The organism is Marinobacter halophilus, assembly GCF_003007685.1.
In the GTDB taxonomy this organism is placed as follows: Bacteria; Pseudomonadota; Gammaproteobacteria; order Pseudomonadales; family Oleiphilaceae; genus Marinobacter; species Marinobacter halophilus.
In genome coordinates, this window is the sequence record NZ_PXNN01000016.1 from 113718 (window position 1) to 169731 (window position 56014).

The 56014-nt window shown below is 57.3% G+C and carries 56 protein-coding genes and 1 tRNA gene (2 of these 57 only partly in view); 29 read left to right on the top strand and 28 right to left on the bottom strand.

Annotation, left to right across the window (positions count from 1 at the left end):
- From C7H08_RS12965 to C7H08_RS12985, 5 genes are all read right to left on the bottom strand, one after another.
- Positions 1-63, bottom strand: the start of a protein-coding gene (locus C7H08_RS12965) for a ribose-phosphate diphosphokinase (RefSeq protein WP_106672599.1). 888 nt of this gene lie to the left of the window's left edge; the window shows 63 of its 951 coding nt (coding positions 1-63); it begins with the start codon at positions 61-63; the stop codon falls past the left edge of the window.
- 52 nt (positions 64-115) lie between these two features.
- Positions 116-190 (bottom strand) — tRNA-Gln (locus C7H08_RS12970).
- 19 nt (positions 191-209) lie between these two features.
- Positions 210-1073: a 4-(cytidine 5'-diphospho)-2-C-methyl-D-erythritol kinase gene (gene ispE, locus C7H08_RS12975; protein WP_106672602.1), complete on the bottom strand. Its 864-nt coding sequence runs from the start codon at positions 1071-1073 to the stop codon at positions 210-212.
- A 4-nt stretch (positions 1074-1077) separates the two neighbouring features.
- Positions 1078-1704, bottom strand: a complete 627-nt coding sequence (lolB, locus tag C7H08_RS12980; protein WP_165793964.1) for a lipoprotein insertase outer membrane protein LolB — start codon at positions 1702-1704, stop codon at positions 1078-1080.
- Positions 1704-3449 carry a tetratricopeptide repeat protein gene (locus C7H08_RS12985; protein ID WP_106672606.1) on the bottom strand — a complete coding sequence of 582 codons (1746 nt, stop codon included), beginning with the start codon at positions 3447-3449 and terminating at the stop codon, positions 1704-1706. Before C7H08_RS12985 ends, lolB begins: the two co-directional genes overlap by 1 nt.
- A 232-nt stretch (positions 3450-3681) precedes the next feature.
- On the opposite strand from C7H08_RS12985, the gene hemA reads away from it, so the two are divergent.
- The 4 genes from hemA to C7H08_RS13005 are packed head-to-tail and all read left to right on the top strand — an operon-like array spanning position 3682 to position 7660.
- A complete protein-coding gene (hemA, locus tag C7H08_RS12990) occupies positions 3682-4971 on the top strand; it encodes a glutamyl-tRNA reductase (protein WP_106672608.1) in 1290 nt (429 codons plus the stop codon).
- Positions 4968-6056: a peptide chain release factor 1 gene (gene prfA / locus C7H08_RS12995; protein ID WP_106672610.1), complete on the top strand. Its 1089-nt coding sequence runs from the start codon at positions 4968-4970 to the stop codon at positions 6054-6056. Before hemA ends, prfA begins: the two co-directional genes overlap by 4 nt.
- A complete protein-coding gene (prmC, locus tag C7H08_RS13000; RefSeq protein ID WP_106672611.1) occupies positions 6046-6897 on the top strand; it encodes a peptide chain release factor N(5)-glutamine methyltransferase in 852 nt (283 codons plus the stop codon). The genes prfA and prmC overlap by 11 nt, the downstream gene beginning before the upstream one ends.
- 16 nt (positions 6898-6913) lie before the next feature.
- Entirely contained in the window at positions 6914-7660 is a 747-nt protein-coding gene (locus tag C7H08_RS13005; protein ID WP_106672613.1) for a HesA/MoeB/ThiF family protein, read from the top strand.
- Positions 7661-7798: 138 nt separating this feature from the next.
- Here C7H08_RS13005 and phrB read toward each other — a convergent pair whose 3' ends face one another.
- Entirely contained in the window at positions 7799-9190 is a 1392-nt protein-coding gene (gene phrB, locus C7H08_RS13010; RefSeq protein WP_106672615.1) for a deoxyribodipyrimidine photo-lyase, read from the bottom strand.
- A 138-nt stretch (positions 9191-9328) separates the two neighbouring features.
- Here phrB and C7H08_RS13015 point away from each other — a divergent pair, with 138 nt between their 5' ends.
- From C7H08_RS13015 to C7H08_RS13040, 6 genes are read left to right on the top strand one after another with little or no spacing between them, the layout of a single operon-like run.
- Positions 9329-10141: a hypothetical protein gene (locus tag C7H08_RS13015; protein WP_106672619.1), complete on the top strand. Its 813-nt coding sequence runs from the start codon at positions 9329-9331 to the stop codon at positions 10139-10141.
- A 22-nt stretch (positions 10142-10163) separates the two neighbouring features.
- A complete protein-coding gene (locus tag C7H08_RS13020) occupies positions 10164-11051 on the top strand; it encodes a mechanosensitive ion channel family protein (RefSeq protein WP_227663410.1) in 888 nt (295 codons plus the stop codon).
- Positions 11032-11523 (top strand): ATP-dependent zinc protease family protein, encoded by a 492-nt coding sequence (locus C7H08_RS13025; RefSeq protein ID WP_106672624.1) that lies wholly within the window; start codon positions 11032-11034, stop codon positions 11521-11523. Before C7H08_RS13020 ends, C7H08_RS13025 begins: the two co-directional genes overlap by 20 nt.
- 2 nt (positions 11524-11525) lie before the next feature.
- Positions 11526-12431 (top strand): 30S ribosomal protein S6--L-glutamate ligase, encoded by a 906-nt coding sequence (gene rimK / locus C7H08_RS13030; RefSeq protein ID WP_106672627.1) that lies wholly within the window; start codon positions 11526-11528, stop codon positions 12429-12431.
- Positions 12428-13504, top strand: a complete 1077-nt coding sequence (locus C7H08_RS13035; RefSeq protein WP_106672630.1) for a succinylglutamate desuccinylase/aspartoacylase family protein — start codon at positions 12428-12430, stop codon at positions 13502-13504. Before rimK ends, C7H08_RS13035 begins: the two co-directional genes overlap by 4 nt.
- Positions 13505-13518: 14 nt before the next feature.
- Complete coding sequence (locus C7H08_RS13040; RefSeq protein WP_106672633.1) at positions 13519-13944, top strand: secondary thiamine-phosphate synthase enzyme YjbQ; 426 nt, start codon at positions 13519-13521, stop codon at positions 13942-13944.
- A 20-nt stretch (positions 13945-13964) separates the two neighbouring features.
- Here the strand turns inward: C7H08_RS13040 and C7H08_RS13045 are convergent, their stop codons facing one another.
- The 3 genes from C7H08_RS13045 to C7H08_RS13055 all read right to left on the bottom strand — a co-directional run bounded on the left by C7H08_RS13045 (position 13965) and on the right by C7H08_RS13055 (position 19164).
- Positions 13965-15626, bottom strand: a complete 1662-nt coding sequence (locus C7H08_RS13045; RefSeq protein ID WP_165793965.1) for a sensor domain-containing diguanylate cyclase — start codon at positions 15624-15626, stop codon at positions 13965-13967.
- 213 nt (positions 15627-15839) lie between these two features.
- The gene (locus C7H08_RS13050) at positions 15840-17498 is read right to left on the bottom strand and encodes an acetolactate synthase large subunit (protein WP_106672637.1); all 1659 of its coding nucleotides are present in this window, start codon (positions 17496-17498) and stop codon (positions 15840-15842) included.
- Between the two features lie 52 nt (positions 17499-17550).
- A complete protein-coding gene (locus tag C7H08_RS13055; RefSeq protein WP_106672640.1) occupies positions 17551-19164 on the bottom strand; it encodes an FAD-dependent oxidoreductase in 1614 nt (537 codons plus the stop codon).
- Positions 19165-19254: 90 nt separating this feature from the next.
- Between C7H08_RS13055 and C7H08_RS13060 the strand changes: the two genes are divergently transcribed.
- Positions 19255-20259, top strand: coding sequence for an AraC family transcriptional regulator (locus C7H08_RS13060; protein WP_106672643.1), 1005 nt, complete (start codon positions 19255-19257; stop codon positions 20257-20259).
- A 2-nt stretch (positions 20260-20261) separates the two neighbouring features.
- On the opposite strand, the gene C7H08_RS13065 is transcribed toward C7H08_RS13060, so the two are convergent.
- The 4 genes from C7H08_RS13065 to C7H08_RS13080 all read right to left on the bottom strand — a co-directional run bounded on the left by C7H08_RS13065 (position 20262) and on the right by C7H08_RS13080 (position 25089).
- A complete protein-coding gene (locus C7H08_RS13065; RefSeq protein WP_106672645.1) occupies positions 20262-22199 on the bottom strand; it encodes a CocE/NonD family hydrolase in 1938 nt (645 codons plus the stop codon).
- A gap of 177 nt (positions 22200-22376) precedes the next feature.
- On the bottom strand, positions 22377-23762 hold the full coding sequence (locus tag C7H08_RS13070) for a PhoH family protein (RefSeq protein WP_207768318.1): 1386 nt from the start codon (positions 23760-23762) through the stop codon (positions 22377-22379).
- Between the two features lie 24 nt (positions 23763-23786).
- Entirely contained in the window at positions 23787-24278 is a 492-nt protein-coding gene (locus tag C7H08_RS13075) for a CBS domain-containing protein (RefSeq protein ID WP_106672648.1), read from the bottom strand.
- A gap of 73 nt (positions 24279-24351) precedes the next feature.
- Entirely contained in the window at positions 24352-25089 is a 738-nt protein-coding gene (locus C7H08_RS13080) for an START domain-containing protein (RefSeq protein ID WP_106672650.1), read from the bottom strand.
- 134 nt (positions 25090-25223) lie between these two features.
- Here C7H08_RS13080 and C7H08_RS13085 point away from each other — a divergent pair, with 134 nt between their 5' ends.
- Complete coding sequence (locus tag C7H08_RS13085) at positions 25224-26234, top strand: DUF2804 domain-containing protein (RefSeq protein ID WP_227663409.1); 1011 nt, start codon at positions 25224-25226, stop codon at positions 26232-26234.
- Between the two features lie 14 nt (positions 26235-26248).
- Here C7H08_RS13085 and minE read toward each other — a convergent pair whose 3' ends face one another.
- From minE to C7H08_RS13110, 5 genes are all read right to left on the bottom strand, one after another.
- The gene (gene minE, locus C7H08_RS13090; protein ID WP_106672651.1) at positions 26249-26500 is read right to left on the bottom strand and encodes a cell division topological specificity factor MinE; all 252 of its coding nucleotides are present in this window, start codon (positions 26498-26500) and stop codon (positions 26249-26251) included.
- A gap of 3 nt (positions 26501-26503) precedes the next feature.
- A complete protein-coding gene (minD, locus tag C7H08_RS13095) occupies positions 26504-27316 on the bottom strand; it encodes a septum site-determining protein MinD (protein WP_106672653.1) in 813 nt (270 codons plus the stop codon).
- A gap of 65 nt (positions 27317-27381) precedes the next feature.
- Complete coding sequence (gene minC, locus C7H08_RS13100; protein WP_106672655.1) at positions 27382-28152, bottom strand: septum site-determining protein MinC; 771 nt, start codon at positions 28150-28152, stop codon at positions 27382-27384.
- Positions 28153-28175: 23 nt separating this feature from the next.
- Entirely contained in the window at positions 28176-28538 is a 363-nt protein-coding gene (locus C7H08_RS13105; RefSeq protein WP_106672658.1) for a HopJ type III effector protein, read from the bottom strand.
- Positions 28538-28816, bottom strand: a complete 279-nt coding sequence (locus C7H08_RS13110; protein ID WP_106672660.1) for a DUF1244 domain-containing protein — start codon at positions 28814-28816, stop codon at positions 28538-28540. Before C7H08_RS13110 ends, C7H08_RS13105 begins: the two co-directional genes overlap by 1 nt.
- A 115-nt stretch (positions 28817-28931) precedes the next feature.
- Here C7H08_RS13110 and dinB point away from each other — a divergent pair, with 115 nt between their 5' ends.
- Positions 28932-29996 (top strand): DNA polymerase IV, encoded by a 1065-nt coding sequence (dinB, locus tag C7H08_RS13115; protein ID WP_106672663.1) that lies wholly within the window; start codon positions 28932-28934, stop codon positions 29994-29996.
- 2 nt (positions 29997-29998) lie between these two features.
- Here dinB and C7H08_RS13120 read toward each other — a convergent pair whose 3' ends face one another.
- Both C7H08_RS13120 and C7H08_RS13125 read right to left on the bottom strand, forming a co-directional pair.
- Entirely contained in the window at positions 29999-30565 is a 567-nt protein-coding gene (locus tag C7H08_RS13120) for a phosphatase PAP2 family protein (protein WP_106672665.1), read from the bottom strand.
- Positions 30531-31778: a glycosyltransferase family 4 protein gene (locus tag C7H08_RS13125; protein ID WP_106672668.1), complete on the bottom strand. Its 1248-nt coding sequence runs from the start codon at positions 31776-31778 to the stop codon at positions 30531-30533. Before C7H08_RS13125 ends, C7H08_RS13120 begins: the two co-directional genes overlap by 35 nt.
- A gap of 86 nt (positions 31779-31864) precedes the next feature.
- Between C7H08_RS13125 and C7H08_RS13130 the strand changes: the two genes are divergently transcribed.
- The 4 genes from C7H08_RS13130 (at position 31865) to C7H08_RS13145 (ending at position 36268) form a co-directional block, all read left to right on the top strand.
- The gene (locus tag C7H08_RS13130; RefSeq protein ID WP_106672672.1) at positions 31865-32902 is read left to right on the top strand and encodes an NADP(H)-dependent aldo-keto reductase; all 1038 of its coding nucleotides are present in this window, start codon (positions 31865-31867) and stop codon (positions 32900-32902) included.
- Positions 32903-33088: 186 nt separating this feature from the next.
- Positions 33089-33427 (top strand): hypothetical protein, encoded by a 339-nt coding sequence (locus C7H08_RS13135; protein ID WP_106672675.1) that lies wholly within the window; start codon positions 33089-33091, stop codon positions 33425-33427.
- A gap of 151 nt (positions 33428-33578) precedes the next feature.
- On the top strand, positions 33579-35792 hold the full coding sequence (locus tag C7H08_RS13140; RefSeq protein ID WP_106672679.1) for an acetyl-CoA hydrolase/transferase C-terminal domain-containing protein: 2214 nt from the start codon (positions 33579-33581) through the stop codon (positions 35790-35792).
- Positions 35792-36268, top strand: a complete 477-nt coding sequence (locus C7H08_RS13145) for an FKBP-type peptidyl-prolyl cis-trans isomerase (RefSeq protein ID WP_106672682.1) — start codon at positions 35792-35794, stop codon at positions 36266-36268. The genes C7H08_RS13140 and C7H08_RS13145 overlap by 1 nt, the downstream gene beginning before the upstream one ends.
- On the opposite strand, the gene C7H08_RS13150 is transcribed toward C7H08_RS13145, so the two are convergent.
- Both C7H08_RS13150 and C7H08_RS13155 read right to left on the bottom strand, forming a co-directional pair.
- Entirely contained in the window at positions 36186-37046 is an 861-nt protein-coding gene (locus tag C7H08_RS13150; protein ID WP_106672686.1) for a lysophospholipid acyltransferase family protein, read from the bottom strand. The genes C7H08_RS13145 and C7H08_RS13150 overlap by 83 nt on opposite strands.
- A gap of 16 nt (positions 37047-37062) precedes the next feature.
- The gene (locus C7H08_RS13155; RefSeq protein ID WP_106672689.1) at positions 37063-37824 is read right to left on the bottom strand and encodes a GNAT family N-acetyltransferase; all 762 of its coding nucleotides are present in this window, start codon (positions 37822-37824) and stop codon (positions 37063-37065) included.
- Between the two features lie 241 nt (positions 37825-38065).
- Between C7H08_RS13155 and C7H08_RS13160 the strand changes: the two genes are divergently transcribed.
- From C7H08_RS13160 to glpK, 3 genes are all read left to right on the top strand, one after another.
- Positions 38066-38800: a response regulator gene (locus C7H08_RS13160; RefSeq protein ID WP_106672691.1), complete on the top strand. Its 735-nt coding sequence runs from the start codon at positions 38066-38068 to the stop codon at positions 38798-38800.
- A 56-nt stretch (positions 38801-38856) separates the two neighbouring features.
- A complete protein-coding gene (locus tag C7H08_RS13165; RefSeq protein ID WP_106672693.1) occupies positions 38857-40431 on the top strand; it encodes an ATP-binding protein in 1575 nt (524 codons plus the stop codon).
- A 261-nt stretch (positions 40432-40692) separates the two neighbouring features.
- On the top strand, positions 40693-42174 hold the full coding sequence (gene glpK / locus C7H08_RS13170; RefSeq protein ID WP_106672695.1) for a glycerol kinase GlpK: 1482 nt from the start codon (positions 40693-40695) through the stop codon (positions 42172-42174).
- A 15-nt stretch (positions 42175-42189) separates the two neighbouring features.
- Here the strand turns inward: glpK and C7H08_RS13175 are convergent, their stop codons facing one another.
- Positions 42190-43260 carry an ABC transporter ATP-binding protein gene (locus C7H08_RS13175; RefSeq protein ID WP_106672697.1) on the bottom strand — a complete coding sequence of 357 codons (1071 nt, stop codon included), beginning with the start codon at positions 43258-43260 and terminating at the stop codon, positions 42190-42192.
- A 3-nt stretch (positions 43261-43263) separates the two neighbouring features.
- On the bottom strand, positions 43264-44178 hold the full coding sequence (gene argF, locus C7H08_RS13180; protein ID WP_106672699.1) for an ornithine carbamoyltransferase: 915 nt from the start codon (positions 44176-44178) through the stop codon (positions 43264-43266).
- Positions 44179-44388: 210 nt separating this feature from the next.
- On the opposite strand from argF, the gene grxD reads away from it, so the two are divergent.
- Positions 44389-44715 carry a Grx4 family monothiol glutaredoxin gene (gene grxD / locus C7H08_RS13185; RefSeq protein WP_106672841.1) on the top strand — a complete coding sequence of 109 codons (327 nt, stop codon included), beginning with the start codon at positions 44389-44391 and terminating at the stop codon, positions 44713-44715.
- An 8-nt stretch (positions 44716-44723) separates the two neighbouring features.
- Here grxD and C7H08_RS13190 read toward each other — a convergent pair whose 3' ends face one another.
- The 4 genes from C7H08_RS13190 to C7H08_RS13205 form a co-directional block, all read right to left on the bottom strand.
- Positions 44724-45488: an energy transducer TonB family protein gene (locus C7H08_RS13190; RefSeq protein ID WP_106672701.1), complete on the bottom strand. Its 765-nt coding sequence runs from the start codon at positions 45486-45488 to the stop codon at positions 44724-44726.
- A 5-nt stretch (positions 45489-45493) separates the two neighbouring features.
- Entirely contained in the window at positions 45494-47722 is a 2229-nt protein-coding gene (locus C7H08_RS13195) for a DUF1631 domain-containing protein (RefSeq protein ID WP_106672703.1), read from the bottom strand.
- Positions 47723-47884: 162 nt separating this feature from the next.
- On the bottom strand, positions 47885-49183 hold the full coding sequence (locus C7H08_RS13200; protein WP_106672705.1) for an HlyC/CorC family transporter: 1299 nt from the start codon (positions 49181-49183) through the stop codon (positions 47885-47887).
- 76 nt (positions 49184-49259) lie between these two features.
- Complete coding sequence (locus tag C7H08_RS13205) at positions 49260-50066, bottom strand: cytochrome C assembly family protein (protein ID WP_106672707.1); 807 nt, start codon at positions 50064-50066, stop codon at positions 49260-49262.
- 159 nt (positions 50067-50225) lie between these two features.
- Between C7H08_RS13205 and ffh the strand changes: the two genes are divergently transcribed.
- The 8 genes from ffh to C7H08_RS13245 all read left to right on the top strand — a co-directional run.
- Positions 50226-51614, top strand: a complete 1389-nt coding sequence (gene ffh / locus C7H08_RS13210; protein ID WP_106672710.1) for a signal recognition particle protein — start codon at positions 50226-50228, stop codon at positions 51612-51614.
- A 164-nt stretch (positions 51615-51778) separates the two neighbouring features.
- Positions 51779-52018, top strand: coding sequence for a 30S ribosomal protein S16 (rpsP, locus tag C7H08_RS13215; protein ID WP_106672712.1), 240 nt, complete (start codon positions 51779-51781; stop codon positions 52016-52018).
- A 29-nt stretch (positions 52019-52047) separates the two neighbouring features.
- Positions 52048-52575, top strand: a complete 528-nt coding sequence (rimM, locus tag C7H08_RS13220; protein ID WP_106672713.1) for a ribosome maturation factor RimM — start codon at positions 52048-52050, stop codon at positions 52573-52575.
- 3 nt (positions 52576-52578) lie between these two features.
- Positions 52579-53337 carry a tRNA (guanosine(37)-N1)-methyltransferase TrmD gene (gene trmD / locus C7H08_RS13225; RefSeq protein WP_106672714.1) on the top strand — a complete coding sequence of 253 codons (759 nt, stop codon included), beginning with the start codon at positions 52579-52581 and terminating at the stop codon, positions 53335-53337.
- 25 nt (positions 53338-53362) lie between these two features.
- On the top strand, positions 53363-53719 hold the full coding sequence (gene rplS / locus C7H08_RS13230) for a 50S ribosomal protein L19 (RefSeq protein WP_106672715.1): 357 nt from the start codon (positions 53363-53365) through the stop codon (positions 53717-53719).
- A 95-nt stretch (positions 53720-53814) separates the two neighbouring features.
- The gene (xerD, locus tag C7H08_RS13235; protein WP_106672716.1) at positions 53815-54720 is read left to right on the top strand and encodes a site-specific tyrosine recombinase XerD; all 906 of its coding nucleotides are present in this window, start codon (positions 53815-53817) and stop codon (positions 54718-54720) included.
- A gap of 138 nt (positions 54721-54858) precedes the next feature.
- Positions 54859-55593 carry a thioredoxin fold domain-containing protein gene (locus C7H08_RS13240; RefSeq protein WP_106672717.1) on the top strand — a complete coding sequence of 245 codons (735 nt, stop codon included), beginning with the start codon at positions 54859-54861 and terminating at the stop codon, positions 55591-55593.
- 141 nt (positions 55594-55734) lie between these two features.
- Positions 55735-56014, top strand: the beginning of a protein-coding gene (locus C7H08_RS13245) for a homoserine dehydrogenase (RefSeq protein ID WP_106672718.1). The gene runs 1022 nt beyond the window's last position; only the first 280 of its 1302 coding nucleotides appear in the window; the start codon lies at positions 55735-55737; the stop codon falls past the right edge of the window.

Consider the following 56014-nt stretch of genomic DNA (forward strand, 5'->3'; position numbering starts at 1 on the left):
TTGAGCGATAGCTTTGGCAAGGTCGGGGTTGGCGTTGCCAGCAAAGATCATCAATTTGGACACGACGGCATCCTTCTCGGTAACGGCGTTTGATTCAGAAGAAGCGGGAGAAAGGTGGCTGGGGTGGCAGGATTCGAACCTGCGCATGACGGGATCAAAACCCGTTGCCTTACCACTTGGCGACACCCCAGTATCGTGCTTTTTTGGCATCATTTTAGCTCTGTTAGCTTTTGGTGAAGAGGCGATATGTTCACCCCTTTAGCTACGAACCCCTTGATGCCGGAGGGTTTGCTTTCCCAGATAATCCGGGCTGCGGATTCTGTAGGGAAACGTCCAAAAATGCAAGCCCCGGTTCCGGTTAATCTTGCAGGTCCGAATTGTGACAGCCATTTAAGGCCTTTCTGAACCTCTGGATACAGTTCGCAAACTACATCCTCACAGTCGTTTCGGTACCTCGAGGCGTCTCCCTCAAAAGCGGGCGCTATTTTCATTTTTGGGGTGCCCCTTGTCAACCCTTGTTCCGAAAAAATCTTACCGGTGTTTATTTCACAGTCAGGTTTGAGCACCACAAACCAGTCTTCCGGTGGATTAGCTGGCGTGAGTATTTCGCCAATGCCTTCGCCGAAGGCGGCGTGGCCCCGGACAAACACCGGGACGTCTGCGCCCAGCTTCAGGCCGATATCGGCCAGCTCGTCTTCGCTGAGGTTGAGCTGCCAAAGGTGATTCAATGCAACCAGGGTTGTGGCAGCGTTTGAACTGCCGCCGCCGAGACCGCCACCCATGGGCAGGCGCTTGGTGATATGGATGCTTGCGCCGGGTACAGGGCGCCCTGCGATGTCAGTCAGGGCTCTGGCGGCACGGACAATCAGATTGTCGTCGTCCGGCACCCCGTCTACCGGTTCTCTGAGGCGTATGCCTGGGTGCTCCGGGGTCAGGGTGAAGGTAATATCATCGCCGTAATCGAGAAACTGAAACAGAGTTTGCAGCTCGTGGTAGCCATCGGGTCGTTTGCCAACGATGTGCAGAAACAGGTTGAGTTTTGCCGGCGAGGGCAGGGTAATACTTTGGCTCACGTGTTCAGTCCTTGCGCTGCCAGTCGCTGATCACCACCCGTACGCGCTTGTCGTCTTTGAGAGCGGTGATTTTGGCGGGAAGTTGTGGCAGATCTTCAATAAACGGCTGCCAGCGGTCGTAGCGGATCTCCCAGCCGCTCTGGTGAATGATGGCGAGTTGCTGTCGATCGTCGAACAGCAATCGAAAATCGCTGGCCGGTGAGGGCAGGCCGCGGATCCACCAGGTCAGGCTGTCGATCGGGAGTTGCCAGCCTGTTGCTGCAAGCACCAGGGTTTCCGGTTCGGAGGACTGGTAAGTGTCGCCATTGGCCAGTTGCAGCTTCAGAAATCCGGGCGTGCCGAGCAGGCGGGTACTGCCCATCCCCAGAAAAGCGGAAGACAGCGCCAGGTCGTATTGTTCGCCCTGCTGTTCCCAGTGATTGATGACCGCGGTACCGCTGTCGGAAGGCTGGCGTACGGCCAGTTTGCCCGATAGTTGCCAGTGGTCAAACTGATTGAGTGACCGGCTGCGCTGTGTCCAATCTGCAGGCGGTTGCTCGGTCATGCCTTCGGGCAGGGGCTCCAGCTGGATGGTGGTGCAGCCGCCCAGCAAGGTGATCAGTAGCAGGGCGGGGATCAATTGCTTGAGCATCAGGAGTTTCCGTTGCCGGTGAGCCGTTCGATGGTTTCGCGTAAAATGTCGTGATTCGGCGCCTGCTCGAGGCCTTGCTCCCAGATAATCTGCGCCTGTTCTTCGTTACCGGTTACCCACAGAGCCTCGCCGTAATGCGCCGCCACCTCCGGGTCGGGGTAGGCGGCCCAGGCGTCGGCCAGGTAGGTCAGTGCCGATTCGAAGTCACCCAGGCGGAATCGAACCCAGCCCATGCTGTCGAGGATGGCCGGGTTGCCCGGATCCAGTGCCAGCGCCTGCTCGATGTAGCCCCGGGCTTCTTCGAGGCGCTCTGTTCGAATGGTCAGGATGTAGCCCAAGGCGTTCAGTGCAACTGCGTTGTCCGGTTGTTGCGCGAGGACTGTCCTCAGGTCCTGTTCTGCCTGACCGGTGTTGCCGAGCGTATCGTGGAGCATGGCCCGGGTATAACGAATCTGAACATTGTCGGGGAATGCCTCCAGGGCGTCGTTGGCGGCCGTCATGGCCGCAGGCTTGCGCTGCTGGTCAAGCAGCAGATCGATTTCCAGCAGCCAGAAATTTTCGGCTTGTCCGGGGTTGACCTCTCTCAAATTCTGAATGTTGGCAATAGCTTCATCAGGCTTGCCGGCCTGAGCCTGTAATTCGCTCGCTCTGGACAGTGCAGGAAAGAAATAATTACCGTTCTCCACACTGATGTAATAGCCAATGGCCTGGGGAATGTTGCCGGCTTCTTCTTCGAGTCTTCCCAGGTAATAGTTGGCCTCATCCACATGATGACCCTGTTCGGACAGTTGGGTCAGCTCTCTTCTGGCCAGCTCGGTTTGACGATTTTCCAGAGCCACCAGGGCGTAAGAGAGTCGCAGGCCGGGTGTTTCCGGGTATCGGGTGACCAGACGTTCAAATTCGTCTTGGGCTGCTTGCAGCTCGCCTTCGTTGATCAGTATGCGGCCATAAAGTGTGCCCAGCTGGCGATTGGCGGGATAGCGCCGGGTACTGGTGGTCAGGTAGCTCAGGGCTTCTCTTGTCTGGCCAGTTTGATAAAGCAGGTCGCCCTTGAGAACAATGGCCGGCTGAAAGTCGGCTTCCCGGGCAAGCAGCTGCTCGAGGCGACTCAGTCCTTGTTCCGGTGCCCCCGTGATTTTCAGGAGCAGGGCAATACTGTATTCCAGTTCCGGGGTGTCGGGATGACGCTCTGCCAGTTTCTCATAGAGGGCGAGCAGTTCCTGTTGCTGCGGTGCCGGCAGATTGGCTGACATGGCGGCCAGGCTGTCGAAATCGGCGTCTTCATCCTGTTCCATGATGTGCTCCATGTGGAACAGGGCGGCCTCAAGGTTCTGACGTTTGACGGCCTGAATCGCCGAGACCCGATGGGCCAGCAGGTTGTCGGGCTCAAGTTCCAGCCACAGCTCGGCCAGTTGCAGCTGGGCGTTGTCTGCGTTGAGTGTCTGGGCAATTCGCATGGCTCTGGTGATCACGCCTTTATCTTTCGATGTTTTGGCGGCTTTCAGATAGTTCACTAGGGTGACGTCGTAGCGTCCGCGCTGGGCAGCAATTTCGGCCGCCAGAAGTTGATAGAGCACTTCCGGTTCGAAATCCGCATCGCGCACTGCCTCCGTCTCGGTAATGACTTCGGCTTTCGGCGCCTCAGCCGTCGGCTCCGATGTTCCGGAAAAGGCGGCGCAGCCGGGTAAAACGGCGATGGTGAATCCCAGCAGGCAGGTAACCAGATACGGTGCGGATCTTTGCATGCAACTTCCCGTGTGCTATCGGCGGAACATCAGAGTTAACCACATTCTGCCCCAGAATTGAGTCAGATCGGGTTACGGCCATGGTTGAGCCCCTATAATGGCATAAGCATCTGATCTTGCCCAACCTGTCCGCAGTTGCCGAAGTCGCCCCCTTTTCGGGTGGCAGGCGGTGACTCACGCCGGTAGAATGGTGAGTAACATCCACGAACGGTAAGGGTTTTCTAACCTACAAATGGCATTGCTGACGCTGGGAATCAATCACCGAACCGCACCCGTGGAGATCCGCGAGCGTGTGGCCTTTACGCCGGAGCGGATGGCGGAAGCCTTTTCCGAGCTTCGCGCGGCTACCGGTGCCAGTGAGGCAGCCATCCTGTCTACCTGCAACCGTACCGAGCTATACCTGGCCGGTGACGACGATTGCGCGCCCACCGTTCTGCGTTGGTTGGCGGGGTTTCATGAACTCGATGTGGCCGATCTCGAGAATGTTCTGTACGTGCATCGGGATTCGGATGCCGTCCGACATATGATGCGGGTGGCCGCAGGTCTTGACTCCATGGTGCTCGGCGAGCCGCAGATTTTCGGCCAGCTCAAGGACGCCTACGCCTTGGCTCGAGAGCATGGCGCCAGTGGCTCCTTCCTGTCACGGTTGTTTGAGCAGACTTTCTCCGTGGCCAAGCGGGTTCGCACCGAGACCGCCATTGGTGAGAATCCGGTGTCAGTAGCCTATGCCTCCGTCAGCATGGCGCACCACATTTTTGCGGATATGTCCCGCAACAAGGCGCTGCTAATCGGAGCAGGCAAAACCATCGAGCTGGTAGCCCGGCATCTGGCAGATGCCGGCGTGCGCCAGTTTGTGGTGGCCAACCGGACTCTGGAAAGGGCTCAGATGCTGGCGGAAACCCATGGCGGCAAGGGTATCCTGCTCTCTGACATTCCCGATTATCTGGCGGATGTGGACATCATTATTTCTTCCACCGCCAGCCCCCTGCCGATCCTGGGCAAAGGGGCGGTAGAGCGGGCGCTGAAGAGACGTAAGCATCGCCCCTATTTTATGGTTGATATTGCCGTTCCTAGGGACATCGAACCTGAAGTGGGCGCACTGGCAGACGTTTATCTGTACACGGTAGATGATCTGCGCCAGGTGATTGAAGAGAACATCCGGTCCCGGGAAGGCGCAGCTCGGGAGGCGGAGAACCTGATCACCAGCGGTGTCCAGGAGTTTCTGGATCAGCTGCGGGCGCTGGATGCGGTGTCGACGCTCAAGGTGTTTCGCCAGCGTGCAGAATTGCTGCGTGACATAGAATCGGACAAGGCACTACGCGCCCTGCGTAATGGTGCCGATCCGGAAACGGTTTTGCGCAGTCTGGCCCGGGGTCTTACTAATAAGCTGCTGCATCAACCTTCGGTGCAGGTCCGCAAGGCGATGTCCGAAGGTCGCACAGAAGTCACTGAGTGTCTGCGGGAGCTGTATCAGCTTGACGCCCTGGAAGCTGACGAGCCCGTCACCACGGAAAAACTATGAAATCATCTATTCAGTCTCGCCTCGAACATCTTGTTGAACGGTTCGAGGAGGTCAACGCGTTGCTGAGTGATGCCTCGGTGATTGGCAATCAGGACAAGTTCCGGGACCTGTCCCGTGAGTTCTCTGAAATAGAGCCTGTGGTCAAAGGCTTTCAGGCCTGGCAGCAGGCGCTTGAAGATATGGCTGAGGCGAAAGAGCTGGCGAAAGACGGCGATGCCGATATGCGCGCCATGGCCGAAGATGAGCTCGCCAGCGCCCGGGACCGGTCCGAACAGCTGGACGCAGAACTCCAGCGCCTGATGTTGCCGAAAGATCCCAATGACAAGAAAAACGTGTTTTTGGAAGTGCGTGCCGGTACCGGTGGTGACGAGGCCGCCATTTTTGCCGGTGACCTGTTCAAGATGTATTCCCGGTTTGCTGAGCGCCGCCGCTGGCAAATCGAGGTGCTGAATGAAAGCGAGGGCGAGCACGGTGGCTACAAAGAGCTGATTGCCCGGGTGTCCGGAGAGGGCGTTTATGGTGCTCTGAAATTCGAGTCTGGTGCGCATCGGGTGCAGCGAGTACCGGAAACCGAATCCCAGGGCCGTATTCATACTTCGGCCTGTACGGTCGCGGTGATTCCGGAGGCCGACGAAACCGAAGCCGTTGAGATTAATAAGGCCGACTTGCGCATAGACACCTTTCGCTCGTCCGGTGCCGGTGGTCAGCACGTCAACAAAACCGACTCGGCCATCCGCATCACCCACCTGCCGACTGGTATGGTGGTGGAATGCCAGGAAGAGCGTTCGCAACACAAAAACCGTGCCAAAGCCATGAGCCTGCTGGCGTCACGCCTGCAGAATGCCGAGCTTGAGAAACAGCAGAAATCCATGGCCGAAACCCGTAAAAGCCTGGTGGGAAGTGGCGACCGTTCCGAGCGCATTCGAACCTACAATTTCCCCCAGGCCCGGGTGACCGACCACCGCATCAATCTGACGCTGTACAAGCTGGACGAAGTGATTGGCGGCGACCTGGATGCCGTGGTTCTGCCCCTGCAACAAGAGCATCAGGCGGAACTGCTGGCTGAACTGGCCCATGATCAGTGAACCTTCGCTAAGCTGTGAACACCTGCTGAAAGCGGCGGTTGCCCGTATTCAGGGTGACTCACCGCGGCTGGATGCCGAGCTGTTGCTGCACCACGTCACCGGCCTGAGCCGAACCAGCTTCCGGGCCTGGCCCGAACGGGAAGTCACTGCCGAGCAGGCAGCGCAGTTTGCTGACCTGTTGGCAGAGCGGGTCAATGGCAAGCCCATTGCCTATCTGTTGGGTCAGCAGGAATTCTGGTCTTTACCCCTGAACGTCAGCCCTTCAACTCTGATCCCGAGGCCGGACACTGAATGCCTGGTGGAAGCAGCGCTGTCATTGGGGCTGCCGGAGCATTCGGCGGTGCTCGACCTGGGCACCGGTACTGGCGCCATTGCCTTGGCCCTCGCAAGCGAAAAACAAGATTGGCAGATCATGGCCAGCGATCGCATTATCGACGCCGTCGAACTGGCTCGTGCCAATAGCGCCGCCCTGAACCTGCCGATCACCGTGCTGCAGAGCCACTGGTTTGCCCAACTACCCGATGTACGCTTTGATCTGCTGGTTTCCAATCCGCCTTATATCCCCGCCAGTGATCGTCATCTCAGCGAAGGTGGTGTGCGGTTTGAACCCTCGTCTGCCCTGGTCGCCGGTGATGACGGTCTGGACGACATCCGGCTGCTGATCTCCGAAGGCCTGAACTGGCTCAACGACGGTGGTTGGATGCTGCTGGAACACGGCTATGATCAGAGCGAAGCGGTCCGGCATTTGTTTACCAAGGCGGGATGGCACAAGGTAGAAACCCGCAAGGATTACGGTGGCAACGACCGCATGACCCTTGCCCAAAAACCCATCCGCGACTAATCAGCGAGACAACACCATGCTCAGTGATGAGGAACTGCTTCGATACAGCCGTCAGATCCTGATGCCACGGTTTGATATTGCCGGGCAGGAAAAGCTCAAGTCGGCTCGCGCACTGGTGCTGGGGGCTGGCGGCCTGGGTTGCCCGGTGGCGCTGTACTTGGGCGCAGCCGGAATCGGCCAGCTGACCCTGGTGGATGACGATCAGATCGAACTGGCCAACCTGCAGCGCCAGATCGGTTTTGAACAGCGCTGGCTGGGCGACTCCAAAGCCGAACGCCTGGCCGAACGGGTGCGTGCCATCAACCCGGATATTACCGTAACTGCGGTCAATCGCCGTGTGGATGGCGATGACCTGCACCAGTTGGTGGTCGAGTCGTCGTTGGTGCTCGACTGTACCGACAACTTCAACACCCGCTTTGCCCTTAACCGGGCTTCAGTTGCCGCCGGCGTGCCGCTGGTGTCCGGTGCCGCCATCCGTGGCGAAGGCCAGCTGTCGGTCTACGACCCCCGGCACCCGGACAGTCCCTGTTACCACTGCTTGTACCCGGAGCAAGGCAACGAAGAATTGACCTGCTCCGAAGCCGGAGTGATCGCCCCGCTAGTGGGCATGATTGGTTCGGCGCAGGCGATGGAAGCCATCAAGGTGATCAGCGGCGTGGGCAGGCCCTTGATTGGTCGCCTGTTGATTCTCGATGCCTGGCAGATGGAATGGCGGGAAATGAAGCTGGCGAAGGATCCACATTGTCCAGTGTGTTCGACATAACGCCGAGTGGGGCAGGGTTGGGTAAGCCTTTCCAAAAAACGCTCCTTGCGGCACATCCCTGTGGCGCTTGGGCTCCGCCATCCCTGGCTCCGCACATTTTTGGAAAGGCTTACCCAACCCTGCCCGCCAACGTGTGAGTCAGTCCTTCAACGCCTGAAATCTGGCAATCGCCTCTTTGCGACTTTCCTTCAAGTCCACTATCGGCCGCGGGTAGCCGCCGGGGATGACGCCGCCCTTGGAGGGGTCGTGAATCCGCTTGTTATCCAGCTTGGCCAATTCCGGCACCCACTGGCGAATAAACTCCCCCTTTGGGTCAAACCGCTCGCTCTGGGTGACCGGGTTGAATACCCGGAAATAGGGCGCTGCATCGGTGCCGGTTGACGCGCTCCATTGCCAGCCACCGTTGTTGGAGGCCAGAAAGCCGTCCACCAGATTCTGCATGAACCAGGCCTCGCCCAGGCGCCAGTCGATGAACAGGTTTTTGGTGAGGAACATGGCGGTAATCATACGCAAACGGTTGTGCATCCAGCCGGTCGCTTTTAACTGACGCATGGCGGCATCGACGATCGGAATACCGGTGCGGCCAGACTTCCAGGCTTCGAAATGCAGTCCCGGATCATTCCACGCCAAGGCTTCGGTTTCCGGCTTGAAGGCTCGGTGCATGCTGATCCGCGGGTAGTGATAGAGGATGTTGATGTAAAAATCCCGCCAGGCAATTTCACTGATCCAGGTTTCGATGCCTTCGCCCGTCGCGCCGGTCTGCCTCGCGGCAATCAGGCACTGGCGGCCGGATAGCACGCCATTGGCCAGATAGGGGGACAACTGACTGGTGCCGTCCACCGCAGGCAAGTCCCGGGTGTCTTTGTAGTTTTTGGCTTGTTCCGCCAGAAACGCGTCTAACTGATTGTGGGCAGCGTCTTCACCGGTGCTGACCAAAGACTCCGGCGCACCCTGAAAGGGAGCAGGCAGAGTGTCTGTCTGTTCCGGCTGTAACTCCGGGCCCATGGCAGTCGGTGACGGAAACAACGCGGGCTGGGTTTCTTCAATCCAGCTGCGCCAGCGTCGGGAAAACGGGGTAAATACCGAGTAGGGCTCATTTTGCTGGGTTAGAATCTGGCCGACGGGCGCAACGGTCTGGTCGCGGTATTTGTTTACACCTACACCCAGATCGGTTAGGCGGTCCCGAATCTGCTTATCGCGGCGTCGCTCGTTGATGCCATACTCTTCGTTAATATGCAGATGACTGACTGCGTTCTGCCGGCAGTACTGTTCCAGTGCGTTAATGCTGTCTGTAAAGGTGTCTGCATGAATAAACGACAGCGCAATACCCAGCTTCGCCAGTTGTTTCGACAGGTCGTTGGCGTGTTCCAGCACAAACCGGGCCCGCGCAGCCGACCAGTCATGCTCCTGCCACTGCCCGGGCGTTACCATAAAACAAGCACGTACGGGGGCCCCGCTTTTGCAGGCTGCGGTCAGTGCAGGGTTGTCAGCGATGCGAAGGTCATTCCGGAACCAGACCAGTTCTGTCATGAGGATTTTTACCTTGGTGCAGTGGGATAGTGGTAATTACAGGCGGTAGATCAGTGGTTTGTATATTCGCTGCAACTACCGGATTGGATTATAGTTAAGCAGTAAAGCCAGCCACGAAAAAGGAGTGTTTTCCAGGGCATGACAGAACAACCCGAAAGCCAGCGCGACGGTGCCTGGGCGCACCCCTATCAACTGGCTTCTGGCCAGACTCAAAAGCACCAGCTAGGCCATACCCAATTGTGGGTTACACTGCTAGATCTGGAATGGCAGATTCGAGTGCAGGATATGGCCCTTGGCGCAGACCCAGAAGATTGGTACGAAACCACTGGCCATATCCTGCCCTCCGTGGATCTGCCGGTACAGCGTTTTGTGCGGACCCAGGACAACGGTATAGTTCGTTTTTACCCGGCCATGGCGGGATTGCCTACGGTGATCCGCCCCTTCCAGCCTTTGACGATCCCGGCCGGTGCCCGATGCGTTTTGTACGTGGGTACGGGGCTGTGGATGAAAGTTTGTGTAGGCAACGAACAAGCCGAACTGGCAGAGTTACCTTTGGCCCCACCCTCCATGACCTGGTTGGGCCGCAATACCCGGGAGGGGGAGTTGTGTTATGCCTCGTCAACCTATGGTCGACTGGCACTGGAAGCCGTCCCCAAGCGGCCCTGGCGAGCCGTCACTCCGGTAACGATCATCAACGAGCGAGAAAAACCGCTGTTGCTGGAGCGGTTCAGCCTGCCTACACCGCTGCTTTCGTTGCACCGCAATGGGCGGGGGCAGCTCTGGACGCCCGGTGTCACCGTGGAATGTGAGACCGATATGAGTTCGGCCAGCCTGCATATTGACCACTCGGTGATTGCTGAGGCTGGCCAGTGTGAGTTAATTGCGCCAGCCAGGGAAAAGCTGGCCAGGGGCCGACGGCTGGTTCGTACCTTTGATCACATGTTCGGCTGATAGTCTCGACAGGAGGGTTCCTTTGTTTGAAGCAATACGAGCAACGATGGTGCAGGTGATTAACGGTATTGCCTGGGGTCAGTGGCTGTCTGCCGGGTTTTTGCTGGTACTCGGTATGGTTCTGGGCACGCTGGTGGCCCGCAGTGTTGGCCGCATGGTGGAGACACGGGTCTCCCTCCATCACCAAGTGATGATTCGCCGGTTGTTTTTCTATTTGGTGTTTCTGCTGTTTGCCATGGCGGCACTGCGCGAAGCCGGATTCTCGTTGGAAGTGGTGTTGGGGGCCGCCGGCATTCTGACCGTGGCCATTGGTTTTGCCTCGCAGACATCGGCCTCGAACATCATCAGCGGCTTGTTCCTGGTGATTGAGAAGCCCTTTGAGATTGGTGATGTTATTGAAGTGGACTCCACCCTTGGTGAGGTTGTCGCCATCGACCTGCTGAGTGTAAAACTGCGCACGCCGGATAACCTGTACGTGCGTATCCCCAACGAAACCCTGATCAAAACCCGGGTAGTTAACCGTTCACGCTATCCTATACGCCGGATTGATCTGGCCATCGGCATCGCCTATGCCGAAGATGTTGAGCGTGTCAGCGGCCTGTTGCTGGAGTTGGCGAAAGAGAACGCCGTGTGCCTGGAAGAGCCTAAACCCTTTGTGTTGGTCACCGGTTTTGGCGCGTCTTCAGTGGATCTGCAGTTTTCCCTTTGGGTGCCCAAAGACAAGTTCTTTGATGGCCGCGGCAGCATGATGATCGCTGTCAAGAAACTGCTTGATAAACAGGGTATTGAGATACCGTTTCCTCATACCAGCATTTATGCCGGTAGCCATTCCGAACCTTTCCGTGTGCAACTGATGGGCCCGGAAAAACAAAAAGATAAGGACTCCGCGGATGTCGACAGCAACCACTGAAGTTATCAAGACCATCCCCGAGATTCAGGCTGACAATAAAACCGCTCTTGGCTGGCGTGAATGGGTGGCATTGCCGGATCTGGATATCACGCGAATTAAAGCGAAAGTGGATACCGGAGCCCGCACCTCCTGTCTGCATACGTTTCGGACTGAACCCTACACCGTGAATGGTGAACGACGAGTGAAATTCTGGGTGCACCCGGTTCAGAATGAGCTGCACCACGTGGTCGAGTGTGACGCCAAAGTGCTGGATGAACGCACGGTGTCGGATTCCGGTGGCCACAAAGAATTGCGGCTGGTGATCGAAACTACCCTGGTGGTGGGCGACCAGAGCTGGCCGATTGAAATGACCTTGACCAACCGGGACTCCATGCGATTCCGGATGTTACTGGGACGGACCGCCATGGCGGGCCGGTCCCTGGTTTACCCTGAAGCTTCTTACCTGGCCGGTGAACCGGCATTGAGGACCTGAATATGAAAATTGCGGTACTGTCGCGAAACCGTCACCTCTACTCGACCCGGCGTTTGGTGGAGGAAGGCATCAATCGTGGCCACGAAGTGAAGGTGATTGACTGCCTTCACTGCTCCATGAACATCACCTCCGCAAACCCGCAGATCCATTACCATGAAGAAGTGCTGGAAAACTTCGACGTGGTGGTGCCCCGGATCGGTGCTTCGGTCACCTTCTACGGAACGGCGGTACTGCGCCAGTTCGAGATGATGGGCGTATTTCCGGTGAACGAATCCGTTGCCGTCACCCGCTCCCGTGACAAGCTGCGTTCGCTGCAGCTATTGGCCCGTAAAGGCGTTGGTATGCCGGTCACCGGCTTTGCCAACAAGCCCGACAACGTGCCGGAGCTGTTGAGCATGGTGGGCGGCGCTCCGGTGGTGATCAAATTGCTGCAAGGCACTCAGGGTATCGGCGTGGTGCTGGCGGAAACCCGCAAGGCGGCCGAAAGCGTGATTGAGGCCTTTATGGGCCTGAAAGCCGACATTCTGGTGCAGGAATTCATCAAAGAAGCTGGCGGTGCCGATATCCGCTGCTTCGTGATTGGTGACAAGGTGATCGCCGCCATGAAACGGCAGGGTGCGGATGGCGAATTCCGCTCCAATCTTCACCGGGGCGGCACAGCGTCGTTGATCCGTATTACGCCGGAAGAGCGACGCACCGCGATCACCGCCGCCAAGGCCATGGGCCTGAACGTGGCGGGTGTCGATCTGCTGCGCTCCAGCCGCGGGCCGCTGGTGATGGAGGTGAACTCCTCTCCGGGCCTTGAAGGCATCGAAAACGCCACCGGCAAGAACGTCGCCGGCATGATCATCAACTGGATTGAGAAGAACTACAGACCGTGGAAAACAAAGACCAGGGGAACAGGTTGAAACCGGCGGCGAGAGCACCGTTTGATATTGCCGGCGCCCAAGTGCCAGCCGGTACCCGCCAAACGGTAGAAGTGCAGGTTGCCAAACTCTACACTCATACGCCCCTGCACATACCGGTGGAAGTGGTGCATGGCCGCCGTGACGGCCCGGTGCTGATGGTGTGTGGTGCCATTCACGGGGATGAAATCAACGGTGTTGAAATCATCCGCCGAGTATTGAAAAACTCGGCGCTCCAGCATCTGCGCGGCACCCTGGTGGCGGTGCCGATCGTCAATATCTTCGGCTTTGTTCAGCGCACCCGGTATCTGCCGGACCGCCGGGATCTGAACCGGTGCTTCCCAGGCTCCGAGAGCGGCTCTCTGGGTGGTCGTATCGCGTACCTGCTGCGCACCCTGATTATGGAAAAGGTCACCCACATCATTGACCTGCACACCGGCGCCGTTCACCGTTTCAATCTGCCGCAGATCCGGGCGGAATTGAAAAACCCGGAAACCTCCCGTATGGCGGACGCGTTTGGTGCGCCCATCATCATCAATGCCGGGTTGCGGGAAGGCAGTCTGCGCGCTTACGCCGATTCGCTTGATATTCCGGTGATTACCTTCGAGGGTGGCGAAGCCTTGCGGTTTGACGACGTGGTCATTGCCAGCGGTGTCAAAGGTATCATCCGGGTGATGCGCGAACTGGAAATGGTGCCTGCTAAGAAAGGCCCGAAAGCGCCCAAGAAACGCTCGGAAACCGCGGCCAATTCGCAATGGGTGCGGGCCGATATCGACGGCATCATGCGGCCGGTGGCCAAGCTGGGCCAGCGAGTGCGCAAAGGCCAGAAACTGGCGATGGTGGCCGACCCCTTCGGAGAAACCGAAGTGGCTATTATCTCGCCCTGTTCCGGTATTGTTATCTGTGTGAACAACCTGCCGTTGGTTAACGAGGGTGAGGCGATCTATCACGTGGCCAGGTTTGATGAACTGGGTGAGGCCGAGAAGGCCATGGACTACTTCAGAAGCTCCTACGAGAGCGAGATGTCGGAAGACGCCGTGGTCCCCGTTCACCCCTGGGACGACTTGCAGAAATAACCGGAGGAGTCATCATGATCTGGCACCAGAACACTATCGAGCTGGCCCCCTTACCCCGGGGCTTTCACCTGGTCACCAACGACATCCTTGCCCAGGCGCCGGAGCTTGCCAATTGTGAAGTGGGCTTGCTGAATCTGTTCATCCAGCACACCTCCGCCTCCCTGGCCATCAACGAAAACGCCGACCCGGATGTGCGGCGTGATCTGGAGCGGCATTTCAGTGTGATGGTGCCGGAAAACACCCCCTATTATGAACACACCGTGGAAGGGCCGGACGACATGCCGGCCCACATTAAAAGCGTGATGATCGGGCCCTCCCTCACCCTCCCGATCAGCCACGGCCAGCTGGCGCTGGGCACCTGGCAGGGTATCTACCTGTGCGAGCACCGGGATAATGCCGATGGTCGGAAGATTGTCGCGACCTTGCAGGGGCGGTGGTAGCGGGACGTTGAAAACGGCGCTTACCTGACAGTCGGTTCAACCGCCTGGTATCCGAAATTGTGTCTGCCCCGCTCCTTGACCTTGTATAGCGCCTTGTCCGCAGCGCTTACAAGGTCCTCCACCGTCAGGTCGCTGCGGGGTACCACCGTTGACACGCCGGTGCTGATGGTCAGGAAAGGCTCAACCGGGTTGCAGTCGTGTTCAATATTGGCTGCGATGATCCGCTCTCGTATCGAAGCCGCAATCTCGGTAGCGGCCTCGACGTCGGTTCCCGGAAGCACCAGCAGGAATTCCTCGCCACCGTATCGCGCTGCCATATCGGTTTTCCGTTGCACGGCGTCTGTCAGAATCGCCGCAACTTGTTTGATCGCTTCGTCTCCTGCCTGGTGCCCATATCGGTCATTGTAGAGTTTGAAATGGTCAATGTCGGCAAGCATGATGGTGAGAGGGTCGCCGGTTCGGCTCAATATCTCCCAGGCTTGCTCCAGCTTCCTTTCAAGAGCCAGTCGATTCGATAGCCCGGTGAGGGGGTCGTGCTCTGACAACCGCCTCAATTCTGCGTTGGCGCTCTGGAGTTCGCCCTGGATTTCAAGCACCTTTTGATGTTTTGAGGTTAACTCGGCGTTCAGCCTCAGCAGTTCCGTATTGTTTGACTCGATCATCCCCAGCATGGCGTTGAACTCCCGGGACAGGGCCCCGATTTCATCGTTATTCCTGATACTGGCCCGGAGCGAGTAGTCCATGGCATTGGAGATACTGGATATATCGGCCTTCAGGCTCAATATCGGTTTTACCACCATCCATCGGAACAGTGCCAGCAGTGCTGCCGCGAGCAGGGTGCACAAGAATACGAGCAGGGCGACGCCGTAGAACGTAATGTCTCGACCCACCTCAGTAATGTGGCGGGGTAGAATCGCGGTTGCCCGCAGGCTTGGAATGTCCTCGATGCTGTAGATCTTTGAAGCGGTGAGGGCACTTCGGTCAATGATTGCCAGTGTATAGGCGTCTGAGGCTCCCGAAACGTCGGCTTCCGACACCGGTTCGATACTGAAATCCTGGACAATCTGTTCTGAAAATTTGCTTATCAGTTCGTCATCGAGAAACTGGCCAAACACGACGTAGCCCTTGTGTGGGCCGGAGCCGTCGCTCTTCACGATCGGTCGCATGGCAAAGAGAACGGGCATACCTCCTACCTGAACGATGCCGCTCGTTTTCTGGTCATCGATGTGTTCTTCAGGATCAATCCGGTACGTAAATCCAGACGTTGCTGCCAGAACGCCATCGAGGTAGGCGTCTGTCAGATCGACGAACCCGCCGTCCACAGGGAAGTCGAAAATCCTGCCCCAGACCGGTTCCCGGTCCAGATTCAGAAACAGCACAACGTCAAACCCGAAGTTGAGGAAGGTGTCAGGGTACAGATTGGACTCGATGTAGTCGGGATCGCCGGTTTGTATGAAGGCATAGGTGTCATTCCATGCCGACCAGTCGTATACCGTGAAATCAATGGTTTCCCGCTGTGTTTCCAGCCTCCGGACGACCCGGTCAATGTTATCTCTGGCGTAATCCAGCTCGATCTCATGAAAGGCGGGGTAGACGATGCTGCGTTGGATATAGAAGGCCGACAATGAAAGCAAAAGACCCATCAGCAGAATCAATGCGGTGGTTTTTGCGGAAATCGACATGGCATTGGGCCTTGCTTGCGGGCGAAAGTTCTGGAGTAGGCTGGGCTCATGTTCAATGTCGAGGCTGGCTTGTTCATAGTTTGAACAGTCACGTCCCGCGATGGAAGGCATTGGACAAGATTTGACAGTCCGGGATTTGACGCCTGCTCGCAATCGTTGGATAACTCTCCTTCTTGCAACGTCAGTTCACCGAACCGTCAGAACAGCGCCCACTTAGGGCGCAATCTTCTTCTTCAACGTCGTGCTCACCGACCTCGGCAGGCTTGGCAGGGTGCGCAGCAGCCAGGGCAAGACCTTCCGCTTTACCCCGTTCAGAGATTCCGGCACCACCGCTTCGATCAGGTGCGGGCCGGGCATGCTCTGGGCGTATTCCATCGCTTTCAGCAGTTCTTCGGTGCTCTGCACCCGCACCCCGTGCACGCCCATGCTTTGGGCAAGCTGGGCGTAATGGGTGACCGGACTGCTGATGTCGAGCTGGGATTTTGCCTTCGCCCCGGCGCTTTCCGCACCCACCCGGTCCAGCTCGATGTTGAGAATCGAGTAGGAAGCGTTGTTGAAGATGATGGTGGTCACGTTCAGGTTTTCTCGAGCCATGGTCCACAGGGCCTGGATGGTGTACATCGCGGTGCCATCACCGACCAATGCGTAGACCGGACGATCCGGGCAGGCGACGGCGGCGCCGACGGCGTTGGGCAGGCCCTGACCGATGGCGCCGCCGGTCAGGGTGAGGATGTCGTGCCGGGGGCAGCCTGCGGTCAGGGCATTGAGCATCAGGCCGGAGGTAATGGATTCGTCCACGATGATGCTGTGCTCGGGCATCAGGTGGCCCAGGGCCTTACACACTTTTTCTGCGGTCAGTTTGCCGCGGGGCCGGCCCGGGCGGGCGCTGGCCTGCAGTTTTGGTTCGGTATCGGCGGCCCCGAGAGCGTCGGCCAGTTTGTTGAGGCTGGCGGCGGCATCCTGCTCCGGCGTGGCCAGGGTGTTGACGTTGCAGCTCTCCGGCACCAGGTAGCTCTTCTTGCCCGGGTAGGCGAAAAAAGACACCGGTGGTTTGGTGTCCACCAGGATCAGGTTCTCATATTCGGACAATTGCAACGTGGCCAGTTCTGCCAAATAGGCGATGCGCTCCACCGCCGGCAGGCCGGCCCCCCGCTCGATGCGGGTGGGGAAGGTTTCAGCAAAGAGCTTGATGCCGTTGTGAGCGGCCAGTTTGGCGGCGGCCCTCAGGCTCGGCTCACGCAGGGCCCGGCCACCGAGTAGCAGTGCGGTTTTTTTGCCGGTGCGCACGGCGTCTGCCACGGTCTGTATGGTGGCGTCGTCGGCGATGGCTGGGCTGGTTTGAGGCGGCAAAGCACAGGGCTGGCCGCCGTCGCCCCAGGACACGTCGGCCGGCAGAATCAGGGTGGCGACCTGGCCCGGCAAGCCTTTGGCCGCGGTGATCGCGTCGACGGCGTCCTGGCAAAGCGCCTCGGTGCTTTTTGACGTGCGAACAAAGCCGGGTGATACGTTACGAGCCACGGTTTCAATATCGGACTGCAGCTGGGCGTCGTATTTGACGTGGTAGGTGGCATGGTCGCCAACAATGTTCACCACCGGCACTTTACCTTTGCGGGCGTTGTGCAGGTTGGCGAGGCCATTGCCCAGGCCGCAACCGAGGTGCAGCAAGGTGGCCGCCGGCTTGTCAGCCATCCGGGCGTAGCCATCGGCCGCGCCGGTGGCTACGCCTTCAAACAACGCCAATATGGCTCGCATCTTCGGTTCACTGTCGAGCGCGGCAACAAAGTGCATTTCACTGGTGCCCGGGTTGGTAAAACAGGCCTCAACGCCGGCATCCACCAACGTTTTCATCAAAGCTTGAGCGCCGTTCGCCATGGTTACTCTCCTGATCGATGTTCTTGTAATAGGGCTGATTTAATGTGCTGTTTCAGTCGCCGGTGACGATGGAGCGTGCCGCGGCTCTGGCGGTCATGATACAGCCAGGCAGAAAAGTGCCTTCCAGCGAGCGCTTGCCGCTGGCGCCGCCACCGCCAAATCCGGCGGCCTCGCCGACGCAGTACAGGCCGTCGATGGGTTGGTTGCGAGCGTCCAGTACCCGGCTATGCAGATCCGTTCGCAGGCCGCCCAGGCTCTTGCGGGTGGTTAGCTGCATGTGAATGGCGATGAACGGGCCGGCGCCGGGCTTTTGCAAGGGCGCTGGCTTGCAGGTGCGCAGGCGGTCCGGGCCCCACTGCCGGGCATGCTGAATCAGGCGGATCTGAGCGTCATTCAACAGCCGATTGCCCTTTTGAAAGTTGCTGTCGAAAGCCTCGGCGGTGGCCTTGAGTTTCGCCGGGTCGATGTCCAGGGAGCAGGTCAGGGCATTCATTTTGTTGGCCAGGCCGTCCAGGGTGTCGTCCGCGATAAAGTAGGGGCTTTCGTGCTCCATCTGACGTACCAGATCTTTATTGCCCAACAGCAAGTCTTTCAGGAACAGGGGGAATTGCTTGTCCCGGATGCGGGCATTGTGTTCGGCACCGGAGATGGCAAATTCCTTCAGGGCGATACGCCGGTTCAGCAGGTGCCAGGTCCAGGGTTTTTCCTGGGCGGCTACCTGCTGGCACAGCCAATGAGTATCAAACCCGGTTACCAGAGGCTCCGGGCCGATGCGCTCGCCGCGATGGTTCAGCCAGAGTGCGGATTTACACGGAATGGTCGACAGGCCATGGCCTGGGAAATGGGGGTAGGGGTGCGGAAAGCCCGCCGCGTAGTTCCACATTTCGCCGGCGTGGGTAATGCGCGCGCCCAGGTGGTCTTTGGCCCAGTGGTGCAGTTTGCCATCGGCAAACGGGTGGGCGCCATTGAGCATCGACTCAGGTTGCGGGCGATGTTTGGGCCAGTTGGCACGGCATTCGGCGTGGCTGCCGTTGATGCCGCCCATGGCCAGCACCACATTGAGGGCCTCAAACCGGACCTCTTCGCCGGTTTCCTCGTTGATGGCAGCCGCGCCGCAGACCTCACCTGCCTGATGGTCGAGTGCAGTGATTTTGTGGCGGTGACGAATGGTGAGGCGGCCGCTGGCATTGGCCTCATGCAGGGCGCTGACCATGCAGCGCACCAATTCCCGGGAGGAGCCCCAGGTAACGTGGTAGCGGGGCACACTATTGCCATCGCCAAACCGGCCACGTTCTACCCAGTTCACTGCTGGCATGAATTTAATGCCCTCGTTGGCGAGCCAGTCGTGCACCTCGGAACGTGAATGTTCAACGTAGTAGCGGGCCCATTGCATGGGCCATTCATCGTTTGGGTCCAGCTCACCAAAGCGCAGCCAGTCCTGAAGGGCCAGTTCCGGCGAGTCGGCAATGCCCATACGCCGCTGCAGTGGGGTGTCGATCAGCGCCATGCCGCCAAAGGCCCACAACGCCAGGCCGCCAAAGCGTTCGGGGGTGTCCCGGTCAACAATGGTGACAGTCTTGCCCGCCCGCAGGGCTTCGAGGGCAGTAACCATGCCCGCCAGGCCGCCGCCGGCAATCAGGATGTCTGAGCAATCAGGTTTTGCCATGGTGCATGTCCAAAATGTGTTTTTGGTTTTGTTGTTACAGACCATATAACGCTATGATCGGTTCTGAATTGACTTCAGAGGCCAGAATAATTGACTTTAGAAGCCACCGTTTCCATGGGGTGGGTCAACACTGTCATTGATGCCGCCCGCCGGCTGGGGGTTGGCGACACTGTGTTGCTCGAAACTGCAGGCTTGCCAGCTCAGGCGCTGGGTTGGGAGCGTTGGCCCATCGATTTCATTACCCGGCTCTGGCACGCCGCCGAACGCTGTACCCATGACCCGGGCTTTGGTCTGAAAGTGGGAACGGGGGTGCGTCCGGCCAGCATTGATGCCGTCAGTTTTGCCATGCAGAGTGCGGCCACGCTGCGTGAAGCCATCACCCTGGTGCAGAAATATCAGCGGTTGATCTCCGACGGTGGGCGCTTCCAGATGTTGCCCGGTAGCCGGGGTACCTGGATTGTCTACCATCCAAGGCAGGGCCGGCTGGCGTTCAGCCCCCACCAGATTGAGGCCGTATTGTCGGCGGTGGTGAGCCTGACAGACTGGATAGCGGGATCGGCAGTGCGGCCGGTGCGGGTGCAGTTCAGCCAGGCCCGGCTGGGGCCGGTTCGCGGTTACCGGGAGGTGTTTGGCTGCCCGGTGGATTTTGAGCAGGCATTCAGCGGGCTGCTGGTGAGTCATGAGGTGCTAGACAAGCCTCTGCCACAGGCAGACCCGGCCCTGGCTCAGGTGCATGAACAATATAATGCGGGGCGGCTGGCGGCTTTGGAAAAGGGAGCGGTGTCGGCAGAAGATCTTCGGCAATGGCTCGTGGCCCGTGTCGGACCAACGTTACCCCGTCGGGCAGAGGCAGCGGGAGCGTTGGGCATCAGTGAGCGCACTCTGGCGCGCAGGCTGGAGACTCAGGGTTACACGTTTAACAGCTTGCTGGATGAGGTGCGCCAGGAACTTGCCTTGGCGGCCGTGCGAGAATCCCGCCAGTCCCTGGCAGATGTTGCACTATCCCTCGGGTTCGCGGAGCCGAGCACGTTTTACCGGGCCTTCCACCGTTGGACCGGAAGGCCCCCGGCGCGCTGGCGCCGGGAGTTACCTTAGTTCTATCTGATCGATGCGAGCCGCTCTTGACCGTCGGAGGTCAGGATCGGAAGTGCCACTTCGCCGGAAACCTGAACCGTCGAAACCACCAGGTCGCGGGAGAAGGCACCGACAAACGTCGGGTGCTGGCCGTAAATCATCAGTACCAGACGATCGCCCTCGCTCAGTCGCTCAGCGACGCCCGTGAGCTGAACCTGTTGGTTGCCGAGGCCGCGGATCGGTTGCACCTGCTCGTCAATCAGTTCCGGCAGACTGAGGCCGTTCTTGGTCACACCAACACCGACAAACAGGATGGCATCGCAGGTGCCAAGGCCCAGAATTGGGTCGGAACTTTCCAGGCAAGCTTCATCCAGCGCCGGCAGTCCAAGGCTGACGTTCAGGTTTACGGTCGGTATGCCGGCAATTACCCCGGCCTCCGGCATGGTAGTCAAAGGAACGATGGTGGGAGCCACACCGGCAGCGCCGATCAGTGCCTGAACGGGTAAGGAGGAACCAAATACGTCATAGGCGATGGGGAAGCTGTCCCCGCCCACGGTCACTTCCGGTGTAGACACCGCGTCACCCGGAGACAGGGTGTAGCAGATCTGCTGGCCGGTGGTGATCACATTGTCGGCATTGCCTTTGTCCAGCAGCTTTTCATTAAACCAGGCCACGGTGGCCCGGTTGATCTCGATATCGCCGCAGCTGGCCAGAGTGTTCAGGCCGGCGGCAGGCAGTTCGGGCACCGCGTCCAAATAGAAATCAAAACTGGCCAGAGTTTCCTGAATCAGCCCCACGTTGGGGGCCAGGTAATGATGGCTGAACGGATAGGTCAGCAGCCTCACGTCGCCACCGGCTTTCTTCATCGACAGATAGTTTTCGTAGGCTTCGTTAAACGGGAACAGGCTGTCGCGCATGCCCTGAAACATCAGCACATCCACCGGGTAGGGGGTGCCTTGGGGTGTCTTAATGATGTAACGGCCGTCACTGGTGATTGGCAGCCGGCCGGTGATCGGGTCGAGCAGATACTCCTGGCTGTTACCACTGTCGAACAACTCCAGGCCGCCCTCGTTATCTGAGAAGTAGCTGGGGCTGTGGTAATGGAGAAAGTCCAGGGCAGCCTCTGGGAATCGGTTCTGCAGAATGCCATCAATCAACGAACTCCGGATGAGCGGGTCCATGGAGCCGCCGGTGCCGGCGTCGCCCACGAGCGACAGGAAAGCCGCCCAGTAGTTCTTGGTGACTCCGCCCTGGTTCAGGCTGTAGGTGAGGTCGTGCCAGGTGATTTGCGGCACCATGGCGTCCATCCGCTGATCCGGGTCCACGTTGTATAGCAGATACTGGAAGCCGCCGCCGTAGCTGCCGCCAACGCCACCCAAGAGCAGGTTGTTGTCGCGGTACTTCAGATAATCCAGGTGGATTTCGGCCCAGTCCACAATCTGCACCAGATCTTCGCCCTCAAAATCTGGGTCCATCACCCTGACCGTGCCACCGCTTTCGCCGTGGCCCCGTTGATCAATACTGATTACGGCATAGCCTGCGTCGATCAGTGGTTTGATCGGCGAAAGCGGATCATTGCCTGCGGTTGTGGTGCGTGAACCACTGAAGCCATGGCCCTGCAGTATCAGCGGGTGGCGAGTATCGCAATCGAACAACGAGGGTTCGAATACCTCGAATACGATGGCTGCACCATCGACCCTGGAGGGCATTTCTACCCGGTAGCTCCGGCCGCCAGCAAGGTCGGTGCCCTGGTTACACGAGGCTGGCTCGAGTGCGCTGGTGCTGGCCGACATGGGGCGGTTGATGGACCTGGCGGTCGGCTGCGGTTGGTTGGTTTGTGGGGTGCTGGCCTGTACGCCCGGGTTGTTGGTTTCCGGTGCGGTGTCGTTGCCACCGCCGCCGCAGGCAGTCAGAAGCGCAGCGCTCAAGCCGGTGATTACGAACTTGGTCAAATGGTTCATCGGTTTGCCTTATTGTGAGTTGTTGTAACGACAGGTGTCGGAATGTGACTGAGCTCACAATAAGGTGGAATGAGGGGCGACACGATGGCCAGTCTGCCGGGGCAAACTGTCCAGAGGGCCAAATGGCCCCCCTGTAAAAGGAGGCCATTGTGTGAGTGCAACGGAGGCAGGGATGGTCTATAGATTGGCTTCGGCAAACTCGGCCAACAGCGAGCGGGGCACACCCTGCAGGTGGATGTGACCGCCGTGCTTAAAGCTTTTGAAGCGTTCGGTCATGTAGGTGAGGCCGGAGCTCAAGGGGCTGAGGTAGGGCGTGTCGATCTGTGCCAGATTGCCCAGGCAGATGACTTTGGAGCCGTTGCCGGCGCGGGTGATGATGGTCTTGACCTGGTGTGGTGTCAGGTTCTGCGACTCGTCAATGATGATCAGGCTGTGCTGAAAGCTGCGGCCCCGGATGTAGTTCATGGATTTGAAGTGCAGCGGTACCTTGCTGAGGATGTAGTCGACGCTGGCGGTCATGTTTTCGTCGTCTTCATGCAAGGCTTCAAGATTGTCCACGATGGCGCCCAGCCAGGGTTCCATCTTCTCCGCTTCGGTACCCGGCAGAAAGCCGATGTCTTCATCCAACCCCTGGGTGGAGCGGGTGGCAATGATGCGCTTGTACAGCTTGCTGGCTACGGTCATTTCGATGCAGGCGGCGAGCGCCAGAATGGTTTTACCGGAGCCGGCAGACCCGGTCAGGTTGACCAGATGAATGTCCGGGTCCAGCAGCAGGTTCAGGGCCATGGCCTGGTAGATATCCCGCGGCACCAGGCCCCAGACTTCTTCGTTCAGCAAATCGTGCTGGTGCAGATCCTTGATCACCAGTCGATCGTCGGAAATGTCCACCACCTGCCCGATAAAGCCCTGCTCATCGATCACAAACTCGTTGATGTTGAGTTTGGCCAGGTCGCCTTCGCGCTTGAGTAGGTGCTCGGTCACCCCGGCCCGCTGGACGGTTTCAACTTTCGCGATGGTGTCCCAGAACGAATTCGGAAACTCCTTGTAGCCTTTGGGAAGCAGGTCTATGTCATCCAGCAACTGATCGTTGTGATAGTCCTGGGCTTCTACACCAAAGCCCCGGGCTTTCAGACGCATGTTGATGTCTTTACTGACCAGAATGATGTCCCGGGACTTATGGCGTTCTTGCAGGGCTGCCAGAGTGTTGATGATCTTGTTGTCGTTCAGGTGTTCGGGCAGGGAGTGATTGCCGTTGTGCTCGGTGCTCATGATGATGGAGAGGGCACCGAGCGGCGCCGCTTTTGGGCCACGCAGGATGGGTACGCCTTTTTCGATATCTTTCGGGCTGGCATCACCGAGCAGTTTGTCGATGTTGCGAATGGCCTGTCGGCAGTCGGCGGCCACGGTCTGCTTGCCGGATTTCAGGCTGTCGAGTTCTTCGAGGACGGTCATCGGAATGATGACGTCATGTTCTTCAAAATTCAGGAGGGCATTCGGGTCGTGAATCAGGACGTTAGTATCGAGGACGTACATCTTTTTGCGAGCTTGCGGTGCTCTTGGCATAGGTAGGGCTACCTCTCTGGTGGCTCAGTCGTTCTCGGCGCAGCGTTGCGTCAGTTCCCGATCGGATATCAGTTTCAGCATATCGTAAGTGGTCACAATGCCGGTAATTTTTGAATCCTTGGTGACAAAGATACGGTGCAGGTGCTCGCGCATCATGATGTTGGCGATGTCCCGCACCGGCGTGTCTTCGTCTACCGACAGTACGAGGGGGGTCATGATGTCGCGCACTTCTACCGGTACTTTGCCCATCTCTTCGAAGATCACCATGCGCAGCCGCCGGGCCTCTTCCTGTTCTTCTGAGGTCAGTGTTGGCTGATCGCCGGTGCGGCTGGCATTCCAGCGAAACTCGGTAATGTCCTTGAGGGTGACAATGCCGATGATATCGCCGTTGTCGTCGGTGACCGGACTGCCGGTGATTTCGTTATCGGTAAGAAAGCGAGCAAGGCGGTCCATGGTCCAGCTATGGGGCACGGCCTTGACGGTTGGAGTCATAATTTCATGGGCGAGAACGCTCATTGGCAGGCATCTTCCATTTTCAGTCCTTTTCACGCAGCTTAGCCGTTCCCTGGCTCGGCGTCATCCCCGATTGTTAACGCTCGGCGGGTACCACTCCGGTCAGCTTGCCGTCATCTGACCATTGCAGGCGATAGCCCTGATAGGTTTCTTCTTTGGCAACGGACTCGAGGGCCTGTATGGATTTGATCGGGATATCGACCAGCAGATTGTTCACCAGCCAGCCGGGCAGTGCACCATTTGGATCGGTGTGCTGAATCCAGACCATCTGCGTGCGGTTGCCGTCAGGGGTGAAGCGGTACAGGGTGTCTGAGCGATCGACCCGTACCCGACTGCCGACTTCTGTTCGCATGCCGGGAACGGCGTTCAGATCCATGAACACTTCGCCGGTGTCGGCATTGCCGCGGGTGCGGATGCGCAGCACGTAATCCCGGTCGGTCACTGGCCAGGGCATGTCGTTCACCGAATAGGCGTAGCGGTCGTGAAAATCACTCTGACCGAACGCGAAGGATTCTGAACAGTTATGCACCCATTCCTTACAGGACTCCGGGTTGATCATTACTGCCATCAGGTTCTCAATGGGTACCGCCAGCTCAGCAACGGCTTTAAACGCCTGAAACCCTGAGTTGGTCTGGTCCATGGTGTAGATGCGGATGTTGTCGTCCTGCTTACGCAGGGTCCAGGCCTCAGCGTCTTCTGCCGGCAGAGGCGGATGGTCAATGGCGGTGCCCGCCAATGGTAGTATCAGGATCATCAGTGCGCCCAGCAGGCGGGCCAGAATGCCCGTAAAACCTTGGGCTCGGGTTATGGTCATAAGCTACACTTCCATGATGAAGACGTCCTGAGTCTACCATGGTGATGATGCCTGTTTTGCGGCCGCCGTGAGGGATTGTGAACCAGGTAGCGTCCTGAGGCGTGGCAACTTACAAATGGCCTGATCTGACGATAATGATGACAAAACCGACACTGATTGATGCCAAGGGAAGAATCACGCCGGGTGTGCTGGAGCAGCCGGTCGACACCATTAATTACCTGGATTATGACCTGCGCACCGTGATGGACCGGCCCCGGTCCCGGCTGGCCAGACGCTGGCGCTTCAATCAGTTCCAGTTTGTCAGTGCCATGTCGCCCGGCTGGGTCTTTGGCATGGCCATTGTCGATCTCAAACTGGTGAGCAACGGGTTTTTCTATTTGTTTGATTTTGAGAGCGGTCAGATGTTCGAGCAATCGTTCATGCAGCTGCTGGCGAGGCAGACCGAGATTGAGCCGTATCCGGAGCATGGTCATGCCCGGTTTCGCAAAGGTGAGGCGTCGCTGGCGATTGAGCTGGCCACCGATGGCCGCAATGTCAGAGTGACGGCGCCGGGCAATGTCCAGATTGATCTGGAGCTGCAGGATACCGATCAGCCGCTGAGACTGGTGTGCCCGGCGGGGTACAACGGATGGGTGTTTACTCGAAAATCGGCCGGTATTCCGGTTGAGGGCGAAGTACGCTGGGGCCAGCAGGTCTGGCGTTGCGATGAGCATACCCGTGGCTCCATCGACTGGAGCTGTGGTTTTATGCGCCGGGAAACCGCCTGGAACTGGGCGTGCCTGGCGGGTGTGACGGATCAAGGCGTGTCCGTAGGGCTGAATCTGGCGGCCGGAGTTAACGAAACCGGGATGACCGAAAATGCCCTGTGGCTGGATGGTCGCTGTCTGAAACTCGGCGCTGCCCGCTTTGATTTTGACCGTTACCAGCCGGGCGGCAATTGGCGGGTGACCACCGAAGATGGCCGGGTAGACCTGAGCTTTGTGCCCTCGGGCACGCGCAAGGAACGCCTGAATGCCTGGGTGCTGGCGTCCAACTTCCGGCAATTTGTCGGGACCTTCCGGGGCACCGTTGAGGACGACGCAGGCAAAAAAATCCCCGTAGACGGCCTACGGGGATTGATGGAAGATCATTTTGCCCGCTGGTAACGCAGGTTTTGCCGTTATTTTTCCGGCAGGGTGACGTTCAGTTCCAGTACCGAGAAGCTGTCGTTACGGTCCACTTCGAACTGCACCATGTCATCGCTGATCTGCACGTATTTGCGGATAACCTCCAGTAATTCCTGCTGCAGTTGAGGCAGGTAGTCCGGCTGGTCACGCTGGCCCCGTTCGTGGGCGACAATGATCTGCAGGCGTTCTTTGGCAACACTGGCGGTGTTGGTCTTTTTACTTTTGAAATAATCCAGAAAATTCATCCCTTAGCCCCCCTTGAACATCCGTGAGAAGAAGCTTTTCTTCTGGCCGGTCATAAATCGATGCTCACGATCTTCGCCCAGTAGTCGCGCCACCGCGTCTTCGTAGGCCTGGCCGGCATCGCTCTGGCCTTCCAGTATGACCGGCAAGCCCTGATTGGAAGCGTTCAGCACCACCTGGCTTTCGGGAATAACGCCCAGTAAGGGAATCGCCAGAATTTCTTCAACATCGCTGACGGAAAGCATTTCGCCGCGTTCTACCCGGTCCGGGTTGTAGCGGGTCAACAGCAAGTGTTCCTTGACTGGATCCTGGCCCATCTCTGCGCGCCGGGATTTGCTTTGCAAAATGCCCAGGATGCGATCGGAATCGCGCACCGAGGACACTTCCGGGTTGGTCACCACAATGGCCTCGTCGGCGTAGTACAGCGCCATCAAGGCTCCGTGTTCAATGCCGGCTGGGGAGTCACAAACGATATAATCGAAGGTTTCGGAAAGCTCATTGATGATCTTCTCGACGCCTTCTTTGGTCAGCGCTTCTTTCTCCCGGGTTTGGGACGCAGGCAGAATAAACAGCGTGTCGACCCGTTTGTCTTTGATCAGTGCCTGATTGAGGCTGGCTTCGCCCTGAATCACATTGACGAAGTCGTACACCACCCGGCGTTCGCAGTTCATGATCAGATCGAGGTTACGCAATCCCACGTCGAAGTCGATGACAACGGTCTTGTGGCCGCGCTTGGCAAGGCCGGTGCTGATTGAGGCGCTGGTGGTGGTCTTGCCAACGCCGCCTTTTCCTGAGGTAACGACAATGATTCTAGCCAAGGTTAAGTTCCTGTTTCACGGTGGATTCGTCATGTTTTCACGTGTTGTTATTGGCTGTCACAACATCAGGCCTTGTCCAGTGGCGTTACCACCAGCAGGTCATCCCTGAGCTGGATTTGCACAGCGCTCTTCCAGCTATTTTCCTGAAGATCTTCAGAGATTTTATAGTGTCCGGCGATGGACACAAGCTCTGCTTCAAGTGACTGGCAGAATACCCTGGACCCCTCGGCTCCGTGGATACCCGCCAGAGCCCGGCCTCGAAGTGGGCCGTAAACGTGAATGTTGCCGGCCGCGAGCACTTCGGCACCGGCCTGTACCGGCGCCAGGATGATCAGATCACCCTCCGGAGCATAGACCTGCTGCCCGGAGCGAACCGTCTGGCTGATAATTTTGGCCGGGGCCGGTTCGCTGGTCACCATCGCCGGCTCGGCCGGAGCGATGGCGGGTGGCTCTGGGGCCGTGTCGTTGGCAGAGGGTGCGGGCGTTGCGGTCGGGTCACGCAGACTGCCGCCGGGCAGCAACGCCAGCGCCGCGCCGCGAGCCAGCCGGCGCTGGTCATCGTTGGCCGCCCGAACACCAACAACGTGAATGCCGTGGCGACGGCAGCTGCCGATGATCTTGAAAAAATCCAGCTCGCTGTCGAGTCCCTGGTATTTTTCCAGGCTTATAATCAGCGGAATGTCTTTGAAGAAACCCGGTGCCTGGCTGATTTTGTCACGCAGGTTGGTTTCGAATTCCTCGTCGTCAAAGTAGTACAGCTCGAGAGCGGTCAGCGACACACTGGCACTTTTTAGCTGAAAACTCTGTTTTAGCCCGGAGGTGGCGGTATCGCTCATGAATAGGTGTCTTCCCTGGTGCATTACTCGATGGGTTCGGTGCGAGCCCGCAGAGGCTGGTTGTCGAAACGGATGCCGGACCAGCCCGTGCTGATGAACTGACGAATATTACCATGGCTGTCACCGGCGGGATCTCCCAGCACCTGTTGATAATGTTGGGCAAACAGGTTCAGAGTGTCGGTTTCGTTCAGGTTGCAGTGCTGGCCGAGGGCAAATACCCGGCAGGAACCGGCATTCTCGCCTGCGGCGCTGTGCAGGGGACCGTTATGAAAACCGGCGGGCAGATACTCAAAATGCTTGTCGATCAGCGCTAGCGTATCATCAAAATTGGCATGGCCGGCGCTCACCGATGCCAGATGGATGCGGATCGCTTCGTTGATGTTCATTATTTGTGATCCTGCTTGGGCCCCGTCTGGTACTGCGCCTTCCACTGCTCGTAGGGCATGCCGTAGATTTCTTCCCGGGCCTCGGGATCGGACACTTCAAATCCACGTTGCTCAGCCTCCGCACGGTACCACTTGGAGAGACAGTTACGGCAGAACCCAGCCAGATTCATCAGGTCAATGTTCTGAACGTCGGTATTCTGACGCAGGTGATCGACCAGGCGCCGGAATGCAGCGGCCTCGATTTCGGTGCGTTCAGACTCAGGTATAGGATTGGTCATGGTGCCTCACAATGGGTTACCGGGTTTAGTAATCGAACCCCTGACATTCTCTGCATGTTAGCTTAAGATACAAGGCTGTATAAATGTACAGATTGTTAACCTGAGCCCGCTGACCATGCCCCAGCGCAAGATCATCCATGTGGATTGCGACTGTTTTTACGCCGCTGTCGAGATGCGCGACGACCCATCGTTGCAGGACGTGCCGCTGGCGGTGGGCGGTGACGGTGGCCGTGGCGTGGTCACGACCTGCAATTACCGGGCAAGAACCTTTGGCGTGCGTTCGGCCATGCCGGGCGGTGAAGCCCGCCGGCTTTGTCCCGAACTGGTCACCGTGCCGCCGGACATGGCCAGATATCGGGCGGCGTCGCAGCAGGTGATGGCGATTCTCAGAGAAATGACCGATCTGGTGGAGCCGCTGTCACTGGATGAAGCCTTTCTGGATGTGACCGACGTGACCGACCACAAAGGCAGCGCCACCCTGATGGCGAGGCATTTGCGTGAAAGGGTAAAACAGGAGGTCGGCATAACCATTTCAGCCGGTGTCGCCCCGAACAAGTTTCTGGCCAAGATCGCCAGTGATTGGCGCAAACCCGATGGCCTGTTCGTGATCACGCCCGCTGAGGTGCCGGCCTTTGTCGAGGCCTTGCCGGTGGAAAAACTGTTTGGCGTCGGGCAGGTGACCGCCGGCAAGTTGCACGCGTTGGGGGTGAAAACCTGTGGCGATATGCTGGCACTTGGGGCTGACGCCTTGATCGAGAAATTCGGCAAGCAGGGTTACCGGTTGTTCGAAATGGCGAACGGGCGGGACGATCGGGCCGTGGTGGTGTCGCGTGTCGCCAAATCGGTGAGCGTCGAACGCACCTTTTCCCAGGATCTGCCCGATAAAGTCGCCTGTGAAACCGTCATGCCCGCGCTGGTGGCAGACCTCAATCTCCGGCTGACCCGCAAGGGCCGGCACAAGCCCATTCACAAGCTGTTCGTCAAGATTCGCTACAGTGACTTTTCTACCCACACTCTGGAGCGGGTAAGGGAGTCGGTGACAGAACCGGCGGCAGAGGACTATCAGCCCCTGTTGAATGAACTGGTTACCAACACTGAGCGCGCTGTGCGCCTGCTAGGTGTCGGTGTGCGTTTCCGCGAGGATGAAGCGCCGACCACCCAGTTAAGGCTGTTTGACTGAGATCACAGCGCCACCAGCATGCCTTCAAACATCAGCACCGACACCCAGCCCATACTGCCACCGATGAGCGCACCGGCGACGACATCGCTCGGGTAGTGCAGGCCCAGAACCACCCTTGAAGCGGCCACCGAGAGGGTGAACGGCAGCACCCACCAGGCGAGCATCGGCATGGCCGCAAACAGCATGGCCTGAAAACAGGCGGCGTGAAGGGTGTGGCCGGAGGGAAAGCTGTAGCGATCCAGTGGTGGCGTGCCGCAGTTGATTGCCGGGAAGGAGATAAACGGCCGTTCCCGGATCAGCCAGCGCTTCAGGCATTTATAGGTAATGGTGCAGGTCAGCCCGGTAAACGCCATCAGAATGGCCAGGGCAGGCCCGTGAGCCGGCGTAATTAACGGCAAAGTCAGAATCAGTGCATACCAGAACCAGCCGTCGCCCAGTCGGCTGACCACCCGAAAGTAATCCAGTACCGGGCGAAATCGTACCGCCTGATTATTGATGGACTGGCACAGCGCATACTCACGCTGATCCGCCAGGTCAAAGAAGCGAGATGCTTTGCTTGTTGATGCCATGGTAACGCGCCTGTGCGGGTTGATTGAGTACCAGGTGTTCAAACTGTTCAATCTGACTGTTCCAACTGAGGTCCAGTGCATCCAGGCGGGCCTGGGCCCGAACGCGACTGAGCAGGGTGGGTTGATCGGCCAGTCTCAGGGCCTGGTTGATAAACGCTTCGTCGTCTTCCAATGCCACTTTCAGACCGTTTTCTCCGTGGCGGATGTGTTCGGCGGCCGCGGCATCGTCGAACGCCACCAGGCCAAGACCACTGGCCATGGCCTCCAGTACCACGTTGCCGAAGGTGTCGGTTTTGCTTGGAAACAGGAACAGGTCGCCTGAGGCATAGTGCCTGGCCAGATCCTCGCCGCGCTGGGTGCCGCAGAAGATGTACTCCGGGTGGCGCTCGGCCAATTGCCGGCGCATCGGGCCATCACCGACCAGAATGAAGCGCGCGTTGGGGTGCAGACCCCGGATGCGCTCAAAGCAGGCCGCTGCCATCCGCAGATTCTTCTCGGGGGCCAGCCGGCCGACGTAAAGTATCGCCCGGTCACTGTCAGCCAGCCCCCAATGCTTGCGCAGTTCGACATCGCGTTTGTGGGGGGTGAAACGCTGGCAATCCACGCCCCGGCTCCAGAGTCCGGTGGGGGTAATTCCCATGCCATGGGTGACCTGCTGCATTTTACGGGTCGGCACCAGGGTGATAGCGGTCCGGTTGTGAAACCAGCGACCGTAAGCACAAAGTAACCGCTCCAGACCGCCGGCACCGTAATAGCGCGAATAGCTGTGAAAGTTTGTGTGAAAACCGGACGACACCGGAATATTGAGTGCGCGGGCTGCCGATACCGCCGCAATGCCTAGGGGGCCCTGGGTGGCCACGTAGATGGCATCCGGTTTGTGCCCGCGCCAAAGTTTTTTCAGGGTGGCAGGGCGTGATATTCCAAACTGCAGATCGCTGTAGCCGGGCAACGGCACGCCGGTAACCACCATCTCTCGGGAGAACAGACCATCGCCCGTGCTTTCGAACAGGCCCCGTTGTTCATGAGCCTGACGCGGCCGCACCACAGTCACCTTGTGTCCACGCTGCATCAGCCCTTGGCACAGGTGCTTCAAGGTGTTGGCCACGCCATTGATTTCCGGCGGAAACGTCTCCGAAACAATGGTAATGTGTTGCGGTCGCCGGTCGGGCAACTGGGTTTTGGTCACGGTGCGTCCTGAAGATTTTGCTGTCATGCCTCCACTATGGAAATGGGGCATGACAGAAATGCGACAGCTTCGTGACAATCCCTTTACGTCTTCTAACTGCACGAGGATATTTCATGCAAACACGAAAATTGGGATTAACTGACATAAATGTCAGCCTGATCTGTCTGGGGACCATGACCTGGGGTGAGCAGAACAACGAGCAGGAAGCGTTCGAGCAGCTGGATTACGCCACCGGCGCGGGCATCAATTTCATTGATGTGGCTGAAATGTATCCGGTTCCACCGAAGGCGGAAACCCAGGGCAGCACTGAGCGCTACCTGGGCAACTGGCTTGCCCGCCGGGGCCGCCGGGATGATCTGGTGATCGCCACCAAGGTGGCCGGCCCCGGCAATGGTCTGAGTTATCTGCGCGGCGGTCCCAGACTGACCCGAGAGCACATCCGGGCAGCCTGCGAGAGCAGCCTTAGGCGCTTGCAGACAGACTACATCGACCTGTACCAGGTGCACTGGCCGGACCGCAGCGCCAACTTCTTCGGAAAACTGGCCTACGAGCGTAATCCGGACGAAACCATGACGCTGATTGAAGAAACGCTGGGCGCGCTGGATGAACTGGTGCAAGAGGGCAAGGTTCGCCATATCGGCCTGTCTAACGAAACCCCCTGGGGCACCATGGAGTATCTGCGCCTGGCCCGGGACAACGGTTGGCCACGGGTGGTTTCCATCCAGAACCCCTATAACCTGCTGAACCGGTCTTTCGAGCTTGGCCTGGCCGAGTTTGCTCATAGAGAAGGCACCGGCCTGCTGGCCTATTCGCCGCTGGCATTCGGTATGCTAACGGGCAAGTATCTGGGCGGTAAATGGCCGGAAAACGCACGGTTGACGTTATTTGAGCGATTCAGTCGCTATACCGGTGAACGGTCGGCAGACGCCACCCGGGCTTATGTCGAGCTGGCCCATCATCACGGCTTGAGCGCCGCACAACTGGCGCTGGCCTGGGTCAACAGCCGTGACTTTGTGACCAGCAACATTGTTGGTGCCACCAATTTGGAACAGTTGAAAGAAAATGTCGGTTCGGCGGAGATTCGGCTAAGTCCGGACCTGGTCTCGGCCATCGAAGCCATCCATGCCGAATTTACTTACCCCTGCCCATAATGGTTGCAGGCATGGTAGTTACAGAACGCAAAATAAGTGATCATATATTGACAAAAAAGTGACCGGTTTTTGTCGGTTAACTGGCGCATTTGTGTGCAAAGTCACACCAATTTTCGGGTCAATCATTAGACTTCGTTACTGAAGCGTCAATGAACTGAAAAACACCCTTGGGTTGCTGTTGCCATTATGATCATCCGACTGTTTGCCATCCTTTTAGCCCTGAATTTTGTCGCCTTTGTGGTGCGGGCAGAGGCTGCAGAGCCGATGCTGTTGGATCGCATGATGGCTGAGCGCGACGACATGATGTCGGTTGATGAGATCTACCAACTTCAGGAATGGATGTCCGGAGATTATCAGGAAGATCATGCCGACGCCGTTGCGGCTATTGGTTCACGCTTGCTGAGCCTTGGCTTCCGTGATGACCAGGGCGCACAAAAATCCTACGCATCGGATCGGGCCCAGGCCGATCATGGTATTGCCCTGCTCAATGAAGGCGCTTGTCTGAATCTGCGTTGGAAATTCTGAACACACCGCTTAGATCAGCTGGCGTTCCCCGGATACCTATCGGCCTATACCGACAACTCCTCAATCTTATGACATGACGCATTGTCAGCTTCAACGTGTCATGTGATCATCCAGCCTATTGAGATTCTCAAACAATAATGGGGAACTGGTGATGGCAGGACAGAACGGAATCTATTGCGACGACGCAAACGCATGTGTAGATCGGGTAATCGAACGGGTAGGCAAGCAGATCACGCTGGGCTTGCCGCTTGGCCTTGGCAAGCCGGTTCGCTTTGTCAACGCGCTGTATCAGCGAGCCAAAGACGATCCGGACATTCAGCTGCATATCGTCACAGCGTTGTCGTTACTGGCCCCCGAGGGCGGCTCCTCGCTCGAAAAACGGTTTTTGGAGCCGTTCACCAAACGGCTCTATGGCAACATCCCTGAGCTGGCCTATGCCCGTGACGTCAGTCGCAATCAGCTGCCGGCCAATGTTTCGGTATCGGAGTTCTTTTTCAAGGCCGGGAGCTACCTGAACAACCGCAGCCAGCAGCGCAACTACGTGTGCACCAACTACACCCATGCCGTTCGGGACCTGATGGCCCAGGGTGTTAACGTGGTCGGCCAGTTAATGTCGCCGGGCTCGCAGCACGGGCAGCCGGATCACCTCAGCTTCAGCTGCAATCCGGACTTGTCGCTGGATATTCTGCCGCTGTTACGCGAGCGCGAAGCGGCCGGTACGCCGGTGGCGATGGTTGCCGAACTGAACCAGAATCTGCCCTGGTTTGGTCATCATGCCGCCATCGAGGCCCGCGAGTTTGATCTCATCCTGTCCCATCCATCCTCGGATTATCCGTTGTTTTCTGCGCCTCAGATGGCGGTCAGCCCGGCCGATCACATGATCGGGTTCTACGCCAGCAGCCTGCTTAAAGATGGTGGCACCTTACAGGTGGGCATCGGCTCTCTAGGCGCAGCTCTGGTACACAGTGCCATCGTCCGGCATAAGCACAACGATGCCTGGAAGGCGATCTTCGATCACCTGCAGGTTCGGGAGCAGTTCCCGGTAGTAGAAGAGTATGGCGGTACCGGGCCGTTTGAGCAGGGCTTGTACGGCTGCAGCGAGATGATGGTGGATGGCTTCCTCTATTTGTTGCAGGAAGGCATTCTGACTCGCGAAGTCTATGATCATCCCGGGTTGCAGAATCTGATCAATCAGGGTGAGATCACAGAGGCGCCAAGTCTCGAAACCCTGGATGTGTTACACAAAACCGGCCTGATCGATTCGCCTCTGCGGGCGCGGGACGTCAAATGGCTGATTCGCTATGGCGTCCTCCGCGACAGCGTAGAGTTCAAAGGCGGTCGTCTGCGCCTGAGTGACGACAAGTCGGTGGAGGCCGATCTGGCCAATGCCGAGACCCGTGAAGCGCTGAATGTCATGGGCTTGGGCGACAGGCTGGCCGGCGGCATTGCCATGCACGGCGGTTTCTATGTTGGCCCGGAAAACTTCTATCAGGCCCTGAGAGAGTTGTCGGATGATCAGCGAGACAAGATCTGCATGACCAGCGTCAATTTCATTAACCATCTGTACGACCACCGTTTCGGTGACCAGAAAATGAAAGCCGCCCAGCGCGTCCATGGCCGTTTCATCAATTCGGCGATGATGTACACCCTGAACGGTGCGGCGGTGTCGGATGGCCTGGACGATGGCCGCGTGGTCAGCGGTGTTGGCGGGCAATACAACTTTGTCGCGATGGCCCATGAGTTGCCGGGCGCCCGGTCTATACTGGCGCTCAGATCAACACGGGTATCTGGTGCTAAACCGGTCTCCAACATTGTGTTCAATTACGCCCACTGCACAATTCCTCGGCACCTGAGGGATATCGTGATCACCGAGTACGGTATCGCGGATATTCGTGGTCAATCGGATGAAGACGTTATTTTACGGCTGATCCGGATTGCCGATTCCCGCTTTCAGGAAGAGCTTCTGGCGCAGGCCAAGAAAGCCGGAAAAGTAGCTGCGGATTTCAAACTGCCGGTGCACTGGTGTCAGAACACGCCCGGAAACGTCGCGCAAGCGCTGAAAGCGGGCGGAAAAGGTGACTGGTTCCCGGCCTTCCCGTTTGGTCGGGACTTTACCGACGAAGAGCTGAAGTTAGGGAAAGCCCTTAAAGGACTTAAGGCCGCAACCGCTACCCCCCGTGGTAAACTGGCAACACTTTGGCAGGCCATGAAGGCCAAGGACGAAGAAGGTCATTATGACACGCTTATCGATCGTATGGGGTTGAAAAAGCCTTCAGGGCTTCGGAACAAGCTCGACCGGAAGCTGGTGATCCATGGTCTGCAACAACTTGAAACTCCGAAAGAAACAGGAAGCAAGAAAAGCTGATGCAAGCTGACAAGCCGAACCCGAAACCCGAAGTTTTCACGATCCACTATGTGCTCAAAAACCGGATTGGTGAGCTGGTGGATACCTCTGAGGGCAGTGAGCCACTGCACTTCCTGTATGGCACCCCGGAGATCATTGCCGGTATCCAGGAAGCGGTCAAAGATCGCAAGGTGGGTGACTGCCTGGAGGTCACCATACCGCCGGAATTGGCCTATGGAGACTATCGGGAAGAGCTGGTTCGCACAGTGCCCCGGTCACTGTTTGAAGATATTGAGAATCTTCATGTGGGCATGAAGTTCCAGACCAACTCAGGCGATCAGGCCCAGGTGGTGCAGGTGGTCGGCATTGATGGCAATCTGGTCAGAGTGGACGCCAACCACCCGCTGGCGGGATTTACGCTGTATTTCGATCTGGAAATTGTCGGTCGCCGGGAGGCGATGGAAGACGAGATAGCCCAGGGGCAACCGCTGTACTGATGTCTGCGGCTGTTTCCGGCTCGAATTCGCCGGCGTGAATGCGGTTGAGCCCGGCGCTGATGAGCTGGTGAATGCAAGCAGTCAGCTGCTGGGTTGATTCGGCCTTGTTGGCGTTCACGGTTGGGTGGATAACAATGTCTACCCGTGTGGGTGGCTGTTTGAGCAGTCGGATCAGGTGGTGGTGAAAACTGTCATCACCGACGAACGGCGCCAGTGCGTCAGGCTGGTGATTTCGGCGATAACCGATCGTGACCGGCTGAATCGGCCGGCCGGTTTCCCGGGCAGAGGCCAGCAACAGACCGTGCATTGGTAACACGGCGACACCGTTACTGGTCGTGCCTTCCGGAAAAACCAACACCGATTCGCCGACGTTCAGGCAATGGCTGATTTGTGTCTTTACCCGTCTGGCTTGACCGCTGCCCCGCTGAATAAACAGCGTTCCAGCCTGACGGGCGAGCCAGCCGATAATGGGCCAGGCACCCACTTCGGCTTTGGAAAGAAAGCGTAGAGGAGTTATCGCGCCCAGGATCGGAATGTCCGACCAGCTGATGTGATTGGCCACGTAAAGCGCGTTGCGCTCGGCGGGCTGACCATGCACATGAATCTGGAAGCCAAGGCACTGACAGGCCCGTTTGAAACAGCGCGCGGCCCAGGGTGTCCGGTCGATGCGCCCGGGGCGGACTAGATCTGCCAGCCTGAGCGCGATGGCCAGTGCACAGGTGCCGGTCAGAAACAGCGCGAATCCAGTCAGTCGAACGGACAACCTTAGCCATTTCATAAGATATCTCCGCGCTTCAGACGCTGCGACCCATAAAATGACGACCGTATCGTGCGGTCAGGTTGCTCACTTCCAGCAGCACCAGCAGGTCTGCACAACGAAACTCCGGGTCCCAGCAGGGTTCGCCGCATACTCTGGCGCCCAGCCTCATGTAAGCGCGGATCAGAGCCGGCACGTCGTCGCTGTGCTCGTGCTCAGAGTGGGTCAGGTGAGGCAGTGCTCGCAACGGGGTAACGCGAAATTCTGGCGCGGCCAGGTATTCGTTCTGCAGGTGGCGGGCGATCCGCCAGGCTTTCATGCCGCCATCGGCCATGCTGATGCTGGCGCAGCCAATAAGATAATCAACCTTCCGATGGTTGAGGTATTCGGCCACTGCCGCCCAGAGCAGTGCGATGGTGCCACCATTGCGGTAGTCCGGGTGAACGCAGGTTCGGCCCAGTTCCGCCACGCTGCCTGGTAGCGAGTTCAGGGCGTTGAGGTCAAATTCACCGGAGGAATAGAAACCACCAACCGCGGCCGCCTCGTTCTGATGCAGTATACGGGTGGTAGCCACCAGTTCACCGGTGTCGGTATCGGTCACGATCAGGTGTTCGCAGACTTCATCGAATTCATCCGCATCAAGGCCGGGTGTGACGGCACCCAGATCGCTGCCGTATTCTTCAGAAAACACCCGGTAGCGCAGGCGTTGTGCCGCTTCAATTAATTCGGGACTGCGGGTGAGCGCAGTATTCAGCCGGCGTCCTCGGCGTGGTTGTACCCTTGCGGTTTGTGCTGTCATGGCCTGGCCTCGTTGTGTCGTGTTCAACTCAAGGCTATGAAGCCGGTATGACAGCGAGGTGACTTACCAGTGACGTCTCTGTGACATCCGGGGTAAGGTGGTAAAAACCGGATCTGTGTCACAGGCTGTAACCCTGTTACGGGTCCATGTATATTTCTGAATAGCATGTATAATTGCTGTAACGGAACGTTGCCTGTATTGTCGGGCAGATAGTCCCTAAAATCGGAATACAAAAACAGAGATGGATGGCGTGGAACAGACAAACGAGAGTTGGCGAATCCTGATCGTTGAGGATGATGAACGTCTTGCGGATCTTACCCGTGAGTACCTCGAAAACAATGGGCTGACGGTTTCCCTGGAAAGCCACGGTGGTGCCGCAGTTGAACGTATTCGTAATGAGCAACCAGACCTTGTTGTTCTGGATCTCATGCTGCCTGGTGAAGACGGCCTGTCGATCTGCCGACGAGTGCGGCCTGTCTATTCTGGTCCCATCATCATGCTGACCGCTCGCACCGACGATCTGGATCAGGTGCTCGGCCTGGAGATGGGTGCCGATGACTACATCGGCAAACCGGTACAGCCTCGGGTTTTGCTCGCGCGCATACGGGCCATGCTCAGGCGTGTAGATACTGCGCCTGCCGGCAAGGGTGAGGAGTCAGGTGAAGAGCCGGTGCGCCTGAAGTTTAACGATCTGGTGGTCGATCGTTCCATGCGCGAAGCCTGGCTCAGTGAAGACAGTATCGATTTGACCAGCGCAGAATTCGATCTGCTCTGGCTGCTGGCCAGCAACGCTGGCCGCGTGCTCAGCCGGGAGGAAATCTTCACGGCCTTGCGCGGTATTGAATACGACGGCCAGGATCGCTCTATTGATGTCCGGGTTTCCCGGATCAGGCCAAAAATTGGTGATGATCCGATTCATCCCCGTCGAATCAAGACGGTTCGCAGTAAAGGCTATTTGTTCGTCAAAGAAGCCTGACCGATCGTCCACAGCCCGCTCCGCTGAGGGTGGGTTGTGTTATCTGGGTGGGCCGTATGTCCCTGAATTTTTTCCTGACAATCTATGCCCGCCTGGCCGGCGTGACCGCGCTGGTTATTTTGATTTGCACCCTTCTGTTTAACGGAATCAACTCGGTTCGACACCAGTTCTGGCATGAGCGCTTTGCCGAGCCGTTGATGCGATGGCTGGCAGTGACGCCAGCACCTGTCCGCCAGTATCACTGGATGCCCTCGATGTTTGACTTGCGTTCAGGTCATCCGGGCCAGTTTGAGCTGTCCAGCGTAACGATGGAGCGGCTGGGCTATGGGCAGGTGGTCGCGCAGCGTACCGGTGTGGGTTATCGATACCTTGTCCAGTCCTATGACGGTGATGTGATCAGCCTCCGCCTTGAACAGGCTTACAGGGAAATGGCACAGGCAGTGGCCCTGATTATTCGCTGGCATCTGGAAACCACGACACCAGGCCAGCGACTTGAGGTGATTGATCAGCTGGCCGATGCCCTGGGCGTCAGTATTCAGCCCGTGCAGGACCTGGAGTGGCTGCCGGATCAATCAGTACTTGAGGGAGTCTCTGAGAGCGGGCTGGTGGTGTTCAGTGAACAGAGAGAGCAGGATGCCCGAGTCTTGCTCAGACTCTCTGAAGGAGATCTGGTGGTGGTCAGAATGCCGGCGCCCTTCAATTCTTGGGGCTGGCCCGTAATCGCGTTGCTGTTGGTTGTGGTTGGCTCGGTACTGGCGATCGCGCTTTTTCTCGCCATCCGGTTTGTGGACACCCATTTGCGCAAAGTCGAATCGGTGGCGGTGCGTATTGCCCGCGGAGAGATGGGTGCTCGGGTAGAGTCTGAGCAGGGTACCCTGGTATCGCGGCTTGCAGGCTCATTCAACAGCATGGCAGAACATATTCAACGGCTGGTCGAGGTGCAGCGGGAGATGATTCACGCGGTGTCGCACGAGCTGCGCACGCCGGTTGCCCGTATTCGCTTCGGGGTCCAGATGATTGAGTCCGGAAACAGTCCGGAGGTGCTCGCCAGGCAACTTGACGGCATCGACGGCGATATCCAGGAGCTGGATGAACTGATTGATGAAATCCTCACCTATGCGCGGCTGGAGCAGGGTGGCCCGGTGTTCAGCTTGAGGGAGGATTCGGTCACGGACATTATTCGGCAGGTGGTGTCTGAGCAGCAGATCATCCGGACCGGTATCCAGATTGATTGCTGCATTGATGACGCCTCTGAACGGTGGGCGCTGGCCGACGTAGAGCCAAGATACATTCATCGGGCTATCCAGAACCTGGTGGGCAACGCTGCCCGCTATGCGGCTGGGCACGTGGTTGTGAATTGTCACCTTGATGAAGATAACTGCCGGATCGACGTTGAAGACGACGGTCCGGGCATTCCCGAACAGGATTGGGAGAAGGTGTTTACTGCTTTTGCCCGGCTCGACGATAGCAGGACCCGGACATCCGGTGGTTACGGGCTAGGGCTGTCTATTGTCAGACGCATTCTTTACTGGCATGGCGGCCAGGCATTTGTTGGTCGCAGTGACGAGCTGGGTGGTGCCCGTTTCAGCCTGGTTTGGCCGCGGCGTAAGTCGGTAGAGTCTGTTTTGTGAACCAGCGCTCATGGCCTCACCAGATGTAACAAAGCTCTACAGAATATCCACTGAACTGAGCGGGCTAGCGGTAGATAATCGAAATCGTAAGGGATGACTTTTGAGGTTGTAGTTCTTACGAACTTTCCTTGTTTCATTCGTCATTTGAGGGCCGGATTTATCCGGCCCTTTTTTTTACCTCGAAAATTCACCTCACCTGCGGTTATTCACATCCCGAACCGGTTTGTACTGGTAGACTCTCATGAAAAACAGGAGAGTTGCATGCCCCCCTATATACTCGCCATTGATCAGGGTACAACGAGTTCCCGGGCGATTGTTTTCGATTCCCAGGGTGTTCAGGTTGCTGTTGCCCAGCAGGAGTTTCACCAGTATTTCCCCAAAGATGGCTGGGTCGAGCATGATGCGCTGGAAATATGGGACAGCACCATAAGCGTATGCTGTAACGCTCTGGAGAAAGCGGGTATCAGGGCTGTTGAGCTGGCAGGTATCGGCATTACCAATCAGCGGGAAACGACCGTCATTTGGGACCGGGCAACCGGTCAGCCCATACATCATGCCATTGTCTGGCAGGATCGCCGCACGGCATCGGTTTGCACCAAGCTGAAATCCGACGGTTATGAAGACCTTGTGGTTGAGCGCACCGGGCTGCTGATAGACCCCTATTTTTCTGCAACCAAAGTCACTTGGCTGCTGGACAATATCGATGGTGCCCGGCAGCGCGCAGAAACCGGTGAGCTGGCCTTTGGCACTGTCGATAGCTGGTTGCTATGGAACTTGACCAAAGGGCAGTCACATTTCACCGATGCCACCAATGCCTCACGTACTGCGTTGTTCAACATTCATACCCAGGACTGGGATGAGGATTTGCTGACGCTGTTCCGGGTGCCAAGAGCCTTGCTGCCCAAGGTGCTGGACAGCGCGGCCGACTTCGGGGTGACGGCTGAAGAATGGTTTGGTGGTCCGGTTAAGGTCGCCGGTATTGCAGGCGATCAGCACGCAGCGCTGATCGGTCAGGCCTGTTTTGAGCCGGGGATGGCCAAGAGTACCTACGGTACTGGTTGTTTTCTGATGCTGAATACCGGCGACAAAGCCCTGCGTTCGGAAAATCGCCTGCTCACCACCATGGCCTATCGACTGGACGGCAAGCCATGCTATGCCATAGAAGGCAGTATCTTCGTGGCGGGCGCCGCTATGCAATGGTTGCGTGACGGTCTGCGGCTGATTACTGACGCCAGTGAGTCGGCCGGGCACGCTGAAGCTGTCGGTGTGGATAATTCGGTGTATCTGGTACCGGCGTTTACCGGGCTGGGCGCTCCGCACTGGGACCCGAATGCCCGGGGCGCGATTCTGGGACTGACTCGGGACACCGGCATCGCAGAAATTGTTACCGCCGGCCTGCAATCGGTGTGTTACCAGACCAAAGATCTGGTCAGGGCCATTCGCAACGATGGCGCGCCGTTGGAGTCTCTGCGGGTTGATGGCGGCATGGCGGTGAACGACTGGGTGATGCAGTTTTTGTCTGACATTCTTTGCGTCACGGTTGATCGGCCGAGCGTGACTGAAACCACTGCGCTGGGGGCGGCCTACCTGGCTGGATTACAGACGGGCGTATTTGAGAGCCTGGAGCAGATCTCGGGAATGTGGGAGCGTGAGCGGCAATTCCAGCCAGATATGAAGCCGGCCCTCAGGGAATCCCTTTATGCCGGCTGGTTGGATGCCATTGAGCGGGTCTGCAACCACTGACCCGCTCCGTTCAGCCTATACCCGTTCGAAGGCGATCAGGTGATCGGCTTCAACGCGCACTGGCACGTACTCGCCCATGTGAAAATCGAGGTGGCTCCGGAACAGGGCTTCAAACTCGGTATCCTCAGAGCACCGGAACCGGTACAGCGTGGAGGTGCCGGCAAAGGTTTTCTCCACCACCTTCGGTTTCAGGCTTGAGTCCGCGTCGTAAATAATGTCGTCGGGGCGGATCAGGACATCCAGCAAGGTCCCTGGCTGCCATTTGTAGGCCCGATTGCCGTGAAGAACGCCCAGTTCGGAGTCGATGGTGTCGGGCCCCAGCGCCGTGCCGGGAATAAAGCCACCCTGGCCGACAAAACTGGCGACAAACCGGTTGGCAGGCTCGTGGTAAAGGTTATAAGGCACATCCCACTGCTGAAGCCGGCCGTCTTTGAGTACGGCGACCTGGTCACACATGGCAAAGGCTTCTTGTTGGTCGTGGGTGACCAGAATCGCGCTGATCCCCAGCGTTTTCAGGATGTCTCGTACGTCAAGGCTGAGTCGACGACGAAGGTCAGTGTCCAGGTTTGAAAATGGCTCGTCCAGCAGGATCAGTGTCGGTTCTGGCGCCAAGGCCCGGGCCAATGCGACGCGTTGCTGCTGACCGCCGGAAAGTTCATGGGGATAGCTGTCTGCCAGGTCCTGGAGGTGTACAAGGTTGAGCAGCTCCATGACTTTTTGACGACGTTCGGCTTTTTTCAAAGCGTTCAGCCCGAAACCGACATTTTCAGCAATGCTCAAGTGAGGAAACAGCGCATAATCCTGAAATACCATGCCGATCCTGCGTTTCTCCGGTGCCAGGGTTCGCCCGGGCAGGCTGATGGCCTGGGATTGCAGCTGAATCTCCCCTGCGTTCAGTGGCAGAAATCCGGCCAGGGCTCTTAGAATGGTGCTTTTGCCGCATCCACTAGGGCCTAGCAGGCAGCCGATGTCGCCGTGGCTGAGTGCAAAATTGACATCTTTTACCACAGAGTCGCCGCCGTAGCCGCAAGACAGGTTGTTGACTTCCAACAGCCAGGTAGCTGCGGGCATCAGAGCGTCGGGCATGAATCAGTCCAGGCGGTTGAGTATGAGAAATTCCAGCAAGGCTTTTTGGGCGTGCAGGCGGTTTTCAGCCTCGTGCCACACCACCGAAGTCGGGTGTTCTATCATGTCGGTGGAGATTTCTTCGCCACGATGCGCTGGCAGACAATGCATGAACAGGGCATCTTTTGCGGCTACTGACATCAGGGCCGGATTGATCTGGTAATTGCGAAAGGCTTTCTCCCGGGCTTTCTGTTCGTCTTCCTGGCCCATGGAAGCCCAGACGTCTGTCACCAGAAGGTTGGCATTGCGGGCCGCTGCTTCCGGTTCCCGGACCACGGTAACGCGATCACTGTGTGCGTTTAGCAGGGATTGGTCCGGTTCGTAGCCTTCCGGGCAGGCGACGTTCAGGTGAAAGTCGAATTGTTCGGCCGCATTGATGTAGGAGTGGCACATGTTATTGCCATCACCAATCCAGGCAACCGTGGCACCGCGAATGCTGCCACGATGTTCGCGGAAGGTCTGCATGTCGGCCAGCAATTGGCAGGGGTGGAATTCGTCGGTGAGCGCGTTGATCACCGGTTTGCTGGAGGCTGCAGCAAACGTTTCGACCGTATCATGGGCGAAAGTCCGGATCATCACCGCATCAACCATGCTGGAAATAACGATCGCGGAGTCCTCGATGGGCTCGCCCCGGCCAAGCTGGGTGTCGCGGGGGGACAAAAATAGCGCCGCGCCACCTAGCTGGGTCATGCCGGCTTCAAAAGACACCCGGGTTCGGGTCGATGATTTCTCGAAAATCATTGCCAGTACACGATTTTTCAGGGAATCCCGGGTTTTGCCCGCACGCCACTCCTTTCGGAGCCTCGACGCATGATCCAGCAGCTGCTCCAGCTCACTGGTGGTCATGTCGTTCAATGTCAGAAAATGTCTTGCTGCCATGAATGGCCCCTGTTTCAAGGAAACTGCAATACGGTTAGCATCTGAAAAAGGCACCAAGTCTAGCCCTTCGCAACCCTGAAAACAACGCTGTGGATGGCGTCGTTGTTCTGGATCAAACCGTCTGGTTTGGTGAGAAATCTTTCACCCGTGTACAATGATCGGTAAATGCCGTGTGGCGGCAAACCTGACGTCAACCAGAGGTACGAGTTCATGGACATCAATGAAACCATTAAGAGCCAACTTGAAGAGAATCCGGTCATTCTTTACATGAAGGGCACGCCTCAGGCACCCCAGTGCGGTTTCTCTTCCCGCACAGTTCAGGCGCTCATGGCCTGTGGCGAGCGATTTGCGTTCGTGAACATTCTGGATAATCAGGAGCTGCGTGAAGCGCTCAAGATTTACTCCAGCTGGCCGACCTACCCGCAGCTTTACATCAGCGGTGAGCTGGTTGGCGGTTGTGACATTATTATGGAGATGTCAGAAAGTGGTGAGCTGACCAAGGCCGTGAAAGACGCGGTCAAACAAGCCGAAGCTTGAAGCCCACATTATCGACGCTTCGGGGTGAACACCAGTTTCACCTCGAAGCGATCGGTATTCTCTCCCACAGGTCGTGGATAGGGGCTGGCGGTTAACGCTGCCCGATACGCTGCATCATCAATACCCGGTAATCCTGTCGACTTCACCACCCGCGCCCTGGTCAGTGCGCCATTGGCCAGTATTCTCAGTTCCAGCTCCATCGTGACCGACTCCTTTAAGGAGGAGATGGCCGGTATCCGTTGTTGGTCCAGCGCTTCGGCCAAGTGGGTAGCCAAGAGGATCAGGTAGGGATCGTGTTCGGCGGGTGAGTTGGTGATTCGTTGAATCGTTTCCTGCTTATCTGCTGATTCTGGGGGTGACGCTGCCGATGTTGCTGAGTCAGCGCTGGTCTGCATGGGGGGAGCCCTGTTTACGGACGCCTCTGGGCGTCGTGGTCGGCTCAGTGCAGCAGGAGCGTGGGAAGCGTTTTCTGGTTTGGGGATGGCCCTGTTCGCCGAATCGGTGGTGATGATCTCCGGCGAGCGAGGCTCTACGGTAAAGTCCGGGTGTCGGGTGGCTTGAGTCGCGTCGGTGCTGTGTGGATTGGCGGAGCTGGGCTGAACTGCCGGAGTAGTCAGCGTGAACACCAGCCGATGGCTAAGCTCCCGGGCGTCTCTCAGAGGCGAGGGTAGCCCGGCAAGCAGCAGCGTATGCGCCAAAAATGCCAGAGAGAGTGCCAGGGTCAGGCGATACGACGCCGGAATCGATGGAGGTCGAAAGCCAGGCTCTGACATCTGTCTCAGGCAGTTTTGGTGCGCAGGTTGCCCACCACGGCGTTCAGTGCACGGTCAATCAGGGCGCCCTGTTCAAGCATTGTCAGGCGGCCTCGGCGCATTTCGTGGGCCAGCTCAATCCGCTTTTTCTCAATAACCTTCAGGCCCATGCGATTAACAAACACAAAACAGTCGGCCTCCTCGATGACCGTCGACAGTTTGCAGCGGAAACTCGCACCATTGACCAGTCGGAATTCCACCCAGCTTCCGATTTCGATGGTATCGAGTTTAGCCACATATTCGGCCACTGCAGCGTCTTCAAGTTCCTGCTGACGTTCGACTGCGGTCTGGTGTGTCGTCAGCGCTTCCTCCTCGTCAACTTCGTCAGCATCTGCCGGGCTGTCCTGGCGCGCCTCAATGGCAGCATTGGTGCGGAACGCTTCGGCCAGTTCGTGCTTCAGTTGCCCCAGCATATGGTCCAGCCGGGAGGCGTTATAAGACACCTCTTCCAGTCCGGCTCTGAGCGCTTTGAGCAGGCCTGGCACCACGCGCACCCACTGATCACGTTCTGTATCTTCTTCGTGGGGGTGCAGGCACCAGATCAGGTCATCAACAGTCCGGACGGTTTCGTGCCAGCGATGTTCGGTGTCGTCACGAAGGTACGCCAGGAACATGACGCGGCTCCAGCCGTTCATCAAGATATCCCGCACGGGTTCGGGCAGGTGATATCGGGAAACCTTTTCCCTGAGTAACCGGTCGACCGTTTCCTGGGCTTTTTGGGACTTGATCCGGCCGCGCTCGGATTCGCGCGTACGCTGCTCTACCAGTGACGCTTTGCGGTTCTCCCGCTCGAGAAACTGCTCGAACTCCAGGTTCAGGGTTTCAAACAAGGTAATGTTGCCGTCAAATTCATTCAAAATCCGTTGCACCACGTTGTGAATCTGGCCATACAGCTTGTCACGGGTTTTTTCATCGCTGTTGCTCCAGCCAATGCCGGCGCGTGCAAGCGCGTTGAGCAGCTTGCGGGCCGGATGGTTGGCTTTGCTGAAGAAGCTTTTATCTTTAATGACAACTTTCAGAATCGGGATCTGCAGTCGGCTGATCAGCACCTGAACGGGTGCTGACAGGTTGTAATCGTCGAGGATGAACTCGAACAACATAGACACCAGGTTGATCAGGTCTTCGTCAACTTCATTGAGTGCTGGCTTTCGGCCGTCTTGGCTGTCTACTCTGGAAAGCAGCTGTTGCACGATCTGTCGCAGGTCCACATCCACTGGCTCGCCGGTACTCAAATCATCCGAGTGGTTCAGGTTGTGCTGGACCGGCAGGGCGCTGAGCATGTCCGCCAACTCCCGGCCGCCGACGACCCGCAAGGTCGGATCTGCACTTCGCGGTGGCAAACCAGAATTGGAGCGCTGCAGTGCCAGCATCTGTCGTATCTGGTCGAAGACAACGGTATCTTCCGGCCGTTGTTCGTAAGAGGTCGTGGTGTCTGCGGTATTGGCCTCGGATTGAGCCTCTTTTGCTGCATTTTCTGCAGACTTGTGATGTTGTCCTGCCTTGCCGTGATAACGGAAGTTCGGGATGACACCGGCCTGAATCAGGATTCGGTTGGCTTCGTCCAGGAGCATGCCCAGGTTTGAAACCACGTAGCGGTCAAATTGCTTGAGGACAATCAGTCGTTCGCGGATCTGTATTTCGAGTGCCTGAATGGCTTCGGCAAAGGCACCGCAAAGATGCTCCGGAGCCAGGGGGTTGACCGGTGCCTCTTCTTTGGCGTCCTCGTAGACTTCGGTAAACCTGCTCTGTAACTGCAAAAGGGGCCCCTGAAAGTGGGCCTTCGCCTTGGTAATCATGGCGTTCAGGGCGACCTGTTCTTCCAGATCGTCATTGCCTACCAGGGCCAGAGTGTCGGCGTTAACTTGAGGGGCAGATTCCTGAGGTTGCAGTTGCCCGGCATGGGGCGGGTTCGCAAAGAATTGGGCAACGGCATTCTGGAAATGTCGCTCCACGCCTTTACGTTTGATGCGAATTTCGCGCATCGCTTCAAAGTATCGGTTTTGTTCGTTATTACTGCGTGCGTTATTGGCCAATTCGAAGAGCGAGTCATCGACGGCATCAAAAGCACCTTGCAACAGATCACCTAAACCCGCGACAACAGTGTCACGGATACGGGCGACCTCCGCAGGAACCGGTCCACTACTGGCCGCCTCTCTGTGCTCGCGGAGGTAATGTATGCCGGACTGCTTATTCATGGCCGACTCCTGTTTACGCCTCAACCGGATACATGACCGAGTTTAAATCTCTATTATTTAATTATTGGTTAAAGTTAGCGTATTTTCCGCCCGATTAATATGACTAAACGCTAACCTGGGATGGTCTTCAAAAAAACGGCCTTATTAGCGACCGGGCCGACTCTACGTCGGCTTATGCTTGCGTGCCGACAGATGCCGTTTGCTGCGGCGTTTGGGGTGAACGATGGCGGCTTTCACCACATTATCCTTGATCTGAAGGACTTCCACCCGGTGGCCCCCCACTTTAAGGCACACGTTGGTTTCCGGAATATTTTCCAGTGTCTCGGTAATCAACCCGTTCAGGGTTTTGGGCCCGTCCGTCGGTAGCTTCCAGCTCAGGCTCTTGTTGATGGTCCTTACCGCCGCACCTCCATCGATGATGAAGGTACCGTCGTCCTGGGGGATGATATCCGGCGAGTTGGCTGAGTAATCGGTGGTGAACTCGCCGACAATTTCTTCGAGAATATCTTCCAGTGTGGCCAGGCCTAGTACATCCCCGTATTCATCAACAACAATACCGAAACGACGGCGGCCTTTCTGGAAATTCAGTAACTGGGTGTTCAGGGGAGTGCTTTCAGGGATGAAGTAAGGTTCCTGGCTGAGCTGCATCAGCATGGACTTGTTGATTTCTTCTTCCTGCAGCAGCTTGGTTGCGCTGCGAAGATGCAGGATGCCCTGAATGTTGTTGATATCACCTTTGTAGACCGGAAGCCGGGTGTGCTGGCTGCTTCGCAGCTGACGCAGAATGGTATCGGTATCGTCTTCAAGGTCGATGCCGATCACTTCGTTACGCGGCACCATGATGTCATTCACGGTCACTTTTTCCAGGTCCAGTATGCCCACCAGCATGTCTTTGTGCTTTGCGGGAATGAGTGCGCCGGCTTCGTTGACGACAGTTCTCAGTTCCTCCCGGCTCAAATGATCCTGGCCAGCCTGAGCCGATGACACGCCAAGCAGTCGAAGAATGCCCGTGGTGAAAAGATTGACTGCCCACACCAGCGGGTAGAGAATTTTCAGGAGAGGTCCGAGTACATAGCTTGCCGGAAAGGCAATTTTTTCAGGGAAGAGCGCGGCAAGCGTTTTCGGCGTGACCTCTGCAAAGATCAGGATGACAACGGTCAGGAGAATGGTAGCAATGGCAATGCCGGCGTCGCCCCAAATCCGGATGGCAATGACGGTGGCAATGGATGAAGCGAAAATATTGACGAAGTTGTTGCCGATCAGGATAACGCCGATCAGTTGGTCAGTTCTGCTAAGAAGTCCCTGAGCCCGACGTGCACCTTTGTGCCCGGTCTGCGCCATGTGCTTCAGGCGGTAACGGTTGAGGGACATCATGCCGGTCTCTGAGCTTGAGAAAAAGGCAGAGAGGATGATCAGGCCAGCGAGGAGAATGAACAGCGCTGTGAGCGATGTTTCGTTCAAGAGAAAACCCTTATGTTGACAACACGTATAAAAAATAAAGTGTGCTGGTTTTGGCTGTCAAGCGGTTCGGTTCTGCTTAACCGCCTTTTTGAAAAATGAACTCCAGTACAAACTTGCTGCCATAGAATGCCAGCATAAGAAGCGCGCAGCCGGCCAGAGTCCAGCGACTGGCGGTTATGCCGCGCCAGCCCTTGATGTAACGGCCTGCCAGCAGTCCAACGAACACCAGCAAGGACAGCAGGGAGAAAAGGGTTTTGTGCGCCAAATCCTGGGCAAACAGGTCTTCGATAAAGACGGCGCCGGTAACAATGGCCAGAACCAGTAGCACGACCCCGGCCCAAACCAGTTCAAACAGCAAGGACTCCATGGTTTGCAGGGGTGGCAGGTTGCGCACCAGCAAGCTGTTGTAGTTGCGCTTGAGATGACGGTTCTGGATATAAAGCAGAACCGCCTGGATGGCGGCCAGTGTAAACAGGCTGTAGGCGGTAACAGACAAGGCGATGTGTGACAGCATGCCGTAGCTTTGGTCCGGCACCAGGCGGGACGGTGCATGGGTAATCAGCGCCATCACGATGGTCATCGCGGCCATGGGGTAAGCGCCAAGGAACAGGCTCGAAACGGGTTTGGTGAGGTTCAGTCCCAATAATAGAAAGACTACCAACCAGGAAATCAGCACCGAGCTCTTGAAAAAGCTCAGATCAAAGCCGCCATCGAGATGCACGGTCTGTGCGATCAATAATCCGTGACCGATCAGCGCGAGTACGCCGACAAGGGTGGTGATGGCCAGATTGCTCTGCACACGTCCGCGGAAATGCAGTGCTTGCAGGGCGGTTCCAACGCTATACAAGAAGAGTGCGGTAACCGCGAGAATCAGCGTTCCCATGACATCCTTAGTCTGTTGCCTTTTAGTGAAAGCGGGCGCGGAGTTGTTCAGAGGCTCCGTAGTCTGGGTATAATGTCGCTATTATGCAACAGGAATCAAGCGGCCAGCGCTGGCGGCCTGATTTGTGTGAACAATTTCTCCGGGGTACGGAAGAGCAACATGTTTGAGAATCTCCAGGACCGGCTATCCGGTAGCTTGCGCAAGATCTCGGGTCAGGCGCGCCTCACCGACGACAACGTCAAGGACACCCTGCGGGAAGTCCGCATGGCCCTGTTGGAAGCAGACGTTGCGCTGCCCGTGGTCAAAGACTTTATAGAGGGAGTTCGGCTGCGAGCGATCGGGCAAGAAGTTCAACGTAGCCTGACGCCGGGTCAAGTGTTCGTGAAGGTTGTCCAGCAGGAGTTGGAGCGGGTGATGGGCCAGGGTAACGAAACCCTGAATCTTTCAACTCGCCCGCCTGCCGTGATCATGATGGCGGGCCTGCAGGGTGCAGGTAAAACCACCACGGTGGCTAAATTGTCGCGCTTCCTTAAAGAGCGTCACAAGAAGTCGGTGATGGTGGTGAGCGCCGACATCTACCGGCCGGCGGCGATCAAGCAGTTGGAAACACTTGCTGCAGAAGTCGGTGTCGAGTTTTTTCCCAGTAGTGCCGACCAGGACCCGGTCGATATAGCCAACGGTGCCATCGACGCCGCGCGTCGAAAACACGTGGATGTGGTTATTCTGGATACCGCCGGTCGTCTGCACATTGATGAGCAGATGATGGGTGAGATTGGTCGTCTGCACAAGGCGGTGAATCCGGTTGAAACCCTGTTCGTGGTTGATTCGATGACCGGCCAGGACGCCGCGAACACCGCCAAGGCGTTCAATGATGCGCTGCCGCTGACCGGCGTGGTGCTGACCAAAACCGATGGTGATGCCCGCGGTGGTGCCGCGCTGTCTGTGCGGCACATTACGGGCAAGCCAATCAAGTTCCTGGGTGTGGGTGAAAAAACCGACGCACTGGAACCCTTCCATCCGGACCGTGTGGCTTCTCGAATTCTTGGTATGGGCGATGTGCTTTCTTTAATAGAAGAAGCAGAGCGCAAGCTTGATCACAAGAAGGCGGAAAAGCTCACCAAGAAGATCAAAAAAGGTAAGAGTTTTGATCTGGAAGATTTCCGGGATCAGCTTCAGCAAATGAAGAGCATGGGTGGTATCGGGGGCTTGCTCGATAAGCTGCCTGGCATGGGGCAGATGGCTCAGATGGCTCAGCAGCAGGTCAATGACAAGTCGGTTGGTCAGATGGAAGCAATTATCTGTTCGATGACGCCGAAGGAGCGTCGTTACCCGGATGTGATCAACAATTCCCGCAAGCGGCGAATCGCTTCAGGCTCCGGCACTCAGATTCAAGATGTGAACCGTTTGCTCAAGCAGCACAAGCAAATGCAGAAGATGATGAAAAAATTTGGCAAGAAAGGTGGAATGGCCAACATGATGCGTGGTCTTGGTGGTATGATGCCGCCCGGCGGCGGTGGCGGAGGAATGCCCCCGTTTGGCCGTATGTAAAATGCCTTACACATAAAATAGGGAAACCGAACGTTTCCCTATTTTCTTTGGCGCTCTTTTGGCATAGAATAGCGCCCCTTTCGAGTATGGGTCTTCTCGCCGGCTGTTTTCAGTCAAGCGGGAATCGTACAAAGTTCGTACAACAGAACAGGATATTGGTCGAAATGGTAACAATCCGTTTGGCTCGTGGCGGCTCTAAGAAGCGCCCGTTCTACCATCTGACAGTCACTGACAGCCGTAACTCTCGTGACGGCCGTTTCATCGAGCGTGTTGGCTTTTTCAACCCGGTTGCCCGCGGTTCGGAAGAGCGTCTGCGTGTTGATCGTGAGCGCGTTGCGTTCTGGGTGGGCCAAGGTGCCCAAGCCAGCGATCGCGTTGCCCAGCTGCTCAAGACTGCTGAGTAATTGCACGTTACCATCGGGGTTTGACAGGCATGACACAGCATTCGCAGGAAACTGTGATCGGCCAGATCACCTCGGTGTTTGGGGTCAAGGGTTGGCTTAAGGTCTTCTCTCACACAGACCCCAGAGAAGGGATACTTAATTATCGCGACTGGACTCTGGTCCTGGACGGTAAGCGTATCCCGGTAAAGCTTGAGGAGGGTCGCCGCCAAGGGCAGGGGATCGTCGTCAGGCTTAAAGGTATCGATGATCGTGAGTTGGCACGCACCTACAGCGGTGCGGAAGTCAGGGTGCCGACAGAGGAGTTGCCAGAACTGCCCGTTGGGGAGTACTACTGGCACCAGCTGGAAGGTCTTGACGTGTTCACGATTGAGGATGAGTACCTGGGTAAGGTGCATCATCTGCTGGAAACGGGCGCCAATGATGTGTTGGTGGTGCACGCAACAGCGGATTCCATAGATCAGCGCGAGCGTCTTATCCCATATCTGCCGGATCAGGTGGTTATGAGTGTGGATTTAGGTGGCACGCGCATGGTGGTCGACTGGGATCCGGAGTACTGACGAGTGTGGATTGGCGCAGTCAGTCTGTTTCCGGACATGTTTTCTGCGGTGACGGATTACGGAATTACCGGCAGGGCCGCTCGTGAAGGTCTATTGACTTTCAGGAGCTGGAATCCCCGGGATTTCACGCATGATCGTCATCGTACTGTGGATGACCGTCCTTATGGTGGTGGTCCTGGAATGCTGATGAAAATGCAGCCGCTCAGGGATGCTATCCATGAGGCGCGGGCGTCAGCACCCGGCAAGGCTTGTGTGGTCTATCTTTCGCCGCAGGGTGAAAGACTGGATCAGTCGGTGGTGGAATCTTTGGCTGCCGAGCAACAGCTGATTCTCGTTTCCGGTCGTTATGAGGGCGTTGATGAGCGCCTGATATCGGCGGAAGTCGACCGGGAAGTGTCTCTGGGTGATTTTGTGCTCTCAGGTGGCGAACTGGCGGCGATGGCTGTGATTGATGCGGTAACCCGCCTCATCCCTGGAGCGCTGGGTCATGCGCAGTCGGCAGAGCAGGATTCCTTTGCCGATGGTTTGCTGGATTGTCCGCACTACACCCGGCCAGAGGTTTACGAAGGTCAGGCGGTGCCGGAAGTTCTTTTGGGCGGTCACCATGAACAGATCCGGCGTTGGCGATTGAAAGAATCGTTGAGGCGAACCCGGGAGCGACGCCCCGACCTGCTGGAACAGCGGGTGCTTACGGAAGAAGAGCGTCAGCTTCTGGACGAAATTTTGAACGAACCGGGTGCCTCTGAATCATCAGGGCATTGAAAGATCAGGTATCAGGAGCATTGCGATGAGTGGCAAGAACAACATCATCAGTCAGATTGAAACAGAACAGATGGCCAAGGAAATCCCTGCGTTCGCGCCAGGCGATACCGTGGTTGTTCAGGTTCGAGTGACGGAAGGTAACCGTGAGCGTCTGCAGGCGTTTGAAGGTGTGGTTATCGGTAAGCGTAACCGTGGCATGAACTCTTCCTTCACCGTTCGTAAGATTTCTTACGGCGTGGGCGTTGAGCGTACATTCCAGACTTTCTCCAAGCTGATCGATAGCCTCAGTGTGAAGCGTCGCGGTGACGTGCGTCAGGCCAAGCTCTACTACTTGCGTGATCTGTCTGGTAAGGCAGCCCGCATCAAGGAAAAGCTTAACTGATTTCGGCTCTGCCGGTCAGTTTGAAAAAAGCAGCCTCAAGGGGCTGCTTTTTTTATGGTTAAATGGCGCCAAAGGGGACGTTGTGAGGTTGGTCATTGCCCAGAACTGATGATGAACAGTTGATTGCCCGGTTTGGAGACGCCATCTGGCTGGAAGACGGCCTGGGTGAAAAAACCCGCCAGGCCTACGCCAGTGATTTGGGCAGGCTGGCTGAGTGGCTTGAGCAACAGGCCGGTTCGCCAACGTTGCGGGCTGTTCGTCGCAACGATCTGCTCGCCTGGATGTCGCGCGGCCTGTCCGATGGCCTGAAAGCCAGTACCGCCGCTCGCCGGCTGTCTGGCATCCGGCGCTTCTATCGGTTCTTGTTGCGTGAGGGGCTGGTTGCGGAAGACCCGACGTTAAGAATCGACAGCCCGCGCCTGCCCCGGCGCCTGCCCGATACGTTGACTGAAGAGGATGTGGATACCCTGCTGACCGAACCGGACCCGGAAATACCTCTAGAGCTCAGGGATCGGGCCATGCTGGAAATTCTGTACGGGTGTGGGTTGCGGGTCTCTGAGCTGACCGGTTTGATGGTGGATCAGGTCAACCTGCGCCAGGGTGTGGTGCGCATCCGTGGTAAAGGCGACAAAGAACGCCTGGTGCCGTTGGGTGAGGAGGCGGTGGACTGGTTGATTCGTTACATGAAAGAAGCGCGCGGCGAGCTGCTAAAAGGCAAAAGCAGTGATGCTCTGTTTCCCGGAAATCGGGCGACCCCGATGACCCGCCAGACTTTCTGGCACCGGATCAAGCATTACTCGGTCAGGGCGGGTATTCGTAAGCACCTTTCCCCGCACACCTTACGCCATGCATTCGCGACACACTTATTGAATCACGGTGCTGATTTGCGGGTAGTGCAGATGTTGCTGGGTCATTCGGATCTCTCGACCACCCAGATTTACACCCATGTTGCCCGGCAACGATTGCAGGATCTGCATCAGGCGCACCATCCCCGAGGCTAATCTGGTATGTTACCGGAATGAACTTTTGTTCTGTGGCCGGGTCGCATCAGAAGGTCTGAGTGGGCCGCGAAAGAGTATGCTGGTCAGATAGCGGGGGTCGGCCCTGGAACCCATAAATACTGAAGGTAAATTGAATCCATGAATCTTAAAATTTTGGCCGCTGTTGCCGGCCTTGTGTTGTCGTTTGCTGGCGTGTCGGTTGTCGGCGCGGCCGAGACCGAAGACCGAATTGCCAAGCAGTTGATGCAGGCCGTGCCGGGGCTGAGCGTGACCTCGGTCCGTGAATCCGAGGCGGGCGGTTTGTACGAGGTCCAGAGCAACAATGGCGATACCATCTACACCACGGCCGACGGTGTCTACCTGTTGACCGGCGATTTGCTCAAGATTACCGACAATGGCATTGCCAATGTTTCCGAGGCGTCCAGAGCGGGTCAGCGCAAAGAACAGATGGCGGCGTTCGGCGCCAAAGGCATTATTTCCTATCCAGCCAAAGGTGAGCAGAAAGCGGTCATCGATGTCTTCACCGACATCGACTGCCCCTACTGCCGAAAAATGCATGACGAAGTGCCCGAGCTGAATGAGTACGGAATTACCGTCAATTATTACGGGTTCCCCCGCTCCGGTCCGGGCACACCGTCATTCCGAAAGTATGAATCCGTCTGGTGCGCAGATAACCAACAGAAAGCGATGGACACTGCCAAAGCGGGCAAGCCTATTGCCCAGAACACCTGTGACAATCCGGTAGAGGCGCAGTATCGCCTCGGCGGGCAGGTGGGTGTGACCGGCACGCCGGCTATTTTGCTCGAGGACGGCAACGTGATCAGAGGCTACGTTCCCGCTCGCAGCCTGGCTGAAGGGCTCGGGATTCTGTAATTCCGCTCCGGGGAGGCTTGCGTCCCCAAACATCGATTGAACTGTGACCGATTCAGGGCTTATTCAGGAGGCCCCGAATCGGTATACTATGCCACCATATTGTAACCCATCAGCACCCCCATCGGGATCAGAGGTGAGAGCTTGAAAGACGTTAATGTCGGAATTTGCGGACTAGGAACCGTTGGCGGCGGTACATTCAATGTTCTTACTCGCAACGCCGCGATTATTGCAGGGCGTGCCGGCTGCAACATCCGGATTGCCCGGGTCGCCAGTCGTCGTAGTCGGGACGATATCAAGTTGGGCGATGTGCCGTTCAGTACCGATATTTACGATGTGATTAATGACCCCGATATCGACATCGTTGTTGAGCTGATTGGCGGTTACGATGCGGCCAAGGAACTGGTGTTGGCGGCGATAGCCA

Coding starts and splice junctions, on each gene's coding strand:
- C7H08_RS13135 (WP_106672675.1), top strand. CDS start 33,089: ATGATCATCCGACTGTTTGCCATCCTTTTAGCCCTGAATTTTGTCGCC.
- C7H08_RS13130 (WP_106672672.1), top strand. CDS start 31,865: ATGCAAACACGAAAATTGGGATTAACTGACATAAATGTCAGCCTGATC.
- C7H08_RS13160 (WP_106672691.1), top strand. CDS start 38,066: ATGGATGGCGTGGAACAGACAAACGAGAGTTGGCGAATCCTGATCGTT.
- prmC (WP_106672611.1), top strand. CDS start 6,046: ATGATCAGTGAACCTTCGCTAAGCTGTGAACACCTGCTGAAAGCGGCG.
- C7H08_RS12985 (WP_106672606.1), bottom strand. CDS start 3,449: ATGCAAAGATCCGCACCGTATCTGGTTACCTGCCTGCTGGGATTCACC.
- C7H08_RS13155 (WP_106672689.1), bottom strand. CDS start 37,824: ATGACAGCACAAACCGCAAGGGTACAACCACGCCGAGGACGCCGGCTG.
- C7H08_RS13050 (WP_106672637.1), bottom strand. CDS start 17,498: ATGGCGAACGGCGCTCAAGCTTTGATGAAAACGTTGGTGGATGCCGGC.
- C7H08_RS13195 (WP_106672703.1), bottom strand. CDS start 47,722: ATGAATAAGCAGTCCGGCATACATTACCTCCGCGAGCACAGAGAGGCG.
- phrB (WP_106672615.1), bottom strand. CDS start 9,190: ATGACAGAACTGGTCTGGTTCCGGAATGACCTTCGCATCGCTGACAAC.
- C7H08_RS13045 (WP_165793965.1), bottom strand. CDS start 15,626: ATGTCGATTTCCGCAAAAACCACCGCATTGATTCTGCTGATGGGTCTT.
- rimM (WP_106672713.1), top strand. CDS start 52,048: ATGACACAGCATTCGCAGGAAACTGTGATCGGCCAGATCACCTCGGTG.
- C7H08_RS13070 (WP_207768318.1), bottom strand. CDS start 23,762: ATGCCAAGAGCACCGCAAGCTCGCAAAAAGATGTACGTCCTCGATACT.
- argF (WP_106672699.1), bottom strand. CDS start 44,178: ATGGCAGCAAGACATTTTCTGACATTGAACGACATGACCACCAGTGAG.
- rpsP (WP_106672712.1), top strand. CDS start 51,779: ATGGTAACAATCCGTTTGGCTCGTGGCGGCTCTAAGAAGCGCCCGTTC.
- C7H08_RS13190 (WP_106672701.1), bottom strand. CDS start 45,488: ATGTCAGAGCCTGGCTTTCGACCTCCATCGATTCCGGCGTCGTATCGC.
- C7H08_RS13015 (WP_106672619.1), top strand. CDS start 9,329: ATGACAGAACAACCCGAAAGCCAGCGCGACGGTGCCTGGGCGCACCCC.
- dinB (WP_106672663.1), top strand. CDS start 28,932: ATGCCCCAGCGCAAGATCATCCATGTGGATTGCGACTGTTTTTACGCC.
- C7H08_RS13110 (WP_106672660.1), bottom strand. CDS start 28,816: ATGACCAATCCTATACCTGAGTCTGAACGCACCGAAATCGAGGCCGCT.
- C7H08_RS13205 (WP_106672707.1), bottom strand. CDS start 50,066: ATGGGAACGCTGATTCTCGCGGTTACCGCACTCTTCTTGTATAGCGTT.
- C7H08_RS13105 (WP_106672658.1), bottom strand. CDS start 28,538: ATGAACATCAACGAAGCGATCCGCATCCATCTGGCATCGGTGAGCGCC.
- C7H08_RS13140 (WP_106672679.1), top strand. CDS start 33,579: ATGGCAGGACAGAACGGAATCTATTGCGACGACGCAAACGCATGTGTA.
- C7H08_RS13085 (WP_227663409.1), top strand. CDS start 25,224: ATGATGACAAAACCGACACTGATTGATGCCAAGGGAAGAATCACGCCG.
- C7H08_RS13005 (WP_106672613.1), top strand. CDS start 6,914: ATGCTCAGTGATGAGGAACTGCTTCGATACAGCCGTCAGATCCTGATG.
- C7H08_RS13080 (WP_106672650.1), bottom strand. CDS start 25,089: ATGACCATAACCCGAGCCCAAGGTTTTACGGGCATTCTGGCCCGCCTG.
- C7H08_RS13145 (WP_106672682.1), top strand. CDS start 35,792: ATGCAAGCTGACAAGCCGAACCCGAAACCCGAAGTTTTCACGATCCAC.
- C7H08_RS13120 (WP_106672665.1), bottom strand. CDS start 30,565: ATGGCATCAACAAGCAAAGCATCTCGCTTCTTTGACCTGGCGGATCAG.
- lolB (WP_165793964.1), bottom strand. CDS start 1,704: ATGCTCAAGCAATTGATCCCCGCCCTGCTACTGATCACCTTGCTGGGC.
- ffh (WP_106672710.1), top strand. CDS start 50,226: ATGTTTGAGAATCTCCAGGACCGGCTATCCGGTAGCTTGCGCAAGATC.
- C7H08_RS13125 (WP_106672668.1), bottom strand. CDS start 31,778: ATGACAGCAAAATCTTCAGGACGCACCGTGACCAAAACCCAGTTGCCC.
- hemA (WP_106672608.1), top strand. CDS start 3,682: ATGGCATTGCTGACGCTGGGAATCAATCACCGAACCGCACCCGTGGAG.
- C7H08_RS13040 (WP_106672633.1), top strand. CDS start 13,519: ATGATCTGGCACCAGAACACTATCGAGCTGGCCCCCTTACCCCGGGGC.
- rplS (WP_106672715.1), top strand. CDS start 53,363: ATGAGTGGCAAGAACAACATCATCAGTCAGATTGAAACAGAACAGATG.
- prfA (WP_106672610.1), top strand. CDS start 4,968: ATGAAATCATCTATTCAGTCTCGCCTCGAACATCTTGTTGAACGGTTC.
- C7H08_RS13165 (WP_106672693.1), top strand. CDS start 38,857: ATGTCCCTGAATTTTTTCCTGACAATCTATGCCCGCCTGGCCGGCGTG.
- C7H08_RS13240 (WP_106672717.1), top strand. CDS start 54,859: ATGAATCTTAAAATTTTGGCCGCTGTTGCCGGCCTTGTGTTGTCGTTT.
- rimK (WP_106672627.1), top strand. CDS start 11,526: ATGAAAATTGCGGTACTGTCGCGAAACCGTCACCTCTACTCGACCCGG.
- minC (WP_106672655.1), bottom strand. CDS start 28,152: ATGAGCGATACCGCCACCTCCGGGCTAAAACAGAGTTTTCAGCTAAAA.
- glpK (WP_106672695.1), top strand. CDS start 40,693: ATGCCCCCCTATATACTCGCCATTGATCAGGGTACAACGAGTTCCCGG.
- C7H08_RS13175 (WP_106672697.1), bottom strand. CDS start 43,260: ATGCCCGACGCTCTGATGCCCGCAGCTACCTGGCTGTTGGAAGTCAAC.
- C7H08_RS13065 (WP_106672645.1), bottom strand. CDS start 22,199: ATGAACCATTTGACCAAGTTCGTAATCACCGGCTTGAGCGCTGCGCTT.
- minE (WP_106672651.1), bottom strand. CDS start 26,500: ATGAATTTTCTGGATTATTTCAAAAGTAAAAAGACCAACACCGCCAGT.
- C7H08_RS13025 (WP_106672624.1), top strand. CDS start 11,032: ATGTCGACAGCAACCACTGAAGTTATCAAGACCATCCCCGAGATTCAG.
- C7H08_RS13150 (WP_106672686.1), bottom strand. CDS start 37,046: ATGAAATGGCTAAGGTTGTCCGTTCGACTGACTGGATTCGCGCTGTTT.
- C7H08_RS13075 (WP_106672648.1), bottom strand. CDS start 24,278: ATGAGCGTTCTCGCCCATGAAATTATGACTCCAACCGTCAAGGCCGTG.
- C7H08_RS13055 (WP_106672640.1), bottom strand. CDS start 19,164: ATGGCAAAACCTGATTGCTCAGACATCCTGATTGCCGGCGGCGGCCTG.
- grxD (WP_106672841.1), top strand. CDS start 44,389: ATGGACATCAATGAAACCATTAAGAGCCAACTTGAAGAGAATCCGGTC.